The 55,340-nt window shown below is 62.5% G+C and carries 55 protein-coding genes and 4 pseudogenes (2 of these 59 running past the window's edge); 33 read left to right on the top strand and 26 right to left on the bottom strand.

The window, feature by feature from the left end:
- Together AC1HIL_RS36315 and AC1HIL_RS36310 are read left to right on the top strand one after the other, a co-directional pair.
- Nucleotides 1-793 carry the 3' portion of a hypothetical protein gene (locus AC1HIL_RS36315; protein ID WP_479669667.1) on the top strand. It extends 158 nt beyond the left edge of the window, so the window shows 793 of its 951 coding nt (coding positions 159-951); its start codon lies beyond the left edge, outside the window; the stop codon is at nucleotides 791-793.
- Between the two features lie 139 nt (nucleotides 794-932).
- On the top strand, nucleotides 933-1,559 hold the full coding sequence (locus AC1HIL_RS36310) for a hypothetical protein (RefSeq protein WP_479668782.1): 627 nt from the start codon (nucleotides 933-935) through the stop codon (nucleotides 1,557-1,559).
- Between the two features lie 483 nt (nucleotides 1,560-2,042).
- Here the strand turns inward: AC1HIL_RS36310 and AC1HIL_RS36305 are convergent, their stop codons facing one another.
- From AC1HIL_RS36305 to AC1HIL_RS36290, 4 genes are all read right to left on the bottom strand, one after another.
- Nucleotides 2,043-3,311: a 5-methylcytosine restriction system specificity protein McrC gene (locus tag AC1HIL_RS36305; RefSeq protein WP_479668783.1), complete on the bottom strand. Its 1,269-nt coding sequence runs from the start codon at nucleotides 3,309-3,311 to the stop codon at nucleotides 2,043-2,045.
- A gap of 16 nt (nucleotides 3,312-3,327) precedes the next feature.
- Complete coding sequence (locus AC1HIL_RS36300; RefSeq protein ID WP_479668784.1) at nucleotides 3,328-4,908, bottom strand: McrB family protein; 1,581 nt, start codon at nucleotides 4,906-4,908, stop codon at nucleotides 3,328-3,330.
- Nucleotides 4,909-4,910: 2 nt separating this feature from the next.
- A complete protein-coding gene (locus tag AC1HIL_RS36295; protein WP_479668785.1) occupies nucleotides 4,911-5,921 on the bottom strand; it encodes a DNA-methyltransferase in 1,011 nt (336 codons plus the stop codon).
- A gap of 296 nt (nucleotides 5,922-6,217) precedes the next feature.
- On the bottom strand, nucleotides 6,218-6,814 hold the full coding sequence (locus AC1HIL_RS36290; RefSeq protein ID WP_479668786.1) for a recombinase family protein: 597 nt from the start codon (nucleotides 6,812-6,814) through the stop codon (nucleotides 6,218-6,220).
- A 187-nt stretch (nucleotides 6,815-7,001) separates the two neighbouring features.
- On the opposite strand from AC1HIL_RS36290, the gene AC1HIL_RS36285 reads away from it, so the two are divergent.
- The gene (locus AC1HIL_RS36285; protein WP_479668787.1) at nucleotides 7,002-7,700 is read left to right on the top strand and encodes a hypothetical protein; all 699 of its coding nucleotides are present in this window, start codon (nucleotides 7,002-7,004) and stop codon (nucleotides 7,698-7,700) included.
- Between the two features lie 3 nt (nucleotides 7,701-7,703).
- Here AC1HIL_RS36285 and AC1HIL_RS36280 read toward each other — a convergent pair whose 3' ends face one another.
- Entirely contained in the window at nucleotides 7,704-8,510 is an 807-nt protein-coding gene (locus AC1HIL_RS36280; protein ID WP_479668788.1) for a hypothetical protein, read from the bottom strand.
- 1,015 nt (nucleotides 8,511-9,525) lie between these two features.
- Between AC1HIL_RS36280 and istA the strand changes: the two are divergent.
- The 3 genes and pseudogenes from istA to AC1HIL_RS36265 all read left to right on the top strand — a co-directional run.
- Nucleotides 9,526-10,542, top strand: a pseudogene (gene istA / locus AC1HIL_RS36275) (IS21-like element ISVapa3 family transposase); the annotation flags it as partial.
- 200 nt (nucleotides 10,543-10,742) lie between these two features.
- Nucleotides 10,743-10,907: a hypothetical protein gene (locus tag AC1HIL_RS36270; RefSeq protein WP_479668789.1), complete on the top strand. Its 165-nt coding sequence runs from the start codon at nucleotides 10,743-10,745 to the stop codon at nucleotides 10,905-10,907.
- Nucleotides 10,908-11,126: 219 nt separating this feature from the next.
- Nucleotides 11,127-14,165 carry a reverse transcriptase domain-containing protein gene (locus AC1HIL_RS36265; RefSeq protein ID WP_479668790.1) on the top strand — a complete coding sequence of 1,013 codons (3,039 nt, stop codon included), beginning with the start codon at nucleotides 11,127-11,129 and terminating at the stop codon, nucleotides 14,163-14,165.
- A 201-nt stretch (nucleotides 14,166-14,366) separates the two neighbouring features.
- On the opposite strand, the gene AC1HIL_RS36260 is transcribed toward AC1HIL_RS36265, so the two are convergent.
- Complete coding sequence (locus AC1HIL_RS36260; RefSeq protein ID WP_479668791.1) at nucleotides 14,367-14,705, bottom strand: helix-turn-helix domain-containing protein; 339 nt, start codon at nucleotides 14,703-14,705, stop codon at nucleotides 14,367-14,369.
- 208 nt (nucleotides 14,706-14,913) lie between these two features.
- On the opposite strand from AC1HIL_RS36260, the gene AC1HIL_RS36255 reads away from it, so the two are divergent.
- Nucleotides 14,914-15,462 carry a helix-turn-helix domain-containing protein gene (locus tag AC1HIL_RS36255; RefSeq protein ID WP_479669644.1) on the top strand — a complete coding sequence of 183 codons (549 nt, stop codon included), beginning with the start codon at nucleotides 14,914-14,916 and terminating at the stop codon, nucleotides 15,460-15,462.
- Nucleotides 15,463-15,908: 446 nt separating this feature from the next.
- Here the strand turns inward: AC1HIL_RS36255 and AC1HIL_RS36250 are convergent.
- Nucleotides 15,909-16,109 (bottom strand): annotated as a pseudogene (locus AC1HIL_RS36250) (YqaE/Pmp3 family membrane protein).
- A 169-nt stretch (nucleotides 16,110-16,278) separates the two neighbouring features.
- Here AC1HIL_RS36250 and tnpA (AC1HIL_RS36245) point away from each other — a divergent pair.
- Genes tnpA (AC1HIL_RS36245) through AC1HIL_RS36230 form a run of 4 tightly spaced genes read left to right on the top strand, consistent with a single transcriptional unit; the run spans nucleotide 16,279 to nucleotide 18,913 of the window.
- Entirely contained in the window at nucleotides 16,279-16,626 is a 348-nt protein-coding gene (tnpA, locus tag AC1HIL_RS36245; protein ID WP_479668792.1) for an IS66-like element accessory protein TnpA, read from the top strand.
- The gene (gene tnpB / locus AC1HIL_RS36240; RefSeq protein ID WP_479668793.1) at nucleotides 16,623-16,955 is read left to right on the top strand and encodes an IS66 family insertion sequence element accessory protein TnpB; all 333 of its coding nucleotides are present in this window, start codon (nucleotides 16,623-16,625) and stop codon (nucleotides 16,953-16,955) included. Before tnpA (AC1HIL_RS36245) ends, tnpB (AC1HIL_RS36240) begins: the two co-directional genes overlap by 4 nt.
- 57 nt (nucleotides 16,956-17,012) lie before the next feature.
- Nucleotides 17,013-18,587 (top strand): IS66 family transposase, encoded by a 1,575-nt coding sequence (tnpC, locus tag AC1HIL_RS36235; RefSeq protein WP_479668794.1) that lies wholly within the window; start codon nucleotides 17,013-17,015, stop codon nucleotides 18,585-18,587.
- 53 nt (nucleotides 18,588-18,640) lie between these two features.
- Nucleotides 18,641-18,913 carry a hypothetical protein gene (locus tag AC1HIL_RS36230; RefSeq protein WP_479668795.1) on the top strand — a complete coding sequence of 91 codons (273 nt, stop codon included), beginning with the start codon at nucleotides 18,641-18,643 and terminating at the stop codon, nucleotides 18,911-18,913.
- A gap of 437 nt (nucleotides 18,914-19,350) precedes the next feature.
- Here the strand turns inward: AC1HIL_RS36230 and AC1HIL_RS36225 are convergent, their stop codons facing one another.
- The gene (locus AC1HIL_RS36225) at nucleotides 19,351-20,196 is read right to left on the bottom strand and encodes an SDR family NAD(P)-dependent oxidoreductase (protein WP_479668796.1); all 846 of its coding nucleotides are present in this window, start codon (nucleotides 20,194-20,196) and stop codon (nucleotides 19,351-19,353) included.
- A gap of 3 nt (nucleotides 20,197-20,199) precedes the next feature.
- Nucleotides 20,200-20,409, bottom strand: a complete 210-nt coding sequence (locus AC1HIL_RS36220) for a hypothetical protein (protein WP_479668797.1) — start codon at nucleotides 20,407-20,409, stop codon at nucleotides 20,200-20,202.
- 79 nt (nucleotides 20,410-20,488) lie between these two features.
- Between AC1HIL_RS36220 and AC1HIL_RS36215 the strand changes: the two genes are divergently transcribed.
- A complete protein-coding gene (locus AC1HIL_RS36215; protein ID WP_479668798.1) occupies nucleotides 20,489-20,683 on the top strand; it encodes a high-potential iron-sulfur protein in 195 nt (64 codons plus the stop codon).
- 26 nt (nucleotides 20,684-20,709) lie between these two features.
- On the opposite strand, the gene AC1HIL_RS36210 is transcribed toward AC1HIL_RS36215, so the two are convergent.
- From AC1HIL_RS36210 to AC1HIL_RS36195, 4 genes are all read right to left on the bottom strand, one after another.
- Nucleotides 20,710-22,251, bottom strand: a complete 1,542-nt coding sequence (locus tag AC1HIL_RS36210; protein WP_479668799.1) for a gamma-glutamyltransferase family protein — start codon at nucleotides 22,249-22,251, stop codon at nucleotides 20,710-20,712.
- An 84-nt stretch (nucleotides 22,252-22,335) separates the two neighbouring features.
- A complete protein-coding gene (locus tag AC1HIL_RS36205) occupies nucleotides 22,336-23,001 on the bottom strand; it encodes a TetR family transcriptional regulator (RefSeq protein WP_479668800.1) in 666 nt (221 codons plus the stop codon).
- A complete protein-coding gene (locus tag AC1HIL_RS36200; RefSeq protein WP_479668801.1) occupies nucleotides 22,998-24,203 on the bottom strand; it encodes an amidase in 1,206 nt (401 codons plus the stop codon). Before AC1HIL_RS36200 ends, AC1HIL_RS36205 begins: the two co-directional genes overlap by 4 nt.
- Nucleotides 24,203-25,000 (bottom strand): cysteine hydrolase family protein, encoded by a 798-nt coding sequence (locus AC1HIL_RS36195; RefSeq protein ID WP_479668802.1) that lies wholly within the window; start codon nucleotides 24,998-25,000, stop codon nucleotides 24,203-24,205. Before AC1HIL_RS36195 ends, AC1HIL_RS36200 begins: the two co-directional genes overlap by 1 nt.
- 177 nt (nucleotides 25,001-25,177) lie before the next feature.
- Between AC1HIL_RS36195 and AC1HIL_RS36190 the strand changes: the two genes are divergently transcribed.
- The 4 genes from AC1HIL_RS36190 to AC1HIL_RS36175 are packed head-to-tail and all read left to right on the top strand — an operon-like array spanning nucleotide 25,178 to nucleotide 29,797.
- On the top strand, nucleotides 25,178-26,161 hold the full coding sequence (locus AC1HIL_RS36190) for a BMP family protein (RefSeq protein ID WP_479668803.1): 984 nt from the start codon (nucleotides 25,178-25,180) through the stop codon (nucleotides 26,159-26,161).
- Complete coding sequence (locus AC1HIL_RS36185) at nucleotides 26,161-27,795, top strand: ABC transporter ATP-binding protein (protein ID WP_479668804.1); 1,635 nt, start codon at nucleotides 26,161-26,163, stop codon at nucleotides 27,793-27,795. Before AC1HIL_RS36190 ends, AC1HIL_RS36185 begins: the two co-directional genes overlap by 1 nt.
- Complete coding sequence (locus tag AC1HIL_RS36180; RefSeq protein ID WP_479668805.1) at nucleotides 27,792-28,874, top strand: ABC transporter permease; 1,083 nt, start codon at nucleotides 27,792-27,794, stop codon at nucleotides 28,872-28,874. Before AC1HIL_RS36185 ends, AC1HIL_RS36180 begins: the two co-directional genes overlap by 4 nt.
- Complete coding sequence (locus AC1HIL_RS36175) at nucleotides 28,871-29,797, top strand: ABC transporter permease (RefSeq protein ID WP_479668806.1); 927 nt, start codon at nucleotides 28,871-28,873, stop codon at nucleotides 29,795-29,797. The genes AC1HIL_RS36180 and AC1HIL_RS36175 overlap by 4 nt, the downstream gene beginning before the upstream one ends.
- Before the next feature lie 45 nt (nucleotides 29,798-29,842).
- On the opposite strand, the gene AC1HIL_RS36170 is transcribed toward AC1HIL_RS36175, so the two are convergent.
- Complete coding sequence (locus AC1HIL_RS36170) at nucleotides 29,843-30,193, bottom strand: hypothetical protein (RefSeq protein WP_479668807.1); 351 nt, start codon at nucleotides 30,191-30,193, stop codon at nucleotides 29,843-29,845.
- Between the two features lie 223 nt (nucleotides 30,194-30,416).
- On the opposite strand from AC1HIL_RS36170, the pseudogene AC1HIL_RS36165 reads away from it, so the two are divergent.
- Nucleotides 30,417-30,891, top strand: a pseudogene (locus tag AC1HIL_RS36165) (FAD-dependent monooxygenase); the annotation flags it as partial.
- Here the strand turns inward: AC1HIL_RS36165 and AC1HIL_RS36160 are convergent.
- Nucleotides 30,798-31,661 carry an SDR family NAD(P)-dependent oxidoreductase gene (locus tag AC1HIL_RS36160; protein WP_479669645.1) on the bottom strand — a complete coding sequence of 288 codons (864 nt, stop codon included), beginning with the start codon at nucleotides 31,659-31,661 and terminating at the stop codon, nucleotides 30,798-30,800. The pseudogene AC1HIL_RS36165 and the gene AC1HIL_RS36160 sit on opposite strands and share 94 nt — an antisense overlap.
- A 122-nt stretch (nucleotides 31,662-31,783) precedes the next feature.
- Between AC1HIL_RS36160 and AC1HIL_RS36155 the strand changes: the two genes are divergently transcribed.
- From AC1HIL_RS36155 to tnpC (AC1HIL_RS36140), 4 genes are all read left to right on the top strand, one after another.
- Nucleotides 31,784-32,431: a hypothetical protein gene (locus AC1HIL_RS36155; protein ID WP_479668808.1), complete on the top strand. Its 648-nt coding sequence runs from the start codon at nucleotides 31,784-31,786 to the stop codon at nucleotides 32,429-32,431.
- An 81-nt stretch (nucleotides 32,432-32,512) separates the two neighbouring features.
- Complete coding sequence (locus AC1HIL_RS36150; protein ID WP_479668809.1) at nucleotides 32,513-32,923, top strand: transposase; 411 nt, start codon at nucleotides 32,513-32,515, stop codon at nucleotides 32,921-32,923.
- Complete coding sequence (gene tnpB / locus AC1HIL_RS36145) at nucleotides 32,920-33,252, top strand: IS66 family insertion sequence element accessory protein TnpB (RefSeq protein ID WP_479668810.1); 333 nt, start codon at nucleotides 32,920-32,922, stop codon at nucleotides 33,250-33,252. The genes AC1HIL_RS36150 and tnpB (AC1HIL_RS36145) overlap by 4 nt, the downstream gene beginning before the upstream one ends.
- A gap of 111 nt (nucleotides 33,253-33,363) precedes the next feature.
- A complete protein-coding gene (gene tnpC / locus AC1HIL_RS36140) occupies nucleotides 33,364-34,878 on the top strand; it encodes an IS66 family transposase (protein ID WP_479669646.1) in 1,515 nt (504 codons plus the stop codon).
- Nucleotides 34,879-35,157: 279 nt separating this feature from the next.
- On the opposite strand, the gene AC1HIL_RS36135 is transcribed toward tnpC (AC1HIL_RS36140), so the two are convergent.
- On the bottom strand, nucleotides 35,158-35,346 hold the full coding sequence (locus tag AC1HIL_RS36135) for a hypothetical protein (protein WP_398491882.1): 189 nt from the start codon (nucleotides 35,344-35,346) through the stop codon (nucleotides 35,158-35,160).
- Nucleotides 35,347-36,149: 803 nt separating this feature from the next.
- On the opposite strand from AC1HIL_RS36135, the gene AC1HIL_RS36130 reads away from it, so the two are divergent.
- The 5 genes from AC1HIL_RS36130 to AC1HIL_RS36110 all read left to right on the top strand — a co-directional run bounded on the left by AC1HIL_RS36130 (nucleotide 36,150) and on the right by AC1HIL_RS36110 (nucleotide 40,865).
- Nucleotides 36,150-37,349 carry a cation:proton antiporter gene (locus tag AC1HIL_RS36130; protein WP_479668811.1) on the top strand — a complete coding sequence of 400 codons (1,200 nt, stop codon included), beginning with the start codon at nucleotides 36,150-36,152 and terminating at the stop codon, nucleotides 37,347-37,349.
- 269 nt (nucleotides 37,350-37,618) lie between these two features.
- Nucleotides 37,619-39,253 carry a histidine kinase famiy protein gene (locus AC1HIL_RS36125; RefSeq protein WP_479668812.1) on the top strand — a complete coding sequence of 545 codons (1,635 nt, stop codon included), beginning with the start codon at nucleotides 37,619-37,621 and terminating at the stop codon, nucleotides 39,251-39,253.
- Nucleotides 39,254-39,721: 468 nt separating this feature from the next.
- Nucleotides 39,722-39,931: a hypothetical protein gene (locus AC1HIL_RS36120; RefSeq protein ID WP_296723158.1), complete on the top strand. Its 210-nt coding sequence runs from the start codon at nucleotides 39,722-39,724 to the stop codon at nucleotides 39,929-39,931.
- 121 nt (nucleotides 39,932-40,052) lie between these two features.
- Complete coding sequence (locus tag AC1HIL_RS36115; RefSeq protein WP_479668813.1) at nucleotides 40,053-40,259, top strand: hypothetical protein; 207 nt, start codon at nucleotides 40,053-40,055, stop codon at nucleotides 40,257-40,259.
- A gap of 300 nt (nucleotides 40,260-40,559) precedes the next feature.
- Nucleotides 40,560-40,865, top strand: a complete 306-nt coding sequence (locus tag AC1HIL_RS36110) for a hypothetical protein (RefSeq protein ID WP_479668814.1) — start codon at nucleotides 40,560-40,562, stop codon at nucleotides 40,863-40,865.
- Between the two features lie 898 nt (nucleotides 40,866-41,763).
- Here AC1HIL_RS36110 and AC1HIL_RS36105 read toward each other — a convergent pair.
- Nucleotides 41,764-42,012 (bottom strand): hypothetical protein, encoded by a 249-nt coding sequence (locus AC1HIL_RS36105; RefSeq protein WP_479668815.1) that lies wholly within the window; start codon nucleotides 42,010-42,012, stop codon nucleotides 41,764-41,766.
- Between the two features lie 604 nt (nucleotides 42,013-42,616).
- Between AC1HIL_RS36105 and AC1HIL_RS36100 the strand changes: the two genes are divergently transcribed.
- From AC1HIL_RS36100 to AC1HIL_RS36075, 6 genes are all read left to right on the top strand, one after another.
- A complete protein-coding gene (locus AC1HIL_RS36100) occupies nucleotides 42,617-42,949 on the top strand; it encodes a hypothetical protein (RefSeq protein WP_479668817.1) in 333 nt (110 codons plus the stop codon).
- 198 nt (nucleotides 42,950-43,147) lie between these two features.
- Nucleotides 43,148-43,405 carry a hypothetical protein gene (locus AC1HIL_RS36095; RefSeq protein WP_479668818.1) on the top strand — a complete coding sequence of 86 codons (258 nt, stop codon included), beginning with the start codon at nucleotides 43,148-43,150 and terminating at the stop codon, nucleotides 43,403-43,405.
- 345 nt (nucleotides 43,406-43,750) lie between these two features.
- Nucleotides 43,751-44,188: an Hsp20/alpha crystallin family protein gene (locus AC1HIL_RS36090; protein ID WP_413765053.1), complete on the top strand. Its 438-nt coding sequence runs from the start codon at nucleotides 43,751-43,753 to the stop codon at nucleotides 44,186-44,188.
- 35 nt (nucleotides 44,189-44,223) lie between these two features.
- A complete protein-coding gene (locus AC1HIL_RS36085; RefSeq protein ID WP_479668819.1) occupies nucleotides 44,224-44,634 on the top strand; it encodes an Hsp20/alpha crystallin family protein in 411 nt (136 codons plus the stop codon).
- 463 nt (nucleotides 44,635-45,097) lie between these two features.
- Entirely contained in the window at nucleotides 45,098-46,453 is a 1,356-nt protein-coding gene (gene chrA / locus AC1HIL_RS36080; protein WP_479668820.1) for a chromate efflux transporter, read from the top strand.
- A gap of 25 nt (nucleotides 46,454-46,478) precedes the next feature.
- Nucleotides 46,479-47,519 (top strand): Cj0069 family protein, encoded by a 1,041-nt coding sequence (locus tag AC1HIL_RS36075; protein WP_479668821.1) that lies wholly within the window; start codon nucleotides 46,479-46,481, stop codon nucleotides 47,517-47,519.
- On the opposite strand, the pseudogene tnpC (AC1HIL_RS36070) reads toward AC1HIL_RS36075, so the two are convergent.
- From tnpC (AC1HIL_RS36070) to AC1HIL_RS36045, 6 genes and pseudogenes are all read right to left on the bottom strand, one after another.
- Nucleotides 47,516-49,056: pseudogene (gene tnpC / locus AC1HIL_RS36070) on the bottom strand (IS66 family transposase). The gene AC1HIL_RS36075 and the pseudogene tnpC (AC1HIL_RS36070) overlap by 4 nt on opposite strands.
- Before the next feature lie 55 nt (nucleotides 49,057-49,111).
- Entirely contained in the window at nucleotides 49,112-49,444 is a 333-nt protein-coding gene (gene tnpB, locus AC1HIL_RS36065) for an IS66 family insertion sequence element accessory protein TnpB (RefSeq protein ID WP_479668822.1), read from the bottom strand.
- On the bottom strand, nucleotides 49,441-49,836 hold the full coding sequence (tnpA, locus tag AC1HIL_RS36060) for an IS66-like element accessory protein TnpA (protein ID WP_479668823.1): 396 nt from the start codon (nucleotides 49,834-49,836) through the stop codon (nucleotides 49,441-49,443). Before tnpA (AC1HIL_RS36060) ends, tnpB (AC1HIL_RS36065) begins: the two co-directional genes overlap by 4 nt.
- 60 nt (nucleotides 49,837-49,896) lie before the next feature.
- Nucleotides 49,897-50,106: a hypothetical protein gene (locus AC1HIL_RS36055; protein ID WP_479668824.1), complete on the bottom strand. Its 210-nt coding sequence runs from the start codon at nucleotides 50,104-50,106 to the stop codon at nucleotides 49,897-49,899.
- Between the two features lie 515 nt (nucleotides 50,107-50,621).
- Nucleotides 50,622-51,155: an ankyrin repeat domain-containing protein gene (locus AC1HIL_RS36050; RefSeq protein WP_479668825.1), complete on the bottom strand. Its 534-nt coding sequence runs from the start codon at nucleotides 51,153-51,155 to the stop codon at nucleotides 50,622-50,624.
- Between the two features lie 210 nt (nucleotides 51,156-51,365).
- Complete coding sequence (locus AC1HIL_RS36045; protein ID WP_172705808.1) at nucleotides 51,366-51,605, bottom strand: hypothetical protein; 240 nt, start codon at nucleotides 51,603-51,605, stop codon at nucleotides 51,366-51,368.
- Nucleotides 51,606-51,980: 375 nt separating this feature from the next.
- Between AC1HIL_RS36045 and AC1HIL_RS36040 the strand changes: the two genes are divergently transcribed.
- Nucleotides 51,981-53,210 carry a YbdK family carboxylate-amine ligase gene (locus AC1HIL_RS36040; RefSeq protein ID WP_479668826.1) on the top strand — a complete coding sequence of 410 codons (1,230 nt, stop codon included), beginning with the start codon at nucleotides 51,981-51,983 and terminating at the stop codon, nucleotides 53,208-53,210.
- Here the strand turns inward: AC1HIL_RS36040 and AC1HIL_RS36035 are convergent.
- From AC1HIL_RS36035 to AC1HIL_RS36025, 3 genes are all read right to left on the bottom strand, one after another.
- The gene (locus AC1HIL_RS36035; RefSeq protein ID WP_479668827.1) at nucleotides 53,182-53,793 is read right to left on the bottom strand and encodes a DUF1989 domain-containing protein; all 612 of its coding nucleotides are present in this window, start codon (nucleotides 53,791-53,793) and stop codon (nucleotides 53,182-53,184) included. The genes AC1HIL_RS36040 and AC1HIL_RS36035 overlap by 29 nt on opposite strands.
- 10 nt (nucleotides 53,794-53,803) lie before the next feature.
- Nucleotides 53,804-54,499, bottom strand: coding sequence for a guanitoxin biosynthesis heme-dependent pre-guanitoxin N-hydroxylase GntA (gntA, locus tag AC1HIL_RS36030; protein ID WP_479668828.1), 696 nt, complete (start codon nucleotides 54,497-54,499; stop codon nucleotides 53,804-53,806).
- Nucleotides 54,500-54,816: 317 nt separating this feature from the next.
- Nucleotides 54,817-55,340 carry the 3' portion of an Nramp family divalent metal transporter gene (locus AC1HIL_RS36025; RefSeq protein ID WP_479668829.1) on the bottom strand. Its footprint extends 784 nt past the window's final position, so the window shows 524 of its 1,308 coding nt (coding positions 785-1,308); its start codon lies beyond the right edge, outside the window; its stop codon occupies nucleotides 54,817-54,819.

Genomic DNA, 55,340 nt, shown 5'->3' with positions numbered 1-55,340 from the left:
CCACAAGACCATCGAGAACCGGATGAACAACCGGGGTGGTCCGCCCAGCGGGGTGACATTGACCATCCTCGCGCGTTTCTTTCGGACCCACCATTTCCAGACACTAGTGCCTAGCGCGAAGGACTACTTGAGTTCCGACGGCCGCTTCTGCAGGATCGCAGAGGCGCTGTTTGACCTATACGGCGCTGCGGATCATGCATCGGAGATGGTGAGGAGCAATGCCAAGATCGGCGGATGGTGGAGTGCGGCGCGCGTTCTCAACAGGAATAGTCCGGGACCCAGCTTTCTCTGTATTACCCCCGTTGCAAATCGGCCGTTCTCCAAAATCCACGTCCTGATCCGCTCTGACGAAGTGCCGATCGGCTCAGGCTTGGCCTTTCCGTTGGGAGACGGTCAGCAGCGCGGCGAGTACTTTGCCAGGAGCTATTCGAAGGAGTTGTATTTCCGCGAGAAGGCTTTGCTATTGAGCCAGCCCCTCGCAGGCCCGAACTCATCTAACCTTAAGTGCACATTTACGCCCCGCGACAATCCCGTTCCGTTTCCGGGATCGGCGTATATTTCCGTTCATTTCTCGTCCGCGAAGGAGGCCTCAATTCCCGTGGAAATCCGAGACACCTTCGACCGCTGGAATCAGGATGCCCTCCCGCGCAACCTCAGTGCGCTCGGCCTTCTTGCGGAAGGGTCAAGAATTGACGGCGGTGGCGTCATGGACAACCCCGGGGAGGCGTTTGCCGCCGTTCGAAAGCGCGATATTGAAGTGTCGAGTTTGTTCAATGCGGACAATTTGGACTAATGCGCCTCGCTTGGGGTTTGCCCGGGTCAGGTTCACGCCAGGAAGAAATCGGTCCGAATATCTTGATTTTCTTCCATTAATAGTGTTATGCCACCTGGAGACGCTTTATTAGGCTGGCTCCAGCAGAGAGAAGATTGGCGTGACAGTAAAGAAGAATAATGAAATTGTTCTTTCCATCGGTTCGGAAGTCGTTGTTCGAAGCGGTCAGGCACAACTTCGCGTGACTTTTAGTGCAGGCTCTGGAACGTTTGATATCCGCAGTGACTTGCCAAATCGCCTCTATGTGCCAGTCGGAAAAGACAGTCAACTGGTCATCACTCCCCGAATTGGTGAAGTCGTCGAGAAAGGATGGAAATACGCTGGAATATCCCCGACGACGGGGTATCCGTTATTTGTTGCCACAGTCGATCAATCGTTGTGCAGAACCTGGAAGGAAGCCACGGACGAGGCTGCCGCCCTGCGCGGATTTGATGGCTATGACGGTAGCAAGCAAAAGAGCCATTGGGATGTTGAAGCCGCGCGGCGCAAAGACGCCCACGACCACGGCATACGGCTGCCCTCATCGCACGAATGTCGCAACAATCTTTATCCGAATCGACAGGAAATCGGCGGATTTAAGTCTGGTGCCGATAGTTCACCGTCATTGTATTGGTCCTCAACATGGATGACGCGAACGGAATCTGTAGCCATCAGTTTTTCGGACGGACAGTCTGACGGGGAATTCGATAAGCGCAACTTCTTTTGGGTTCGCCTCGTCCGCAGCTAGCCATGGGTGGAGGGGGCTTGATGGCCACCGGTGAGCATAGGATCGAAGCCAAGGCGACGAAGCGGGCGTGACTGGACGTAGTACAGGCATGCGTGCTGAGGAGACTTGGCGCGGACCGCAAGATGTGTTCTGTACTACGTCCAGAACCGTTTGTCCTACGGCCAAACCATCTTGCCAAAGGGGAAGTGCCTCCCCTGTTGGATACCTCCGCTGATGGCGCGGGCCTCGGCATCGAGCCTCATCCGCACCAGTGCAACGTCTGGCCGTTGCATCACCAGTCAGGGCCTTCGAGCCCCGACACCCTGATGAACCTCATCGCGGTTCAATTGCGACCGAGGAGCTTTCCGCGCTCCCCGGACCCCCATCGGGCAAGGGCTGAGACTTCGCTCTCCCCCTTCGCACCCCCCCCCATAGACCAACCCTGCGCGGATTGGATGCGCGTTATTTCCCGGGTTCTGCCACCGATCCAGAGCACCTGCTTGGCTACGCAGGGGCGGGCAACCCTTCATTCACCAGCTCCGCAATCTTCGCCACCATAGTGCTGAGCGATTGTTTGATGTCGCTAGAAATGTTCAGTCTGTAGTGATAGAAGGACTCGCCGGTCGCTATTTTGCCGACGAGTTCTAAGCCTTCTTCGCCCTCCGTCGCTGGCGAAATCCAGATGCCTGACCGCGCCTTGCTGGCGAGCACGTGGCTGATCAACTGATACCGATCGTTCTCGGAAATTTTCGGCTTGTATTTGACCTCGCCGATTGCGACAGCCTTTCTATCGTGTCGGAAAATCAGGTCCGGTTTAATCAAAAATCGCTTGGTATCCGAAAATAGTGGAAGTTGATACCGGGGCAGATTCCCATCAACCGTTGTAAATTGGTGATTTTGATCGGCCTTTTGAAAAGCATTGCGAACAAAACTTTCAAAGACCCTGTCCAGCGAAAACAGAAACGAAGGCATGGTTCTGCCATGCTCGGTGTGAGCAAAACCAACCTGAGCGAATCCACACTGAACGGCATACACCGACAAAGCGCCTCGATAAGCCGGTTTCAGCCAGGCGGGCAGCATTGACATTGCAGACTCTTGATCGTCAGCGTTCATGCGAACCGTCTTCACCCGATCCAATGCACTAAGCGCTTCCATCATAAGACGCCTATCGTGAAGCCAATCACTTGTCCTTGGAATTATTCTTATGAAATCAAGGCAGGCAGACCGAATCAAGCGGTTTGGCAGCAAATCTGCAGAAAACAAAAAGGCGTCTGCAACGACATTGACTTGATTGCCGCGCGAGAGGTACGTCCCAAAGGTCAGGCCAAAATTTACCTTGGGCCGGTAATGTCCGTGGAGCGACTCTGCATAATAGCCTCTGGCGATACCCAACGAAAGGATTTGTCGCAGATAGTGGCAGAAACTTCGAGCCAGCAATAAATGAGGCGCGGAGACGTTTGCAATCTCGTACGACCGAAGGACAGGCAGTATTCTTTCGTAAGTTTCATCAGCCACGCTCAGCATTTCCCAAAGATTGCTGAGCGGAAATTTGGGCTGAATATTTAGGACTATTTCGCTTGTTAGAGGTAGATAGCCGATTAATCCGAGAGCCCTAAGCTCGATACCGTCGGCAACGTCTCTTAGATCGATCGCGGACAGAGCCCTAGTGGCTGAAAGGATTCGAGAGGCCCCGGCGAGGTCGAACAACCTATCCCTAGGAAAAATTCGGGCCTCTCGCTCATGCAGTACGACGACCTGTTGAGGGTTGGCCATTTACTGACGATAGGAGCTACGCTTCTTCATTGGGCGGGCCATTAGGGGGCTCGGCCTCTTCGGCGGTTTGGAGCAGCGCCTCGATGCTCGCCACGGTGGCGTCATATGTGGGCCTGTCGTGTATTAATGCTCTCCGCAGAGCAAGGCGAACTCTTCCAGTCCACACAGCGGCAAGATCGTCGATTGTCTGTACCCGAAGGAAATTCGTGTGCCCGAAGCCATTAGGAAATGCATTGTTGAGAATGCTGAAGACTTGCATTGTTCGATTGACAATGCCGGGGCCGATCTCGTGGCTCTCCAGGTGATTTCGAAGAATTGCGGCGTCGGGTTCAATTTCAATGACCCAAAATCGGCGCAGAAGAGCGTCATCCAAGTCCGTGACCGAGCGGTCGTAAGGATTGGCTGTGGCGATTAAGACCAGATTCTTTGGCAGCTTGGCCAACTTGCCAGAGAACGGCAGTGTGAATTCTTGCTCCCGGTAGTCGAATTCGAGGTATGTAAGAACTTCCCCGAAGATCCGGGCAACATCCCCGCGATTCAACTCGTCGATGACGACAACGAAACGATTTTCAGGCGCTGCAGCAGCCTTGGAGGCAAACGACAGAAACAGCCTAGGCGCGAGTTCGTATCGAATTCCTTGTCCATCCTGGGTTTCGCGGGGTCTAAACCCCTCGATAAAATCGTCGTATCCGATTGCAGGATGAAATTGGAGCGTAAGGATCTTCTCGGGATCGTTCTCAGTTAACGCAAGGGCAAGACGTTTTGCATGGTGCGTTTTACCCGTGCCAGGCGGTCCGGCCAGAAGGAAGGCCAGACTTTCATCAGCCTGTATTGCCCCGATCACGGCTGTCAGCACCGGATCGTCCGCGCTGAGGCCTGTAATTGCAGGCACTTCATGCGCATGGTTTTCAGGCGGAGGGGCTGCAATCGAAGCTGCCAGCTTCGGGGCAAGCTGGGTTAAGAATTCGTCATTCGTTGGCCGATTCGCCAAGAGTTCCGGCCAAGGCAGAGGTGGGTCAGAGAGTCTAAAACGGCCCTGATACGCGGGTTTGAATTGCTGAAGGTTTAGCTTTGCAAGAAGATCATCAAAGAGCCCCTGCCAGCTATTGACTTCGTCCGGTACGCCATCGAATGCGTAGAGCCAGACTAGGAGGTTTTCAAAATGAAAAGTCTCCGGAATCTCTTCTTCAAATCGTGGCCGGAAGGCGGGCGTTAACTTAACAATGGCCTTGGTGCCATCTATCAGTCCCTGCATTCTCATCTCGCGGTAGCCCCGAGACGAGAATAGGTTACCCCACATTTTTGTGTCCTGCTGAATCACAAAATCATCAGCGAACGGACCTCTGTTCCAGGTCACACCTTTAAGCCGAGGGCGAAGAAGATTATTGCCTCGCGGCAATGGCGAGAGCCCTATTAAATCTCCGTTGAAATACCGATCTAAAAACTGATCGGTTCCGACGCCCTCCGACATGTTGACCAATGCTTCTTCGCCAATATCATTGGCCGCAAAGACAAAGGCCGGGAGAAGCCAATTAACGTTGTAGTCCTGAAGTCCTTCAATTGCTTGTTTGATTGTGTCTATTTGGAAGTAGCGCACAATCACTCCGACTTAGAAATGCCTGGCTTACGAAAGTTTGCTTTGTTGCCCGCCCATGATGACCACAGCGGCGAGGGGTCCTTAAGCCGCTGCGTGAGCTGCGTCCATGACAGCGCCTTGTGGCCGTCCGCCTCCAGCGAACTTTCGATGTAATCCACGTAATCCGGACTCATATCAATGCCTACGACGTTGCGATCATTCGCCAGTGCCGTAAAGATGGTCGTACCGCTGCCCACGAACGGGTCAAGGACATGCCCACCCACGGGACTACCCACCTGAATGCATCGACGAACGAGTTCTGAAGGAAAAGCCGCATTATGGTTGGCACGCCGGTTTCGCTCAATGGGAATGTTCCAGACATCTTCCTCGACGAGCATGGACCGGTCAAAACTATAGAAGCGGCTTTTCGTGAACATGAATACATGCTCATACTGCCGGTGAGGCCTGTCCCGGGCGGTTGGCTCAACGAAGGCGTTGCATCTGTTCCAGATGATCGAACTACGGAGCGTCCATCCGCGTTCCTGCATCGCGAATGCCACTTTCCAAGGTATCCCGATCATGCTCTTTTTCGGAATGTCCCAGCCGCTCTTGTCAACAGGTCTTACCTTGGTACGAAAGAAGTTTCTCGACGAGCATTTAGGATCGCTTCCGTGCGGCTGGCCATTGCCCGAATAGTAGGTATCCCCAATATTAAGGAAGAACATACCTTCCGGATGAAGAGTTCGTTTGACCTCGTCAAATACCTCCATCAATTTGTCGATGTAAAGCTCAACAGACTCTTCATGGCCGAGTTGGCCGTCATATCCGTAGTCACGGACCCAGTAATACGGCGGAGACGTTACAGCGACATTGAATGTGTCTGAGGGAAGCAGGCGAAGCGCTGCCGCCGAGTCACCTTGAATGAGTCCGGCGACGTGTTGCGCGCCGCTCAAAAATCCGTAGCGACCGTCCGGTTCGGCTGTCTTGGCGCGGTATGCTTTGCTGCTTCGAATTTCTTTTGTTGTTGAAGACAAAATAGCTCCTCAATGAATGATGGAAAACTCACAAGATCAAGGGGTGAATTCCTGGATCAGTGCTTTGTACTTGGTGTTTCTGTGAAGAGGTCGCCCTGTCCGTCAGGCTGTTTGCCTATGAAATCGCGCATGAAATCTCTGATGACGTCCGACGCCACCAGGTCCTGGGTCCGGCACGCGCGCACGAATGCTTCCCGAAGCTCTTTCTCCACTCGGATTCGCATTCCACAGTCTTTGACTGACATCGTGCGAGCATACCCCATGGATACACAATTGTGTATCCACTCCAGCGCCAGCTAGCGCAGGCTCGCACGACCGGGCAGCCCCGCGCTTTCATGCGCGCGAAGCTTGGCTACAGCCCGCCGGATCGTAGTCTTGCTGACCTCCATGCGACTGGCGATGACGTCCAGCGGAAGGTCGTCGCGGATGGCCATGCACTGCACTCGGTACTCCTGGGATGTTGTAAGCGCGGGCGGGCGTCCGGGCTTACGTCCCTTGCGCCGCGCCGCCTGCATCCCGGCCTTCGTTCGCTCGGAGATGAGTGCGCGCTCAAATTCCGCGACAGCTCCGGTAATGTGAAACAGGAGTTTGCCCGCCGGGGTCGTTGTATCGATGCAATCCGAGAGAGAGCAAAACCCGATCCCGCAACGCTCCAGATCTCCAAGGATTGCGATCAGGTCCTGAAGCGACCGTCCGAGCCGGTCAAGCTTCCAGACCACGAGTACATCGCCGGTACGGAGCGCCCGCCTTGCCGCCTGGAGCGCTGGCCGGTTGCTATCCGTTCCTGATTTTTTCTTATCGAAGACCTTCTCGCATCCGGCCTTCGTCAGCGCGTCGCGCTGAAGGTCGAGATGCTGGTCGTCGGTGGAGACTCGCGCGTATCCGATCTTCATGGTGCCTACCTCTCTCGCAGGCAGGCACCAGAACCAGGGTCACACAGCCGCACTAACTGTTCCTCTACGGAACCTTTGTGGACTCTACGCAGGGCAAACCAGGGGAGTCAATCACCATCACGGTTCCGCACGCAACAGACGCGGTGCAGCGCGGCGTTCCAAAAGGGTTCGTTTTTGGAACGCCTTTATGTTCAAGCGATTGCTTCTCCTCGCCCTTCCTACTTTGCTCACCGTCTTCAGCACCGCTCGCGCCGCCGATGTCGGGGAATGCGCCCCTCCCGAGGCGATGACCGCCAGGCTGAAATCCGAGGATCAGCACTCGGTTGCCTCGGCGCAGATGATTGCGCCCGACAAGCGCCTGTTCAGCATGATCTTCACGATGAGCGGTGACCGGAAGGTAGGCTACATCATCAAGTCCGATCAGCCACTGGGCGAGAGGGCGGGGCAGTTTTGCGTTTACGAACGTCTTGCCGACATACGCCTGTATGACGCCCGCGCCGCTGGCGTTCCGGGCGCTGCGCTGCTGAGAGCGCCGGAAGTCGATGCCATCGAGAACTGCAAGCGGCTTCAGGCAGCAGGAAAATTCCCGCAGGGAAATTGCTCGTCTCTCAACCAGATCCTTCGGCGCGTCGAGCCTCTCGGCGAGCGCGTGATGATGCAGGGGTTCACCGTGGCGAAGGGGACGGCAGGCAGCTATCAACCCGCAGGCGGGCTTGTGACGGTGTCCGGCAATGTCAGCGGCAGCATCAACGACGATCCGGCGCGCCCATCACGCGGGATCGTGGGCGGCATCGCCTACAGCTCTCTGCCCGACGGCGCGACGATCCTCAATGCGACGCTGGCGTATCCGAGATACACCGAGTTCGGTCTTGCCGGGCTGAAGTGAAAGTTAGATATCCAGGCCGCTCGCCTTGAGTTCCGGTGCAGCGGACGGCGGGGTCTGACGGGACACCGGCTGCGCGGGCGGCGCGGCGGCGGCAAACATGTTGCCGAGGTCAGGCGCTGACTGGAACGATGCCTTCCGGCTCTCATCAAGAGATGACGCGGCGGAAACCCCAGAGCGGGCCTGTTCCGCTGAAGCGACCGGGGCATGCCCCTTGTCGAGGTGGTTCTGGGCCGCTGCCGCATCCACGGCACGGCCAACGCGGGATCGATCAAGCCTTGCTTCTTCGTCGGCTTCCGCCGTCGTCAATGTCCCGCGACCGCGTTTGTCTTCCAGTTCTTTCTTGCGCCGGACGCCTGCTTTGAAGGCGTCCTTTTCATCTTCGTTGATGAGGCCCTTGCGCACGGCCCAGTCGGCATAGGCGTCGTCATGCTCGATGACGTTCTGGCGCGCCCTCTGTGCTTGCTCGTTCGTCATCTGCACACCGCCGACCGTGGTCATCTGCGCGTTCCAGCGGGCGAGGCTGGCCAGCTCGCGCGCTTCCTGGGCTTGTCGGCCTTGCTGGTCGCGCTGCGCCTGCTGGCGCAGCTCAGCGTCGCCGACCGTCATGCGACCGGCGGCGAGGGTGGCTTTTCCTGTCGTGGCTTGTGCCCCGAGCAGGATTTTCGAAATGTCGTGAAGGTCGCTTTCAGGCGCGTCGGTGTCGGCGGTGATGTTCGCGAATTCCGGCAGATCGCTACGCCGATCCGCCGCAGGTTCCTTTGCTCCCGCAAGCGAGCTCCGAAGACCTGAACCTGGCTCTTGCTCCGCCATGAACCCATTCCCCATATTGATTTACGCCTTCCGGGCAGCCTCAACTTAAAGGCGAGGCCGGATACAAACAGCTTACGGAAACGAGGTTAAAGACTGGTTAATGCCGGAGTCTCCAGAAGACCGCCTGTTGAGCTCAAAAATCGGTGGATAGCGCTAACGGTCCCTTCTATTGATGCCACTCATAGTGGTACGACGGTCAAGATTGAAATCAAAAATACAAAAGAAATGAAGGGGACTTCTGATGCCACTACTGAATATACGCTGCCGTATCCTTTCGGCGGTTGGCATTTTATTGATCTCCCTATGCGCATGGTCGACTTGTTCTTCTGCGCAGTATCAGACCTATTACTACAGCGGGCCAGCCTTCAACGTCCCGAACTGCCAATTATCTTACCCGCCACCTTCTTCGCCGACCACTTGTGCGTCTGGTTCGATCTACGGCAGCGTCGTTTTAAGAATGCCTGCCGGATATACGGGTGGTGTAGGGCAAGGCTCAGACATTGTTCTATACAGTTACACGGCGGGCGGCATCGGCAATGTCTCCAATGCGTCTTACAACCCCAATGAAGCGAATAGGTACGACTTCATAAACGGGCAGATGGTCGATTGGGATATTAGCGTTGTAACTAACCCCTCATTTATGGGGGCGTACACCTACATCCATTCCCTAAGAACTTCGGGTGATCCTAACGGGAGCACTCAAGCTTGGAGAACAGATAGTTCCGGCGTACAAGTAGCTTACGGCCGGTCACTCTACCTGTCCGACCCACCCGGGTCGTGGTCGAACGGAAGCTCTATAGGCGCTTTTGACAGCCCAACAGCGCATCCCGGTGGAGCAGGTTGCGGTTCACCGATCAGTATCGGCGTCGGCAATATGTACGACTCCTACACCGACTACGAAACCGCAGGATGTTGATTTCCATCCAGAAGTGACACACTCGGCCCGGTGATTTCCATCTAAATCTGACCCACGTGATAACCCTAACCTGCTGCTTTTAGCAGCAGGAGCACAGGAGTGATTGACGTGGCGACACTGAGTGTCATCAGACGTTGGGCACTGCGAGAGCAACTGTCCATCCGAGAGATAGCCCGGCGCACTGGCTTGTCTCGCAACACCATCCGCAAGTACCTTCGCGAGGGCGAGGCGGCGCCCAGTTACGCGAAGCGCATCAGCCCGAGCAAGCTCGACGCGTTCGCCGAGAAGCTCGGCGGCTGGCTCAAGAGCGAGGCGTCCAAGTCACGCAAGCAGCGGCGCACGCTGACGCAGATGCACGCTGACCTGGTGGCGCTGGGCTATCAGGGCTCCTATAACCGCGTGGCGGCCTTTGCACGAGCGTGGCATGCGCATCGCCACGAGGTCCAGCAGACCACCGGGCGAGGCACATTCGTGCCCCTGGCCTTTGGCCCCGGCGAGGCATTCCAGTTCGATTGGAGCGAGGACTGGGCCCTCATCGCTGGCGAGCGTACCAAGCTGCAGGTGGCGCACTTCAAGCTCAGCCACAGCCGCGCGTTCATCGTGCGCGCCTACCTGCTGCAGACCCACGAGATGCTGTTCGATGCGCACAACCGGGCCTTCGAGGTGCTCGGGGGCGTGCCTCGGCGCGGCATCTACGACAACATGAAGACCGCCGTGGACAAGGTACGCCGCGGCAAGGAGCGCGACATCAACGCGCGCTTCAGCGCCATGGTCAGCCACTACCTGTTCGAGGCCGAGTTCTGTAACCCGGCCTCCGGCTGGGAGAAGGGCCAGGTCGAGAAGAACGTGCGTGATGCGCGCCACCGGTTGTGGCAACCCGTGCCGGCGTTCGCCACGCTGGCACTGCTCAACGACTGGCTGGAGGACCGCTGCAAGGCGCTGTGGAGCGAGATCGTCCACGGCAAGCTGCCAGGGACCGTGGCCGATGTCTGGTCGCAGGAACGCCCGCTACTGATGCAGATCCCCAGACCCTTCGATGGTTTCGTAGAACACACCAAGCGCGTCTCGCCCACCTGCCTGGTGCACTTCGAGCGCAACCGCTACAGCGTTCCGGCCTTCACCGCCGCAGCCTCGATAGTGTTCACGTGTCCGCCAAGAAATAAGTGGAGTAGTGAACACGATGCTCCTAGGCCCGCTGGCGGGAATCAAGATGGGTTGGCCGGACGCTTACCGAGCAACGAAACAGCGGTCATTCGGGCATTCAAGGTACTGATGCCCGCGTCGAGAGGCCTGTTCCAGGGCAGAAGTGGCTGGTCATGACAGCGGCGTTCAACGTCCGGTCTTGGCGAGAGCGGTTGCTCAGGCGGTCCGGTGTCGCGAAGATCGTCGAGGCATGCGTCGCGCCCTATGTCGGCCCCGACGCGGCGACTGAGGGGCAACTGCTGGAGCACCTGATCCTCAAGCACCGCCTGTCGCCTTAGCCGATGACCGAGCGGGTCATCAAGAAGCACATTGACCCCATGGCCAAGCAGTTCGTCGCGGCGCTTCAAGAGGCCGTGCCCGAGATTCCGTTGAACCTGATGTACCACGTCAAGTGGCTGCGTAAACTGTAGAACGCTTCGTAGCACAGATTCCCGAAAACCGGTGGCAAGCGCGTTACGAAGCCCTGTTGCCATCGACTCTCCCGCGAGAAAACTCCCATGCCTAGCCTCCATGATCTCAGCTTGGCGTATCGAAAGGCCAAAGTTGATTTGTACTACTCGTCTCACGCCTCGCTGGACGCGATTGCAGACTACGAGGACGAGCTGCAAGCCAACTTGACCGCACTGCTGGCCAAGATCCAGGGCGAAGACGAGTTGTGGGTCACGCAAGCTGACTTCCTCGGCGGCTGGACGCTTGCCACGAAGTCGGTGGACATGCTGCCCGATAAGCCCGAGGGGGTTGATAGCTGGGAACAGTTTCGCAAACAGCACGGCAACGGCCTGATCTTTTCCTCGCCGGCCGATGAATGGGCGCACGCATGCAGCCTGCTGGCCGACGGTACAAAGCCGCAAAAGCCCAAAGCCGAATTCCGGGTGATGGCCCAATGCAGCCTGAACTTCCATGTGCTGTCCACCTTGTGGATGCTGGAGGTTGGTCACCTGTTCGACGCCAAGCTGACGGCCTGCGCCTACGGCAACCGCCTGCGCCGCAAGCAGGATGGAAAAAGCATCAATCCGCTCTCGCTCGGCTCCTTCGAGCCTTACCTGAAACCCTTCCGCGACTGGCGAGACAAGGGCATAACGGCCATGCGTACCGCGCTGGAGGCCGGCAAGAAAATCGTGGCGCTTACGGCGGATGTCAGCTCGTTCTATCACGAGCTGAACCCCGGCTTCATGCTCGCCCCCGCCTTTGTGGTTAAGGTGCTGGAGCTGGAGTTGTCGGAAACCCAGTCCAAGCTCCACCGCCTCTTCATTCAGGCATTGCGCGCCTGGGCCGCCGCCACGCCGCTCAAGAAGGGCCTGCCCGTCGGCCTGCCCGCCTCGGCCGTGGTGGCCAACGTGGCACTGGCTGAACTGGACCGCATCGTTGAACAGCAACTTTCGCCGCTGTATTACGGCCGCTATGTGGACGACATCCTTTTGGTGATGGAGAACGGCGCCAGCTTCCGCTCGACCGCCGAACTGTGGGACTGGGTGTTCGCGCGGGCCGGTGGCAAGCTGGGCTGGACGGATCAGGAGCGCAAGCAGATTGGCTTCCAACCCGCCTACCTGAGCGACAGCCAAATCCGCTTTGCCAACGCCAAGAACAAGGTGTTCATCCTGGCGGGCGAGCCGGGCAGGACTCTAGTGGACGCCATTGCCCACCAGATTCACGAACGCGCGAGCGAATGGCGCGCCATGCCGCGCTTGCCGCACTCGGCCAGCCATGTGGGCACCGACCTGTTGGCCGCCACGCAAAGCGATGGCGAGGCGGCCGACAACCTGCGCAAGGCCGATGCCCTGACCATGCGCCGCGCCGGCTTTGCGATAAAACTGCGCGACTTCGAAGCCTACGAGCGCGACCTGCTGCCGGACGCCTGGCGGGCGCACCGCCAAGCCTTCTTCCGAGCCTTTGTGGAGCATGTGCTGGTGCTGCCGCAGTTCTTCGACTTGGCGGTCTACATGCCCCGCGTCATCAGGCTGGCCACAGCGTGTGAAGACTTCGAGGCCCTGCGCAAGATCCTGCGGACGCTGGAACAACTTTGCACTCAGGTGACCGAGCACTGCGAGCTGGGCATCAAGGCCTGCCCGAGCGACAGAGTGCCGCCTGCGACAGAGCTGATGACGCGCTGGCAGAAGCAAATCTACGCCACCGTGCGCGAGAGCATCAGCGCCGCGTTTCCGCCACGTTTGTCGAAAGATGGGAAAGCTGCCTGGCAGGCGCACATGGACGGCTACATGCCCGCGCTTGATTTCGCCGCTCTGCTGGACTGGTATCTTTCGCCCAAGGGCTTTCAGACCCAGCAGGCACGCCTGTTCTCCTTCGATTTGGCGCACATGCCGTTTCGCTTCATTGGGCTGCCCCAGGAAATGGTTGCCCAGCGCGGAATCCCGGCCAGGAAGACCTTGGCCGCCTGTACCCATGCGGCAGAATTGCTGCCGGACACGGTGCTTGATGGCACGCGACACTTGGCTAAGTGGATCCGCTTCAAAGGCTTGCCGCATGGCCTGCTGTTCGCCACTAGGCCGTACAACCTGCCGGAGCTGTTCATCCTCAACAAGGCGGCGTACGAAGCGGCTCAGCGCGAAACCATGCAGGCCGTGGTGCTCGCGGTGCGGGGTTTCAAGCTAGGCGATGCTGCGCCCGTCTTCGACAAACACGACGTGCTGCAGATCCCCGATGGCCAGCCCAAGCGCCGGTACGGCATTGCTGTCTCCAGCTGGAAGACCCAGATGGCGAGTTGGACAGCCTCGGTCATGCGCATGCCTGACCCAGATGTGGATCGCTACGCCCGCCTGTGCCGTTTGCTCGATGGCGTGATCGCCCAGCCGCAACACAGCCGCTATCTCGTGCTGCCCGAACTGGCCTTGCCTGCGCACTGGTTCATCCGCATCGCCCGCAAGCTGCAGGGGCGCGGCATTTCACTGATCACCGGCATCGAATACCTGCATGCCAGCAAAGGACGGGTACGCCACCAAGTGTGGGCCGCGCTGTCGCACGATGGCCTAGGCTTCCCCTCGTTGATGATCTACCGGCAGGACAAACAGCGTCCGGCCTTTCACGAAGAGCAGGAGCTAGAGCGTCTGGCTGGGCTCGAACTGAAGCCGGACAAGGTCTGGAAGACACCACCCATCCTGCAACACGGCGACCTTCGCTTCGCCCTGCTGGTCTGCAGCGAGCTGACCAACATCAGCTACCGCGCCGCTTTGCGCGGCAGGGTGGATGCACTGTTCGTGCCCGAGTGGAACCAGGACACCGAGACCTTCAACGCCCTGGTTGAATCCGCCGCACTGGACATGCACGCATACGTCGTCCAGTGCAACGACCGCCAGTACGGCGACAGCCGCATCCGCGCGCCGTTCAAAGAGAGCTGGCAGCGCGACCTGCTGCGCGTGAAGGGTGGTATCACCGACTACTGCGTGATCGGCGAGATCGACGTGCAGGCGCTGCGCGCCTTCCAGAGCAGCCACCGCTCCCCGGCCAAGCCCTTCAAGCCGGTGCCGGATGGATTCGATATTGATCTCAGCCGCAAAGTATTGCCGGCTGGAGAGGGCTGAGCGCCGCAGTTCAAACGAGCAGCTACACCACTTTGTGCAATGAAAACTGTACGCGGCAAACGACCGCGGATCGGGAGCCCCGACATTCCGAAACCTGAATCTGCAGTTGACCGCTTGAGGCCGGGCAGCTTCTTCGAAGCTAGGTCCGCTGCGGGACTTAGTTGGCTGCACGCTTTGTCAAAAACGCATTCCCAGCCTTGTTCAGGACTGGCGCCTCGTCGGTGGTTCAAGCGTTTTGACGAAATCGAGGAGCAAGTTGCGTTGCTTCTTGTTGAGCTGACCGAATCGAAGAATTATTTCGGCCAAGTCGTCGTCAGATGCGTAAAAATAAGCAAGCGGTACGCCAAGCTCATCTGCAAGTCGTTGTGCGAAAGAGATATTCGGCTCATGAATTCCGCTCTCGTAGCGAGATATACGCGCGCTTGCTGTGCCTTCGTCGAGCCCAGCTTTCACGCCCAATTTGTCCTGCGGTAGCTCTGAGGCTAATCTCGCCAGCCGCAGGCGAGTGCCAAAGACTGAATGGACATTTAGGTTACGCACTCTACGATAGTCGTAGTGTCTTATAGATGTGTCTCTACGTTTATCGTAGAATTGCCAAGCCAGATAAACTTTTCACGGATCCCGCGTGTCGAATCGAGTGATCGCATCACCTCTGCCAACCGCTCAGAAGCTGCAGTTGCCCATCTCGGTGACACGTGCGACAGCGCCACAGCCTGCGCGGGTCGCGCACAACTCGTGCGCGTCACGCATCGGCACGGAGGTCCGGGCGCTTCGCATGGCAGCACAAACTTCGGCCTCCAGGCTTGCCCAACTTTCGGGTGTATCTGCCTCGTTGCTCTCACGCATCGAGCGCGGCTTGGTCTCGCCTTCAGTGGAGACATTGGATCGGCTCGCGCATAGCCTGGGGGTGCCGGCGTCGCGTTTGTTAAGCGTCCAGGAGCGCTGCATGGACTTCTGCCATGTTCCAGCCGGGCGCGGCCTCGTGGTAGACCGGATGGGCACAATGACGGGCCATCGTCGCGAAGTGTTGGGCCATCTCCTGTCGGGCAACCTGTTCGCGGAACCCCACTTGGTGACGCTCTTGCCCGATGCTGAGCCCTGTGCGACTGCCCAGCACTCTGGGGTCAAGTTCCTGTACTTCCTGTCTGGCGAAGTGACGTACCGCTATGGCAGCAAGACGGCTTTGGTAAGGGCAGGGGACTCGTTGCTGTTTGATGCCACTGCGCTCCATGGAATCGAGGCGATTGACAGCGGGCCCGTGTCGTACTTGTCTGTTGCGTTGACGCTGCGCAACTGATATGGGGGACCTCGTGACTCAGCACCGAACTTCGGGCAGTTTCAAGCAGGCTCGGTGACCACCGAGCCTGGCGACTCGTTAGTCAACTGTTGGGGTTGACGGAATGAGCCGCCGAATTGCTTGATCGGGCGCTGCGCCGACTGGGCGCGCGATCTCAAGTTCTTCAGATTGGAGCGCTGAACAAGGCGCGGCAACTACCCACTCGGTGGCGCCGAGTGATGTTGTATGCCGTCACAGTGGCTCCATCTCTAACAACGCTCGCCGAGTTCGATTCCGAAGCGCCTTCTTCGAAGTTGAATGCTGCCGTAGCAACGCAGTCTTCACGCGCTCCGTTGAGGAGTTCGGCATGCCGAACGGGCCACCTCCAAGCGGCGGCCGGGACTCAAAAAGCCTTCTGATAACGGCGGAGGCTACTCGGTGCCCGAGAATCGCTTGCAGACGACCCCTCACGTCCCTCTGCGAGCGCTCAACGCCTTTTCGATTTTGCGATCGGTCTTGTACTGACTGAGCGCATACACGGCCCAGATCGCAGCCGGAAGTCAACCGATAAGGGTGACCTGCAAAATCAAACAGATGATCCCTGCGATGGGGCGGCCGATCGTGAAGAAGGCGACGAAGGGAAGAAGTATGGCCACGATGAGACGCAAGATGTTTTCTCCGTGGTTGGTCTAGCCACGATCCTGCCAAAGTACGGGCCGGCGGACATAGCTTCTCCTCACGATCTATCCGCCCACCGTAAGCGCGCGGTGATCCCGTCTTGAGCTTGACCCCGGTGTCTACGACGATGGTGTCCACCAAGGATTTAGGTGGACACCTATGGAACACTCCAAGCGCGTGAGCCGGCGCCGCCACGCGGCCGAACTGAAGCGGCAGGTGCTGACGGCGTGCGCGGAACCTGGAGCGTCTGTGGCTCAAGTGGCGCTGGCCCATGGCCTGAACGCCAATCTCGTTCACAAGTGGCGGCGTACGGTCGACGCGAGAGGCGTCGATCCGAAGAGCGGCAATCAGCAGGCCGAGTTCGTCTCGCTCACACTGGCTCCTGACCTCGCCGTCGCGAGCGACATTCACCTTGAGATTCGCCGAGGCGCGATCGCGGTGAGCGTGACATGGCCGCTGAGCGCGTCAAACCAATGCGCCGCCTGGCTGCGCGAGATCCTCAGGTGATTCGCGTCGACGCGCTGTGGCTTGCCATTGAGCCGTTGGACATGCGTGCGGGCACCGAAGCAGCGCTGGCACGCGTGGTTCGTGTCTTTGGCGCCGCGCGCCCGCACCACGCGTACCTGTTCGCCAACAGACGTGCCAATCGCATGAAGGTCCTGGTGCACGACGGCATCGGTATCTGGCTGTCGGCACGACGCCTGCACCAGGGCAAGTTCGTCTGGCCCAAGGACAGCGACACCACGCTCAGCTTGACCCCTCCCCAGTTCGATGCACTGGTGCTCGGACTGCCGTGGCAGCGTATCGGCGAAGCTGGGGTGATCTGCGTGCTGTAGTGCAATTGCCGAATGTGCTGATGCGCTCGCGAGTACACCGGGGCACCATCACCTTCCGTGACTGACACGGCCGACCTTGACCAACTGGACGCGCAGCAACTGCGCGAGATGGTCCTCTCCCTGAGGAGAGGGGCGGTAGCCGACAAGCTTGAGATCGAGCGCCGAGACCACGAGATCGCGTTCAAGCAGGCCGCCATCGATAAACTCACGCACGAGATGGCCGTGCTCAAGCGGCTGAAGTTCGCCGCCAAGTCTGAAGCCTTCAACGCCGAGCAGAAGAGCCTGCTGGAGGAGACCATCGATGCCGACTTGGCGGCGATGGAGCGTGAGCTGGAGGAACTCGCGACCGCGCCGTCTGCGCAGCGTGAGAAGCAGCAGCCCAAGCGCAAGACACTGCCCGCGTACTTGCCGCGCAGGGAGATCCGCCACGAGCCTGAGAGCGCCACCTGCGCCTGCGGCTGCAACCTCCAGCGCATCGGTGAGGATGTGGCCGAGAAACTCGACTACCAGCCTGGCGTGTTCACGGTGGAGCGCCACGTTCGGGGCAAATGGGTCTGCACGAAGTGCGAGACGCTGGTGCAGGCGCCCGTCGCCCCGCACATCATCGACAAGGGCATCCCGACGGCTGGGCTGCTCTCACAGGTGCTGGTAGGCAAGTACCTGGATCACCTGCCGCTGTACAGGCAGGAAGCCATCTTCGGTCGCGCTGGCCTGGCCATCCCGCGCTCGACACTGGCCAGTTGGGTCGGACAGTGCGGCGTGCAGTTGCAACCGCTGGTCGATGCGCTCAAGCGTGAGATGCTCCGAAGCTCGGTTCTGCATGCCGACGAGACCCCGGTGGCGATGCTCAAGCCGGGCAACGGCAAGACACACCGTGCGTACCTCTGGAGCTACTGCACGACGAGCTACAGCGCGCTTCGCGCGGTGGTGTTCGACTTCGCCGACAGCCGTGGGGGTCAGCATGCTCGCGCCTTCCTCGGGCTGCCGGACGAGCATGGCTGGCGCGGCACACTGGTTTGCGACGACTTCAGCGGCTACAAGGCATGCTTCGAGCTCGGCGTCACCGAGGCGGGCTGCTTGGCGCACGCGAGGCGCAAGTTCCACGAACTCTGGGCCAATCACGGCAGCCAAGTTGGCGAGCAAGCACTGAAGTTCTTCGGCGAGCTCTATGCCGTCGAACGCGAAGTCGCTGGGTTGATGCCTGAGGAGCGAAGGCGAATACGACAGGAGAGATCGCGCAGCGTGGCCACTGCGCTGCAACAATGGCTCGCGGGGCAACGGCAAAGAGTGCCGGATGGCTCGACCACGGCCAGGGCAATCGACTACAGCCTGAAGCGCTGGAACGCGCTCACGCGCTACATGGACGACGGTGATCTGCCGGCGGACAACAACTGGGTGGAGAACCAGATCCGCCCGATCGCCATCGGACGATCGAACTGGTTGTTCGCAGGCTCGTTAAGGGCAGGCCAGCGCGCTGCGGCCATCATGAGCCTGATCCAGTCGGCGAAGCTGAATGGCCACGAGCCGCACGCCTACCTGAAGGACGTCCTCGAGCGACTGCCCACGCAACCGGCCCGTCGCATCGCTGAGCTTCTACCTCATCAGTGGCAGCCAACGAGCGTGCCTACCTAAGGTCATCAGCGCCTTGGGAGGCGCTGGCATACTGCAGGACGGAGGAGCGCTCAGTGAACAAAAAGCCATACCCACCCGTTGAAAGCTGGCAGCGCCGTCTTAGTCGCGCAGAAGCTGAAGCAGAGCTGCGCAAAGAGTCCGATGAACTCGGCATCCCGATCAGTCCTCATTGGCAGGAGCGATGGGAGAACTTTGTGCTCAACCTGCAGCCGGAAGACGAACTCTGGTTCTGGGAATACTTCCCGCAGCCCATGACAGGCGGAGCCGGGTACTGCATCGTGCGCAACGGCTCAAGCACCGCGTGGATAGCGACCATGCGCAGCTAGTGCGCAGGAAATGCCCTGACTTCGCCGGACGCATACCGCCCACCAGGTTGCCAGCGGTCGGCATCTCCGGCGTGGATGGTGAGAAGGCCGTAGTACGGCTGGGATGGGGCCCGTAGGTTCCAGGCATTCGCAAGCTGAAAGCCGCATGAGGCGGGCCACAGCATCACACCAAAGTTCCGACGCCAGCGTGGCTTAGCTGCTCACCGCTCACGCTCCACAATAACCGCCTGATCGTCGGTCCGATGGAACCCACCCTCTTAAACCTTTCGGATGAGCGAGACTCGTGCCGATTTCCGCCGCGTCCACCTCAGCTCAGCGCGGTCCTGTGCTCAGCCAACGGACAGCCAAGCCCGCCCCGGAAATCTGGCCTGACCGACCCTCGAAGGCTTTCTGTGGCTTGCCCCAACCCGAGCCGTCCATCACGTCTGCTCTGGTGATCAGACCCGGGAAGGCGCCGCGGGCATCCTGCCATCGATGTCCGTGAACCCGTACTCTTGCGCCAGTTCTGCAACCAGATGCAGTCGACCGCTCTTTTCCATGATCGCTGGATCGGCGGCCAAGCCAACCACGGCCCGCCCTGCGAACTCGGACGACTCCCCGCTTTCCATGATCCGCTTGGCCAGTGGTGCAGGGACCCGGTCCGGCTGAGCGAGGAACTTCTCGCTCTTGGTAAAACCCGGCCAAATCACGACCGCGGCCACGTTGAAGGGCTTGAGGTCGTGAGCCATGTCCTTAGCCATCTTGTCGACGCCGGCCTTCTGCACTCCGAAGGGCACGTTGAAGGCGTAGCGCAGAGCTCCGCCCGAGGAGGTATTGACGATCAGTCCCTTGCGGCGGGCAACCATCCTCGGCGCCGCGCAGCGATTGGCGATGTAGTGCGAGCGCAGCCCCACCCGCAGCAGATCTTCCCAAAGGTCGTCTTCGAGCTCCCAGAAGGGCACGTTGACCGGCATGTGGGACGGGGCCGCAAACACGTTGTTCACCAGGATGTCGATCGCTCCGTCCTGTTCATCGTGCACACGCTCGAAGACGCGCTTCACGCTGGCGTCGTCGCCATGGTCGCAGACGATCGGGATGCATCGGCCGCCACGCTGGGTGATTTCATCGGCGGTTTCCTGAAGGGACCCCAGCCAGTTTGACGCGCCGGCCTCGAGCGTGCGCCCAGTCGCATAGACCAACGCACCCGCTTCACCGAGCGCCAGCGCGACGCCCTTGCCGACGCCTCGCGTTGCGCCCGTCACCACGGCCACTTGGTCCTCAAGCGGCCTGTTGCGATTCAGCATGTTTCATTTCTCCTTGATATCGATGGGATTCAGGGGCGGTGCCGCAGCGCGATCGGACACAGCCATGCGTCCGCGCCACTTGGACAGCAGCGGCAGCACGAACACGGCCCCGAGCATCACGGCGCCGTAGAGAACGCCCGTGAGCTTTTGCGACAGCTTCTCGGCGACGTCGGGCACGAAGGAGAGAAAGACCGCGGCCACAAAGGTACCCACGCTCGCCGCGACGGGGGCTGCCGCCTGCGCCTCCGGTGCGTTCGCGCAGGCCCAGCTCGACTAGAAAGAGCCGCAAGCCGTGGCGCTCGGCTATGTCGCAGATTCAGCCAGGGCCGATACGAAGAAATCCCCGAAGCACGACAACGCCCAGCTGTGCAACGGCTGCGCACTGTGGCAATCGAGGCCGACCGGCCCGCAGGGCAGCTGCGCGCTGTTCTCCGGCAAGCAGGTCAACGCCAGGGGGTGGTTCAGCGCCTGGGCGAAGAAGGCCTGAGGGCCGGGCTGCCGGCAGCCCGGCATTCAAAGACCCAGTGCGACCCCATCACCGCGAGGGTCGTGCGCGCCCGCCAGGCTGCCGTCGGCTTCGAAGCGGATCACGCCGGGCAGCCCTGCCAGTGGGCTGTGCGCGGCGATGGGCGCGACCTCGTGGCCGCGCGCGGTCAACGATGCCATCACCTCGGGCCCCACGTCCTGCTCCAGCTTCAGGCTGTCGCGGCTGTCGGAGAAGGTCCGTCCGAGCAGGAAGCGCGGCCTTGCCAGTGCCTGCGCGGGGTCCAGGCCGAAGTCGATCAGCCGGGTGAGCAGCGCCACCAGGGTCTGCGGCTGCCCGTCCGCGCCCTGCGTGCCCAGCAGCAGCTCGGGCCGACCGTCGCGAATGAAGGCGACGGGGTTCAGCGTATGGAAGGGCCGCTTGCCGCCGCGCAGCCCGTTGGGATGGCTCGCATCGTGGTGGAAGGCCGCGCCGCGGTTGTGCCACAGCACACCGGTGTCGCCGGCCACGACACCGCTGCCCCAGTCGTAGTAGATGCTCTGGAGCACGCCCGCACCACGGCCCGAGGCGTCCGCGGCCGCGAAGAACACGGTGTCGCCGTGGCGGAATCGCTGGGGCCAGGGCATCGCCCGTGCGCCGGCCTGCGTCCGCGCCGCCTGCTGTTGGATGTAGGCGGCGTCGAGCAGCCGCTGCACGGGCACCTCGGTGAAATCGGGGTCGGCCAGGAAGCGGTCGCGGTCGACGAAGGCCAGCTTGATCGCCTCGACCATTCGGTGGAAGTGCTCGGCGCTGCCTTCGGCGATGCCGGAGAAATCCTGCTCGCCGAGGATGCCCATGGCTTCCAGCGTGGCAAAGCCCTGCGTCGGCGGCGGCAGGCTCAGCAGCGTGCCGCCGCGGTAGGGCACGGCCAGCGGCGTCACTTCCCGGGCGCGGGTGCTGCGCATGTCGTCCAGCGTGAGCGGCGAACCCGCGGCCTGCAGGCCGGCCGCGAGGCGGTGCGCGACTTCGCCTTCGTAGAACTCGCGCGGGCCCTGCGCCGCGAGCCGCGACAGCGTGTGCACCAGCCCGGGCTGGCGCTGGTGCTGGTGCGAAGGCCCGACGGGAAACGCCGCGTCGAAGCCGTGCCAGTGCTGCGTCTCTGCGGCCCGCATCTCGTGCCAGAAGCGCTGCGAGGCCGACACGGCAAAGCCCTCCTGCGCATGTTCGATCGCGCGAGACAGCAGTGACGCCCAGCGCTGGCGGCCCTGCCAGTTGCGCGCCGAGATGTCGAAGGCTCGGGCCCAACTGTCCACCGCCGCGGCCGTGGTCAATGCCGACGCGCCGCCGCGCAGCGGGACTGGCCCCGACTGCGGTGGGAGCGCTGCGGCGGCCTGCCCGACGCCGGAAATGCCGCGCACCGGCGCACCGGGCTGCGCGATGAGCCAGAAACCGTCACCTCCGAGCCCGGTGAAGTGCGGGCACACGACGCACAGCACGGCCGCCATGGCGATGGCGGCCTCGATGGCATTCCCGCCATCGGCCAGCACTTCCAGGCCTGCCGCACTGGCCAGCGGATGAGGGCTCGTCACCATGCCTCGCCGGGAGGTGGCCGAAGCACGTGCCGTGGGCTGGTGTGTGGGCTCAGCGGACATGGAAGCAGTCATGCGGAAGTTTGTTCATGCCGCCTGCGTCAGGAAGGCCGCCACCATCTGGCGGGTCATCTTCTGGTGCGCCTTCTGCCAGGCCGCGGCCTGCAGGTCCTTGTTGAAGATGCGTGAGAGCGTGAACGCATGGGCGCGGCCGTAGTACGACAGGCTCACCATCGCCACGTACAGGTGCAGCGCATCGATGCCACTGCGCACGACGCCCGCCGCCACCCCGCGCACCAGCAGGCGGCGGATCAGCGCGATCACCGGCGACGACATCTCCGGGATCCGGTTCGAGCGCGCGAGGTGCCGCGCCTCGTTGAGGTTCTCGAAGGCCAGCAGCTTGCGCAGCCGCGGGTGCGTCGCGAAGTGGTGGTCCACGAAATCGGCGATGTGCAGCAGGCCGGTCAGCGGCTCCTCGGCCTCCGGGTCCAGCCGGAGTTCTTCGTGCCGCAGGTCGGCCATCACCGCTTCGAGCACGGCGACGTACAGGTCATCCTTGCTCCCGAAGTAGTGGTACAGCATGCGGATGTTCGTGCCGGCGAGCCGTGCGATGCGTTCGGTGCGCGCGCCGCTGTAGCCCTCGTTCGAGAACTCGTCGGTCGCCGCTTCCAGGAGCTTCGCGCGCGTGAGTGCGGCGTCGCGCCGCGCGATCGTCTCCTGGGCCGGCGCCTGCCGTGGGGAAAGTTTGCTCATCGTGTGGATGGGGATGCAGGCGCTAGTGTCGCGGCAAGTTCGAGCAGCCGTTCGTCATTGCCCCTGGCCGAGATGAAGGATGCGCAAGGCGGCAGGCCCTCGGCAGCCGGCAGCGGAAACACCACCTGCGGCAGCCCCGCATGGCCGGCCACCGCGCCGAGCGCCAGTGCGCGCTCGTAGAAGGCGCCGCGCTGAGCCGCATCGGCCCGGCGCGAGAGCGCAAGGTAGGGTGCGGCAGGAATCAGCCACGCCTCGTCGGGGCCCATCCTCTGCGCCAGCCGCGCGGCGGCCTGGGCGCGCCAGTCGCTCCAGCGCGTTCCCTGTGCGGCATCGAGCGCCAGCGCCGCCTCGAAGCGCGGCGCGATGGCAGCGCCGAAGCGCGGCCGCTGTCGCCGGATCCACGGGCCGACGTGGGCCCGGATCTCCAGGCCCTGGAGCACGGCATAGGCTTCGAACCAGTCGCACCAGTCGCTGCCGCCATAGGCGCTGCGCTCGCTGTCGATGCGCATCAGGCGGGCCCACGCGGCCAGCGGCTCGCGCACCGCGGGCTCCGCCAGCGCCAGCGCGTCCGTGGCCACGCACAGGCGCAGGGGCGGCGCGGGCCGGTTGCTGCCGATGCGAGCTTCGGTGCCGAGCAGCGCATGCCCGGCGCGGCGCAGCAGGTCGGCATCGCGGGCGAACCACCCCACCGTGTCGTAGCTCGGTGCGAAGGGCAGGACCCCGTCGAGCGGGATCCGCCCGTGCGTGGGCCGCATCGCGGCGACCCCGCAGAACGCCGCCGGTACGCGCACCGAGCCGCCCGTGTCGGTGCCCAGCGCCAGGTCGACCTCCGCCCATGCGACCGCGGCGGCGCTGCCGCTGGACGACCCACCGGGCAGCCGATCGGGGTCGCGCGGATGGCGCGGCGCGCCGTAGTGGGCGTTCTCGCCCTCCAGGCTGAAGGCGAGTTCGTCGCTGATCGTCTTGCCGACGACCCGCGCGCCTGCGCCACGCAGCGCGGCCACGCAGGGCGCGTCGTGCACGGCCGGCGCGTGGCTGGTGGCCCAGTCCGGGTTACCGCCGCCGGTGACGGCGCCTGCGATATCGATGAGGTCCTTCACGCCCAGGCGCACCCCATTCAGCGCGCCAACACCGGTGGCGGGCCGCTCGCAGCGGGGGCCGGGCATCCAGCCGCCCGAGCCGTGCGCTGTCTCCGTGTGCATCAGGCGGGCAGCGCCGCGAGCACGGCGGCCGAGTCGGTCACGAAGCCGAAGCACTTCTTGACGTTCCAGATCGTCGCCTCGGTGCAGAAGTCCGGCGAGCTCGTGGCGCAGCAGTCGCTCAGCATCACGCAGCCGTAGCCCAGGAAGTTGGCGTCGGTGAGCGTGTGCAGCACGCACTGGTCGGTGTTGCAGCCCGCGAAGAGGATGCTGCGTACCCCGAGGTTGCGCAGGATGCTGTCCAGCGGCGTGTCCCAGAAGCCGCTGATGCGGTGCTTGTCGACCAGAAAGTCGCCCTCGTGCGGTGCGAGCTCGTCCACGATGGCCGCGGCCCACGAGTCCTTCTGCAGCACGTGGCCCTTGCCGCCGGGCAGCGGGTCGCCCAGGCCGACGCCCGTGCCGCTGTTCTTGTACAGGTGGATCTGGTTGGGCGGCATGTTGGCCAGGTCCGGGCGGTTGCCCCAGTTGACCCAGACGACCGGCACGCCGGCGCGGCGCAGCCCGGGCAGCAGCTTCTGCAACGGGGCGATCGGCGTGCGGTCCGCCGCATAGTTGCCGCCGATTAGGTCGACCCATCCGCCCTCGGTGCAGAAGTCGTTCTGCAGGTCGATGATGACGATGGCCGTGCGGCGCAGGTCGAGCACCACGTTCTGCGGCTGCGCCTGCACCCGGGCGCGCAGCGGCGCGGGCGGCTCCACGGACATATCGACCTCGCGCTCGCTGGCGACCCAGTAGTACTGCTGGCCCAGGCCCAGGGCGCCGTCGGGCCGGGCATCGGGGAGATAGGGGTGGCGTTTCATCAAAGGCTCCGGTGGTGTGCGGGCGAAGGGCGCATCGCCGCAGGCTGGTGCATTCGTTGCGGTCGCCGCACCGATATGCGGCAAAAAGTCGGCGAATTCACTGGCACTGTTATTGCGATGCGTTGTCGGTAAGTAATTGATTAGTTACTTAACCCTCCAACTAGCGAAAGGCATGCCATGCAGATTCCGTCTCCCTCCCGCCGCGCCGCCGTCCTCGCAGGCGTCAGCGCCTTCACCGCCCTCGTGCTGAGCCTGCCGGCCTCGGCCGCCGATCCGATCGCGGTCGGCATCCTCATTCCCGGGTCCAAGTCGGACAAGGGATGGATGGAGTCCGGCTACGACGGGCTCGTGGCCGCACAGAAGGAGTACGGCGCCAGGATCAAGGTGCAGATGATCGAGAACATCAATTACGCCGACATGGAACAGGCGCTGACCAACCTGGCCAGCAAGAACGCGCTCGTGATCGGCGTCGGCGGCCAGACCCAGGCCGCCGTGCTCAAGGTGGCCAAGCGCTTCCCCAAGACGCACTTCTCGATCGTCGGCGGCAACAAGGCCGAGGAGACGGCCAACGTGGCCGGCTACGACGTGAAGCAGGCCGAGATCGCCTTCGTCGCGGGCGCCGCCGCCGCGATGCTCTCGAAGAACGGGGCCGTGAGCTACGTGGGCGGCATGGAGATCCCTTCCATCGTCAACGCCGGCAAGGAGTTCGGCAACGGCGCCAGGTACATCAAGCCCGGCATCAAGTACTTCGAGAACTACACCGGCGACTTCGACAACGTGGCCAAGGCCAAGGAAGCCACGCTGGCGGCCATCGCGCAGGGCGCCGACGTGCACTATCACATCCTGAACCTCGGCCTGCGCGGCATGGAGCAGGCGGCCAAGGAGAAGGGCACGAAGATCATCGGCAGCTACACCAACCGCTGCGGCACCGATCCGCTCTATCCCGCCTACAGCATCACCGGCGTCGGCTATCAGGTGCAGTACGCCATCAAGGAGGCCGTCGGCGGTACCTGGAAGGCCGGCTACAAGCCCTTCGGACTGGCCATGGGGCCGAACGCATCGGACATGGTCATCTGCGGGGCGACCGACGAACAGAAGGCCAAGCTCGAGCAGATCAAGAAGGACATCCTGTCCGGCAAGATCAAGGTGCTGGAGGGCTGATGCGCGAGCGCCACGCCATCGGCCTCGGTGACGGCATCAGCGACGGCGGCCCGGGGTCCGCCGCAACGCCGGCCGCCGCGCCGCTGCTGAAGCTGGAGGGGCTGTCCAAGCGCTTCGGCGCGCTGCAGGCGCTGCAGGACGTCGCGCTGACGTTCCATCCCGGCGAGGTCCACTGCCTGCTGGGCGAGAACGGCGCCGGCAAGTCCACGCTGTGCAATCTCGTCTTCGGCGTGCACGCCGCGGACGCGGGCGAGATGACGCTGGCCGGCGGAGCGTTTCGCCCGCGCTCGCCGGCGGATGCCCTTTCTCACGGCATCGCGATGGTCCACCAGCACTTCAGCCTCGTGCCCGACATGACGGTGCTCGACAACCTGCTGCTCGGCCAGGTGCGCGGCGTGCTCGACCGCAAGGCCGGCGCGGCGCGTATCGCCGCGATGCGGGAGCGCTACGGGCTCGCGCTCGATCCGCATGCGAAGGTGCAGGACCTGTCGGTGGGCGAGCGCCAGCGCGTGGAAATCGTGAAGTGCCTGGTGCGCGAGCCGCGCCTGCTGGTGCTCGACGAACCCACCGCCGTGTTGCTGCCGCAGGAGATCGAGGCATTGCTCTCTGTGTGCACGCGCGTGGCGCAGCAGGGCTGCGGCGTGGTGCTGGTCACCCACAAGCTGGCCGAGATCCAGCGCGTGGCGCGGCGTGCGACCGTGCTGCGCGGCGGCCGCGTGGTGGCGCATTCGGACGCGCCCGCACAGGACATCGACGCGCTGGTGCGCGCGATGATCCAGCGCGACCTGCAGGCGCCTGCCGCAGCGCCGGTACGGGCGTCTCGTGCGTCCCGGCCGGCACCGGGCAGCCCGACGCGCGAGGCAGCGCTGCTGGCCGACGGCCTCACCGTGCGCGACATCGATGGCGTGGTGCGCCTGGACAACTTCACCCTGGTGGTGGAGCCGGGCGAGATAGTGGCCATCGCCGGCGTCGAGGGCAATGGCCAGGGCGAGCTGGGCGCGGTGCTTTCGGGAATGCTGCGTCCCACCGAGGGGCGCTATTTCGTCTGCGGCGAGGACATGACGCGCGCCACGCCGCGCCAGCTCAGCGCCGCGGGCTGCGGCGTGGTGCCCGAAGACCGGCATGCGCTGGCCTGCGTGACAGGCATGACCGTCGCAGAGAACATCATGCTCGACCGCCTGGACCGGTTCCGGCGCTTCGGCCTCCTCGACCGTGCGGCCATGCGCCGCTCGGCGCTCGACCTCATGCAGCGCTACGACGTGCGCGCCGCCAGCCCCGACGTGCCGTTCGGAGGCCTTTCGGGCGGCAACCAGCAGAAGGCGGTGCTCGCGCGCGAGCTCACGCTCGAGGGCCTGCGCTTCCTGCTGGCGGCGCAGCCCACGCGCGGCCTGGATGTCGGCGCGGTCGAGGCCGTCTACGGCCACATCCGGGCCACCGCGGACCGCGGGGTCGGCGTGCTGCTCATCTCGTCGGAGCTCGACGAACTGCTGAGCGTCGCCGACCGCGTGCTGGTGCTCTACCGGGGCCGGGTGATGGGCACATGCCCCACGGCGGGCGCGGACCGCGCGCGCATCGGTGCCTGGATGGCCGGGCACCGTGACAAGGAAGATGTTGCAGAGGAGGTCGCCCCATGAGCGGTCCTGCACTTTCCTGGTCACGGCTCAGGCCGACCCCTGCGCTGCAGGTCTCGGCAGCCGCCGTGCTGCTGGCCTTTGGCGTCGGTGCCTTGCTGATCGCCGCGCTCGGCGTGCCCGTAGGCGATGCGGTCGCCGCGTTCGCGGACGGCGCCTGGGGCTCGTCCTATGCGCTGGCTGCCTCGATCAACCGTGCGCTGGTGCTCATGCTGGTCGGCCTGGGTTTCATCCTGGCCGAGCGCGCGAACCTCACGAACGTGGGCGGAGAAGGGCAGATTGCCGTTGGCGGCATCACGGCCACGGCGCTCGCGCTGTGGCCACCAGTGGCGCAGCTGCCGTGGGGGCTGGCCTTCATCGTTCCGATGCTCGGCGCCTGCGCGGCGGGCGCGTTCTGGGGCGGCATCGCCGGCGTCCTGCGCGTCAAGATGGGCACCAACGAGGTCATCGCGACCTTGCTGCTTTCCTTCATCGCCATCTGGATGGTGTACGGCAGCGTGCAGTCCGAGCACCTGCTGCGTCGGCCGATGACGAGCAGCGCGACGCTGCCCGAGTCGCTGGAGATTCCGGTGGCGACTCAGCTGCCGCTACTCACCGGCGATGCGGGTACGCCGCTGCACGTCGGCCTGCTGATCGGGGTCGTGCTGGCGGTGGCGGTGGCGCTGCTGCTCAACCGCACGGTGACGGGACTGCAGCTGCGCGCGACCGGCCTGAACCCGCGCGCGGCTCGCCGCGCCGGCATACCCATCGGCCGCCTCGCCATCGGCGCGCTCTGCGCAGCCGGCGCCTTCGGCGGACTTGCCGGCGCCTTCATGCTGCAGGGCGAGCAGTACACGCTCAAGGCCGGTTTCTCGTCGGGCTACGGCTTCGACGGCCTGGTGGTGGGCCTGCTCGCACGCGGCAGCGCGACCGGCGTGGTTGCGGGCTCGCTGCTCTTCGGCTTCCTGCGTTCGGGCGGGATCAACATGGAAATGGTGGCGCAAGTGCCCACCGCCCTGGTCGTGGTGATCCAGGGTCTCATCATCGTGACGCTCGCCGGGGCAGCCATCGGCATCCAGCGCATGGAGGCGCGACGCAAATGATCGATCCCGAACTGGCCGCCGTCTTCGTCGGCTCGAGCATCCGGCTCGCCGCACCGTTGCTGCTCGCCGCCACCGGCGAGCTCGTGAGCGAACGGGCCGGCGTGCTCAACATGAGCGTGGAGGGCCTCATGCTGGCCGGCGCCTTCGCAGGCGCCACCGCCTCGTGGGCCACCGGCTCGCCGTTGCTCGGCCTGCTCTGCGGCGTGCTGTGCGTGCTGCCCATCGCGTGGCTCCAGGCCTTTCTGAGCATCACGCTGCGTGCCAACCAGATCGTCACCGGCATCGGCATCAACATCCTGGTGCTCGGCGCGACCACCCTGGGTTACCGGGCGATCTTCGGCAGCCGCTCGCGCGCCGAGATCCCGGGCCTGGACAAGTGGGCGCCACCCGGCCTGTCGGAGATACCGCACCTGGGCGAGCAGGTCTTCCGGCAGGCATGGCTGCTCTATGCCGCCATCGTGCTGATCGTGTTGGTGGGCTGGGTGATGCGCGCCACTGCGCTCGGCCTGGCGATCCATGCTGCGGGCACGTCGCCGCAGGCGGCGAGCCATTCGGGGTTGAAGGTGAGCCGCATCCGGTACGGCGCTGTGCTGTTCACCGGCTTCATGTCCGCGTTGGCGGGCTGCTTCCTGTCGATAGGTGACATCCACACCTTCACGGAAGGCATGACCGGCGGCGCCGGCTACCTGGCGATTGCGGCGGTGATCTTCGGCAACTGGCGCCTCGGCCGGACCGTGATGGCCTGCTGTCTCTTCGGAGCCGCCACCGCGCTGCAGTTCCAGCTTCCTGCGATGGGCATCGAGGTGCCCAGCGCCCTGCTGATCGCCTTGCCCTACGTGCTCGCGCTGCTGGCGGTGGGCGGGCTGGTCGGTCGACAGGTCGCGCCCGCAGCGCTCACGAAGCCGTTGCTCGCGCAGGGCTGAAGCGCAGGTGCCGAGGAGGCGGCCCTGCACGCGAGGCCGCCGGCCTCAGTCGCGACCCTCGTAGTAGCGGCGGTACTGCTCGCGCTCCCACTGGCGGCGGCGCCATTCGCGACGCTCGGCACGGCGCTCTTCCCAGCGTTCGGCGCGACGTTCCTCCCAGCGCGCGGCCGGGTCGTAGTAGACGGGCGGCGGAACGGAGTAGACCGGCCGCGGAGCCTGGTAGTAGGCCGGCGCCGGATAGGTATAGACGGGGGCCGGCTCGCTCACGACCACGCCGGGGACGTTGATGCCGACGGACCAGCTGGTGCCGGCGTTGGCCGTTGCGGCGACGGTCAGGGCGCCGGCGGCAACAAGGCCTGTGGCGGCAAGCTTGAAGACGGCTCGCGAGAGAATCATTTTTTCAACTCCAGAGGCGGGAATCGCCCCGATGCGCTTCCAACGGACGGCGACCCGATACTGCGCACATCGCGACGGTGAAGAACGTTCCCAAATGTCACTGTGCCGCGCGGCCTGCTGCGGCGTTGGCGATCCTTCGCGCATGTCGGGCAACCATTGCCGTTCACCTCCCATCCACTTGTGAGCAAATGCGAAGGATTCACGGACGAAAGAACATGCAGTCGTGATCGCTGGCGCGGTGCCGACGGGCCTGGCGCTCGCCGGCGAACTGGCACTGGCAGGCGTCGACGTCTCCATCGTCGAGCGCCGCCCGGACCAGGCGCTTGCCGGCTCGCGCGCCGGCGGCCTGGGCTCGCGCACGCTAGAGGTCCTGGACCAGCGCGGCATCGTCGAGCGGTTCCTCGCGCAGGGGCAGAAGGCCCAGGTCACGGGGGTTCGCGGTCACACGACTGGACATCAGCGACTTTCCGACCCGGCACAATTACAGGCTGGGGCTGCGGCAGAAGCACATCGAGCACATCCTTGCCCGCATGGATCGACGAGCTCGCGGTGCCGATCTACAGGGGGCGCGACCTGGCGGGCTTCGTGCAGGACGAGGCGGGCGTCACCATCGAGATTTCCGGGGGGTAGCGTTGCGCGCCGCGTATCTCGTCTGCTGCGACGGCGGCCGCAGCCTCGTGCGCAAGACGGCCGCCATCGCGTTTCCGGAATGGGAGGCGACGACCAGGAGCATCGTCGCCGAGGCGGAGATGACCGAGGAGCCGCCGCTTGGCGTGCATCGCACGGCCCGCGGCATCCATGCTTTCAGCGGGGAGCAGTACGGGATCCGCGACGGCAAGATGCAGTCGACCGCTCTTTTCCATGATCGCCGGATCGGCCGCCAAGCCAATCCCAGCCCGCCCCGCGAACTCGGAGCACTCCCCGCTTTCCATGATCCACTTGGCGAGTGGTGGTGGGACCCGTCCGGCTGAGCGAGGAACTTCTCACCCTTGATAAAACCCGGCCAAATTACGACCGCGGCCACGTTGAAGGGCTTGAGGTCGTGAGCCATGTCCTTAGCCATCTTGTCGACGCCGGCCTTCTGCACTCCGAAGGGCACGTTGAAGGTGTAGCGCACAGCGCCGCCTGAGGAGGTATTGACGATCAGTCCCTTGCGGCGGGCAACCATCTTTGGCGCCGCGCAGCGGCTGGCAATGTAGTGCGAGCGCAGCCCCACGCGCAGCAGGTCTTCCCAAAGACCGTCTTCGAGCTCCCAGAAGGGCACGTTGACCGGCATGTTGGACGGGGCCGCAAACACGTTATTCACCAGTATGTCGATCGCTGCATCCTGTTCATCGTTCACACGCTCGAACACGCGCTTCACGATGGCGTCGTCGCCATGGTCGCAGACGACCGGGATGCATTGGCCGCCGCCCCGCAATGGATTTGCCGTCCAATGCTCAGGTGCGCGCCTTTCAACGACCGCCATCCGCACGGCTTGGCAGGCGATCGAATGTCAAATACCCCCCTGAGGGCGTGGGGTCGAAACGAAGGGCATCTATAGTGCGTGACTTTCGTCACGGTCTGCAGATGGTCCTAACGCACTTCGAGATGGAGCAACGGCTTCGAAACGCCGGCGTAGCCGTGCGCCCGTATCCCACGCTCAACAAGTTTCTTTGCGATGTGAACCCGGAAGCTGCAGACAAGATGCTGGTGCAGGCGGGGACGGCTTGGGAAAACGAAGTGGAGCGTCTCTTTGCGATGCAGCAGCAGGCGGACGAACTCACTGCCTATGCAAGCTTCGGACAGTTGTTCGATGAAGTGTGTACAGAGGAGGGGCTCTCCGCAGCATTGGCCGTGCTCAACGAAGCCGTGCCGCACCGGTACACAGCCATCTATCGGTTACGCGATGGGCGAATGCTCAACGTTGCCCTGGTCGACAAGCAGGGTGAGCCGCTTCCCGATTTTCTCGCTGAGGTCCCGATCGCTTCGAGCTTTTGCCAGTACGTGTTGCGCGACGGGTCATTTCTGACGGGGGATTCAGGCAGCGACACCCGGCTAAACGGTCACCCGTACCAAGGCGTGATGCTGTCCTACTGCGGGATTCCGATCTTCGATCTGCAGGGGCGCGCCGTGGGCACCGCGTGCCACTTCGACTTGGTTGCGCGCGACATTGCCGACGAAAAGGTTGCTCATCTGCGGGCTGCTGCTCGAATTCTCACGAACTACCTCTCGGATCACTCAAGCGGACCTTCGTAGGTTTGTAAGCGTCCCGTGAACCCATCTTGAATCGGCGTTAGGAGCAAAGGATGCTCGTGTCCACTAATACTTGGTGGACACGTGAACACTATCTCTCCTCAGCACACAAGCGATCGGCGGCGGCGCCGCCTGCACAGCGACGAGTTCAAGGCCAACGCCGTTGCGTTGGCCGCGCAGCCTGGCATGTCGATGGCGGCTGTGGCAATGTCTCTCGGTATCAATGCGAACCTGTTGCGTCGCTGGGTGCGTGACGCGGAGATCCAGCCGCGTAGGCCCGAGCCAATTGATGTACCGAAGGCACTGCGTGGTGCAGCCCAAAACCCGGAAGTCAGCGGATTCGTGCCTGTGCAGTTGCCCGCGCCGGCTGAGACGCCTGCGCCTCCCGGCGACATCCGCATGGAGGTGCGCCGCGGCGCCGTGCACGTCGTGGTGACCTGGCCAGCCGCACTGGCCAGCGAGTGCGGTGCCTGGCTGCGAGATCTGCTGCGGTGATCAAGGTCGAGGCTGTCTGGTTGGCCGTCGAACCGCTGGACATGCGATTGGGCATTGAAGCTGCGCTGGCGCGGGTCGTGCATGTCTTCGGCGCCGCCAGACCCCACCACGCCTATCTGTTCGCCAACCGCCGCGCCAACCGGATGAAGGTGCTCGTGCACGACGGCATTGGGATCTGGCTGGCAGCCAGACGGCTGCATCAGGGCAAGTTCCTCTGGCCCCATGACGCCGCTCCCACGCTCAATCTGAGCCATTCCCAGTTCGACGCCCTAGTGCTGGGCCTGCCGTGGCAGCGTGTCGGCGAGGCCGGAGTGATTCGCGTGATCTAGCGCAATTGCCGAAGTTGCTGATGCTCACCTGGGTGTCCTGGGGCATCATCACCTTCCGTGAGCGACACGGCCACCAACCTCGACCACCTGGATGCGCAGCAACTGCGTGAGATGGTGCAGTCGCTCATGGGCCGGGTGGAGGCCGGTGAACTGGAGATCGATCGGCGCGACCGCGAGATCGCGTTCAAGCAGGCCACCATCGACAAGCTCACGCACGAGATGGCCGTGCTCAAGCGGCTGAAGTTCGCTTCGAAGTCAGAAGCCTTCACCGCAGAACAGAGGAATCTGCTGGAGGACACCCTGGACGCAGACCTGGCGGCGATGGAGCTGGAGTTGGAGCAGCTCACACCGGCCAAGTCGGCACCACAGGGCAAGCAGCAACCAAAGCGCCAGGCGCTTCCTGCCTATCTGCCCCGTCGGGAGATCCACCACGAGCCTCACAACGTCACCTGCGCGTGCGGCTGCGCGCTCAAGCGCATCGGGGAAGACATCGCCGAGAAGCTGGACTACCAGCCCGGCGTGTTCACGGTGGAGCGCCACGTGCGCGGCAAGTGGGTGTGCGCCCGATGCGAGACGCTGATCCAGGCGCCGGTAGCGCCCCACATCATCGACAAGGGCATCCCGACAGCCGGGCTGCTCGCGCAGGTGTTGGTGGCGAAGTACCTTGATCACCTACCGCTTTATAGGCAGGAAGCCATCTTCGGCCGGGCGGGCCTCGCGATCCCTCGCTCGACGCTGGCCGCTTGGGTGGGCCAGTGCGGCGTTCACCTACAGCCGCTGGTGGATGCGCTCAGAAGCGAGATGCTCCGTAGTCAGGTGCTCCATGCGGACGAGACCCCCGTTGCCATGCTCAAGCCCGGCCACGGCAAGACGCATCGGGCGTACCTCTGGAGCTACTGCACGACGGCCTATGACGTACTACCCGCAGTGGTGTTCGACTTCGCCGACAGCCGCGGCGGACAGCACGCCCGGGCCTTCCTTCGGCTTGGCGGAGAGAACGGCTGGCGCGGCACCCTCGTGTGCGATGACTTCTCCGGCTACAAGGCGTGCTTCGAGCTGGGCGTCACCGAGGCCGGCTGCCTGGCGCATGCCAGGCGCAAGTTCCATGAACTGTGGGTCAACCACGGCAGCCCGATCGGCGAGCAGACCCTGAAGTTCTTCCGCGAGCTCTACGATTTCGAGCGCGTCGTTGCCGAGTTGGCGCCGGAAGACCGCAGGCGCGTGCGCCAGGAGCGCTCACGCAAAGTGGCCGATGCGCTGCATCAATGGCTCACTGCGCAGCGGCAGAAGGTGCCCGAAGGCTCGGCGACCGCTAAGGCCATCGACTACAGCCTGAAGCGCTGGCTGGCACTCACGCGCTACATCGACGACGCGGATCTGCCCGCCGACAACAACCGGGTGGAGAACCAGATCCGACCGATCGCGCTCGGCAGACAGAACTGGCTGTTCGCCGGCAGCTTGCGCGCTGGTCAGCGGGCTGCGGCCGTCATGAGCCTGGTGCACTCGGCGCGTCTGAACGGCCACGAGCCACACGCATACCTCAAGGATGTCCTCGAGCGGCTGCCCTCGCACCCGGCCAGCCGCATTGCAGAGTTGCTGCCGCATCGCTGGCTGCCAACAGCCTAGCCTGCCGCCCGGGCTGAGCAAGTGCACATGCAAGCGGCCTCGGGATAAGCGCTTTGTATATGTCGCCGGCGGAAAAATGGGGCGGTCCGACAGGCCGCTTCGGGCCCGAAGCCGAAGGTCGATTCGCTCCAAAGCGGCCTCTCGCCTAGTCGTTCGAGTGGCGGGGCGAGGCAGATTGCCGTCCTCTAAAAAGCCTCAATCCTGCTGCGCTGCACGGCGCCATAAGTCCTCAAACTCTGCGAGGCTCGCGCAAGGCGAAACCCTTGAGGGTGGAAGGAGCTACGCGCGCCAAGTACCTTCACCCGCATGCAGCAGCGCAAAGGAATGGGGATGGATCAAGAAGCCGTACAGTTTTCCTCCCCCTGAAAGCGGCTCCGGCGTCTTGTCGGCTGTGAAGTAGCTGACCACCAAGACCGTTTCTGCATCCGCGAGCGCAGCTCGCAGCGCGACGCGCTCTTCGTCAGTCATGCGTACACGCTCGATAAGGCTTTTTTGAGAGCTGAAGATGTCGCTCTCACAGTAGACGTGAGTGGTAGTGCCTGCCCAAAGCGGGTGTTCCGAGACAACGCTTCTTGCCCTGTCCGCGTCAGATGAGCTCACCTCTTGACTCATGTCTACTCCATCGATTGAACGTCCGGTCTTGGCCGCATTGTTCCGGCTCGGCGAACGGCCGGTTCTGGCCGATAGCGGAAGTCTAGCCGCGTGCGCTTGCTTTCGATCAAGATGGGATGGCCAGCCGCTTACGTAGGTTTCGATCCGGGGTGCGGATAAAAGTTTGGACTGGTTTTATGCCGCAAGTCCAAGGCTCATCCAGTATTCGATCGGAATGAGCGAGCCGAGAGAGATCTAGACTCGCTTTTCGCTGTTCAAGCGGATGTTCGAGTTTGCGAGCGCAACGAATGCGCTCCAGGTTTGCCTGGCCGCCATGAATCTGCGCGGCCTCCACAAGACTGAGAGTGCTGCGCAGAGTTGATCGGCGAGGGACCCGGGCCGGAAAATGGCCTCGTCGGGAGAACACCCCCAGCGTCTTCGTTCGAGCAACGCTTAGCCATATGGAAAGCACAAGGGCACCTATGGGTTCTGCCCGTTACTAGGATCGCGCCTGCGAACCAGATCTGCGCAGTGGCACTTCTGAATTTTGGTTACCCTCTCCGCTGCTTTCGGATGCCCCAGCAGCTCGACTTACGATTGAACACAGGTCTATGGAGCTGTTTCACGCCGCCGGGATCGCTGGCTCCTGCACTTCCGATTTTCTCTTCAACGTCGCTTGAATGACTACCTCCGAGATCTTCCTCGTCGCGATGTTGATCATCTTCTCGGTGCCATACCTTGTCTGGCGTCTGGGGCGGACCGACTACTTCGCGCCGTTGGTGGTGGTGCAGATCATTACTGGCATCGTGCTGGGGCCGGGCGTGCTGGGCGCGGCGTTTCCGGATTACTATACGTTCGTCTTCAACGGTCCAGTGATCCAGTCGCTCAACGCCGTCGCGCAGTGGGCCGTCATGATGTTCGTATGGATCGCGGGCATCGAGCTCGACTTGCGCAAGGCTTGGGTGCACCGCCGAGAAAGCGGCATCACGGCAGGCTTGGCGCTCGGCGTGCCGTTGGCCTTCGGTGCCGTGGCAGCGCTTGCCTTGCTGCCCTTCCCGGGCTGGATGGGCGCCCGTGGCACGTCCTGGCAGTTCGTGCTGGGTATCGGCATGTCGTGCGCAGTGACGGCCCTGCCCATCCTGATCCTGCTGATGGAGAAGCTGCAGATCCTGCGTCAGCCGATAGGCCAGCGCATCCTGCGCTACGCGAGCCTGGACGACATCGCCATCTGGGGCGTCTTGGCGCTGATCCTCATGGACTGGGAACGGGTCGGCAGGCAGGCGGGCTTCCTGGCAGTCTTCGCCGTTGCTTCGATCCTGTTCCGCCGGCTGATGATCCGCGTCCCGGAGCGCGATCGCTGGTACGCCGGGCTGATCTGGTTGGCGGCCTGCGGGCTCGGTGCCGACTGGTCGGGGCTGCACTACATGGTGGGGGCCTTCATCGCCGGGGCAGTGATGGACGCGGAGTGGTTTGATCAGCACCAGATGGACTGGCTGCGTCACAACGTGCTGTTGGTGATCATGCCGGTGTTCTTCCTGAGCACCGGCCTGCGAACCAATTGGCAGGCCGGCGGCGCCGCGGTCTTCCTCGTGGCGGCAATGCTGCTGGTTGCTTCGGTGGCCGGAAAACTGATCGGGCTTCGCCTGGCCGGGCGGCTGTTGCGTTGGCAACCGGGCGAAGCTTCTCTGATCGGCTGGCTGTTGCAGACCAAGGCCCTCATCATGATCATCTTCGCCAACGTGCTGCTGGACAAGGCGATCATCACCAACGCGACGTTCACGGCGCTGCTGATCATGGCGGTGGCAAGCACGATGCTGACTGTGCCGGTCGTGTCGCCGAAGCTGCAGCGCATGAAAGACCTTGTACTGCGGTCACGCTGAATCAAGATTTTAGGCGACGATCGCTGCTCTCCAGGGCGCTCGAGGTGCTGACACAGCAACGTCTACGCTGTCCTCTGAACACCGCCGTGTAGACCATTGGTACGTGCGACGTCCAGAAAACCAGCTCTCTATGTCTTTTGACATTCAAGAAGCGCGTAAACGCGCGCATAGTGCATGGCTTTGTCCGTTACTCACATTACGGATTTTCCTTCGAAAGAATCGGGGAAAATTGACGGGTCATGTGGGCGATAGCCCTAAGAATCCAATCCATGGAAATTCCTGAGAAGCCGTCTTTTACATCCACAAGCGTTCGTGCGGAAGGAGGTCCGAACGAGTTTCGAGACCACAAAGACGACATTTTCTTTGCCGCAATCGAGACGACGCGGATGCCAATGCTGGTGACTGACCCGCGGCAAGAAGACAATCCAATCGTCTTTGCCAACAGGGCATTTGTCGCCATGGTTGGCTATTCTATGGAAGAAATCATCGGCAATAACTGCCGATTCTTGCAGGGCGCGGCTACCGATCGCGCATCGGTTGCTGCCATCCGGGAAGCAGTTCTTGCGCGCAAGCAGATCAATATCGAGATATTGAACTATCGCAAGGACGGGACCAGCTTTTGGAATGCGCTCTTCATCTCTCCTGTATACGATCCGACTGGTCAGCTGATTTACTTCTTTGCCTCGCAGCTCGATGTCAGCCGCAGACGAGACGCCGAGGATGCGTTGGCGCAGGCACAAAAGATGGAGGCCCTTGGTCAGCTCACCGGCGGCATCTCGCACGATTTCAACAACCTTCTGCAGGTCATGTCAGGCCACCTGGATATTCTTGCCGTGAGGCTGGACAAGGGCGCGTTGGATGAGCAGAGCATGCGTCGCGGCGTCGAGAATCTGAGGTCGGCCATCTCGAAGGCTTCGAATCTGACGCAGCAGTTGCTCGCTTTCTCTCGCCGTCAACGTCTGCGCGGTCGGGTCGTCAGCCTGAATGCGGTCGCGCGCGGCATGTCCGAACTCGCTGCGCGAACGCTCGGTGAGTCGATCAGAATCGACTTCGACCTGGCCGACGATGCGGGGAACATCGAGATCGACACGACACAGCTCGAAGTGGCGATTCTCAACGTGCTGGTGAACTCGCGAGATGCAATGCCCAATGGTGGCACGATCACCTTGCGGACGCGGCAGGTGGTCGTCGCCTCGAATGCCGGCACAGGGCCGGACATTCTGGTGCCCGGGACTTACGCATCTCTGTGCGTGTCCGATGAGGGTGAAGGGATCGATCCGGCGATGTTGCCGAGGGTCATGGACCCGTTCTTCACGACCAAGGCAGAAGGCAAGGGCACCGGGCTTGGCTTGTCGATGGTCTACGGTTTCGTGAAGCAGTCTGGTGGTGCCACGTCGATCGAATCGAAGATCGGCTCGGGCACGACGATTTGCATGTACTTTCCGACCGCCGCTTCCGCGCTTTCGGTCGACATCACTTCGCCTACGCGTTCGACGATGCGTGGCGGAGATGAAACGATCCTCCTCGTCGAGGATCGAGAGGAGGTCGCAGCGGTTGCACAGGGTATGTTGGAAGGCCTTGGGTACGCGGTCCACATCGCGGAGGACGGGGAGTCGGCGCTGAAAAAAGTCGAAGAAATCGGCGCAGATCAGATCGACCTGCTGTTCAGCGACGTGATGATGCCTGGCAAGATGAACGGGTACATGCTCGCCAGAGAAATACAGAAGGTGTCGCCTTCAATGCGGATCCTTCTTACCAGTGGATTCGACCGCAACCTGAGCACGTATGAGGCGGCTGCGCCGTCGGAGTTTGAGCTTATCAAGAAGCCGTACCGGCTCGTTGATTTGGCTCGGCGTGTGCGCGATGTGCTTGACGGACCGACCGGCGTCGGCCCGGCGAAATAGGGGAACGGACGAGCTCGACCAGTCTTGTCCGTTGTTCGCCTGCATGATGCCGATTTCGTTACTCAAGGTGCTGGCATCAAGTGCCCTCCCGCTCAGGCTCGACGGCGCTTCGAACGCTCACGTGGTCTCAAAACTCGTGTTTGCGGGGTTGTTAGAGGTCGACTTCCATTTCGCTGGCGGGCGTTCTGACCTCTACCGTGGAGACCTCGACGCGACCGTCACTGCAATCACCCCCGCCGGTCGTGAGTTGCTTGCAAGCCTCCAGGGTTCGTGGCGAAGCAAAAGGCCGCGCCGTTCCTGACGTCTTACCGGTCCCATGGGCCAGCGTGTTGAGTCTGGAGAAGGCGAGTACGCGCCAAGGTATTTTCGGGCAAGTCTCTGACACGAAATTCGGCTCAACCCTTTAGCATCGCCGCTACGGGCAGAAAAACTGCTACTTCAGCAGTAACCCCAGGAGAAGGAGGAGACATGGCTCGATTCGATGAAGGCCTGTTTGCCGCTTGGGCGGCATCGGAGACGACGATCCACGATCTGCTGCGTCAACTTGGGCCGGATGCCCCTATAGGCCTGTTGGACGAAGTTGCAGCCCTCAAGCTTGAGGCTAACAAGCGATTCATGGACTTATGGTCCGCTGGAATCCTCGCCTCAGCGGACGGTCCGGTCCGCGTTCATCACTGACCAACCCGCAGAGAGCGGGCCGCTGCCAAAATAGCACCGGCCTTCGCCTCTTCCCGCATCCGTGGTGTCGAGATCGGCTAAGCCAATCGGGTGTGACGCGTTCTCCTAGGAGCTTTCATCGATGGGGTCGTTCAACAAGCGTTATGACGCCTGGGCCGAAGCTGAGGCCAAAGTCTATGAAGCCATGGACAGGCATGGCCCGCTCGGCCACGACGAGGTTGATCACCTTCGCGAGCGTGCCAATCAGCTGCTGGCGGAACTATGGGGTGAGACAAACACCCCTGTTCTGCCTCAACCAACTGATGGCGGCAAGCGCAAGGGCTCTTGAGTTCGCGCCGGCCCCTCCGCGCAGGTGGGCTGGCTGTGGCTGATGCTTACCCGAGCGCATCGTGGATGGCGTCGCCTTAGCTCAGTTGAACTGGCTAGGCCGCCGGAGCGCGGGCGATGGAGCGGGTCCCTTGTGAGGGCGCTGCGTAGGGCTAGGAGTGAGTTGCACCTCGGCCGGGGGGCCCCGGCGAGGGGCACTCGGACGGTCGCGCAATACGTGAACGGCGCCAGGGCAGCAAACGACTCGGCTCGCTATGATTGGCGCGAGGGGAGTTTGGGACCTGCAATCGAGGTGTCAGCGATGCGCAAGCTTTTGACAGTCGAAGACTCTTTTCAGATTTCCGGACGCGGGTTGGTCGTCGTTCCCTGCCCGAAAATTGACGAGTACGCTGGGCCAGACGCGCCTCAGGTCGAACTGCGTCTGCCCGACGGGGAAGTCGCCACGGCGACGCTCAGGATCGAGCGTTCTTTTTTCTCTCCGCCACTTGTCGAGCCTCGCTGGACCTGCGTCCTGCCGAGCGCGTCGAAGGCTGACGTTCCAGTTGGCACCGAGATTTGGGTTCCGAAGCGATTTCGTCCGGTCTCGGCCACGGGCGCGAGCATCTGAGCAGTGCTCTCGACGAGGGACGGTAGGTAGCGCAGGGGCTCCGATGTGGGTCCTGTCCTTGCGTACCGAGCCGCGCTCTCTTGATCGTGGCGCGAGGACGGGAGGTCCTTGTTCGAGGAGCGATGGGCACCCTTCCGCGTGGAGGTTTAGCCACTGGAGGCGGAAAGCGCTGCATGCGGTGACTTCCTACATCACGCACTGACCTAGCTCTTTTAGATTCCTGCCTCACCAACTTGACTCTGGAGGATGCGAGTGTCTGGCGGGACGTTTGAGAAGCTGTTCGGAGCGTGGACCGTTGCGGAGGCGGATCTGTACGAGGCTCTGGATCAATGGCCGCCGGAGCACTCCACCGAGTGGGAGGAAAAGTTCAAGTTGATGAAGGCCATAGCCGACGAGAGGTACGCCGCGCTCTTTGGCGCGCGGACCTCGGTTTCGCCTACCTTCAACTTGGGTCGTGGCAACTTGGGCGCAGTTCCGTCGGATCGCGATGATCGGTAGCCTGGCAGACCGGAGTTCAATGATGCCGAATCCCTTTCTCGCGCAACGCTACGCTGAGTGGGCAGTTGCCGAAGCGGCCGTCATCGAGGCCCAGAACGATCCTGGCGGTATCGATGCGGAAGCGTTGGCGGCGTTGAAAGCCGATCGGGGAGCCTGTGGGTGGCGCTTTGGTCGGAACAAAACGAGAGCGCGGCCAGCGACCCATCCCCTCAATGAAACTGGCATCTGGGCTCGAGCGCGAGAGATCCTACGAGATGAACCGCCCTGAGATTCGCTGCTCGCGCCGCCCCCGCATGATCACGGGAGCAGGCGGCGCTCCTCACCAAAGCCTGCGCCGTAGGTCGCCCCGCTGGTCCTCGTGTCGGTCGAAGGCATCGCTCCTTGTGGAGCCTGATTTCCATCAGCTCGCCCCGCGGCGGAAGGCAGGCGTTTGCATCTCGTCCAAGGCTTTGCGCCCGGCCGGGGTGATCGCGGTAACGGTCGCGATCTGCGCGCTGCTGCGCCGGAGAGCCCCTTGGTCGTCGGGGTCAAACTGAGCTTCGACCAGCCCGGCGAACACCAGTTTCGAGAGAAGGCGAAGTTCTCCGCCATCCGTGATCACGCAGGGGACTGAGCGCTTTGCAATTAACGAAAGAAGATGGAGGGCCATCGGAGACGTAGGCATGAAGTTTTCGACGGGGCAAAAGTGTCGAATGGTCTCCGGCTCAACCTTGTAGGCAAACTCCGCGACGCGTCACGCGTACCCCTGGCCTAGCCTCTTTGGGCTGGCTGCTCACTCGTCCGGCGTCGTCGTAAGAGCTCGAAGTGTGTGCAGCCGCTCGGCCGCGTTCGTGAACGCTGCCTCGATGTCCGCTCCTGTCGGTATTGGATACCCAACAGGAGGGGTGAGCGCCACCCGGAGCCGCTCGCAGGCCGCCTCCCAGGCAACTAAAGCAATGGCTCTTCTTTTGGAAAGAGGCATGCTGGAATTTTAGAGATCTGTTCTATGTCTTTTCATGTAGAGCAGGTCAGTCCGCTGAGCACGAAAAGTCAAGCTTGTCCGACACGTCTCAAAAGGCGCAAGTCCTACATTTCCCACGCTGCGGCTCCTGCCGTAGCACCTTGCTGTAAACCTCAGCCCGGCCGCGTGCCGGGCTCTTTTTTGGGGGCAACGCTCGATTGGGACCTGCTGGGCAACTGGGTCTTGAAAGTTTCCGCAGCCGCTCCTAGATTGATCACCGTCGAAGTTTTGGTCAACCGAAAAGGAGGCTTCTATGACCATGAACTTGCTGCGGCAGATCGCGAGTTCCCGCCTGCCAGTCTCGTTCTATCGAACCGAAGACATCGATCAAGTACGGATCCTCAGGGCGGCCGGACTCGTCGTGGCGCTGATCCCTGCACCCTCCAATCCGCTCACGCTTTCGGGTGACGGTCTGGCTGCTCAGGTACTGGCGGTCACGCAGAAGGGGCGGGAAGAACTGGCCAAGTTCGATTACCGGGAAGCTCCTCCACCCCTGTGGCGGAAACGCATGCCGCGAATTTTCACGAAGCATCGGTGGCCCCCGCGGCCACCTAGTGCGCGGGCCGCGCCAACCAGGATGCAGTAGAGCACTGGCGATCCGCAGCCCAAAGGGCTCGCGTCCAAGGCGCTGGCGTTTGAAGACTAGTCACGGATAAGGTAGTGGCACGGCAGGCTCGGAGCGCCCAGGGCGGGCCGGAGAGCACGCATCACGAGCCAGCTTCTGATGGTTGGCGCGCTTGCCGCAGGGGAAGATAGAGGCAGGCAGCCCCTCCGCCACCTAGCCGTGACCGTGATCCAGTCCGCCAACAAGGCGTACCGCTGGCGCATGGCGGAGCTCACGCCCGACGGGAAGTGGTTCACCGTCGACGAGCAGCAGGGCTCCGAGAAGAACTACAGCGCGGCCATGGCGGCCGGCCTGGTGCAACTGCAGGGGCTGGTCGAGGACCTAGCCGTCGGGCCGCGCGAGGAGGATCCGGACGCGCCGCCGCCCAAGCGGAAGGGCGGACTGTTCGGCTTCGGGTTCGGAGTGCCGCGAGCGTAAAAAAGCCTGCACAGGGCAGTCCGAAACAGTCCAAATGGTGTGAATAGCTCCGCAGTTTTTCATCGACCGTCGGCATTAAGGCCGCCGCCCACGTCAGCATGTGAACACAGCGTAAAGCCGGGCCCCCCCGGCTGCTAGGCCGGCGCAATCACGCAGCACGGCTGGCGGCTCGTTGCGATTGGAGGCGCCGATGGTGCTGTCTGCCCTACGCGTAGCAATCGCGCTTAAGCTCCGGATAGCTTTTTTTGCCTCTTGAATCTCTGTGCTGAATCGCTATGTCACTCACCGGAAGCGCTGGAGACGCCTCCGGCGCTCCGTTCAACACTTGAATGGAGGTTTTTCGCTATGTACCGATCCCTTTTTCCTCGTGACGTTTTCGCGGAGATGGATCGCCTGCAGCGCGACGTGCAGCAGGCCTTCGATCTGTCACCCACCATTCGCGGCTTAGCCCGCAACGGGTTTCCTGCTCTCAATGTCGGCGGTACGCCCAAGACCATCGAGATCTACGCCTTCTCGCCAGGCGTTGATCCTTCCACGCTCGAAGTCAATCTGGAACGTGGTTTGCTGACCATCGCAGGCGAGCGCAAGAGCCCGCTGCCCGATGCACAGGCCAAAGCGGCCGTGCACATCAACGAGCGCTTCGACGGACGCTTCCGCCGCGTGCTGACGTTGCCCGATGACGCCGATCCGGAAGCTGTCGACGCAAAGCTGCGCGATGGCGTGTTGCACATCACGGTGCAGCGCCGCGCCTCTGCACAGCCGCGCCGCATCGCCATCCAGTAACCCCACAGGTCGCCAACCGAGAAAGGAGATATGTCATGTCGAACGATGTTCGAGCCAGTCACAGCAGCGCCGCGCGTGGCGGTCCTACCTCGCAGGATCGGTCGCGCTACAGCGACGCTGCGCTAACGCCTCCGGTGGACGTTGTCGAGGATGCAAACGGCATCACCCTATACGCAGATCTGCCCGGCGTGAGTCGCGAGAAGCTGAACCTGCATGTCGAAGCGGACACGCTGACGATCGAGGCCGAGTCCGACCTGGCCGTGCCGGACGGCTTGACTTCCCAACATACCGAAGTTGGCTTGGCACGGTTTAGACGTGTTTTCACGTTGAGCAAGGAGCTGGATACCGAGAATGTGTCGGCGGAACTCGCACAGGGCGTGCTGAAGCTTCGTATTCCGAAGGCCGAGCATGCGCAGCCGCGGCGCATCGACGTGCAGGTCGCATAACCGGCCGCAAGGCTTGTAGCCGAACGCAGTCATCGCAATGCGTTCGGCTACCGTCGCTGACTCAATTCGAGAATTTTCTGAGTCTGCTCTCTAAGGCCGCCCATTTAGTCGTGCACCCCGCCGCCGTATCGAGCGGCCACGATAGCGCGCCCGACGGCAACCCGTGGCGTGACGCCTTCCAGCCAGGGGCCACGACCTTCTGGTAAGCGACCACCAGGCTTGCCGACGACGATCGCGCACCACTGCCAATTTTTTCTGGGCATCGGGGCTACATGGGTAAGCGTCCGGCGAACTCACATTGACGGCCGGCGGGATTTGTCCGCTTGATTGCAAGGGACTGCATGGCTAAGGCCGCCAGCCTCGACGAGGCTGTTACGATCACGCCATCGGGAACACAGCCTCCCGGCCTTTCGGGGTAGACGGTGTCCGTCCAAGCGCTGGTGACCTTGCCGGAGCTTCGTCCGTGGACACCGCCTTGCCCGAACCGTCTTCCCAGGCCCCCGCGCCTGTCACTTTCGCTGAAGCGTTCCGCTTCTGGCTCAAGCTGGGCTTCATCAGCTTCGGCGGCCCGGCCGGGCAGATCGCCATCATGCACACCGAGCTCGTCGAGCAGCGTCGCTGGATCAGCGAGAAGCGCTTCCTTCACGCGCTCAACTACTGCATGCTGCTTCCGGGCCCCGAGGCGCAGCAACTGGCGACCTATATTGGCTGGCTCATGCACCGCACTGCTGGCGGCATCATCGCCGGCGCCTTGTTCGTGCTGCCCTCGCTTTTCATCCTCATCGCGCTGTCGTGGGTGTACATGCGCTTTGGCCACGTGCCAGCGGTGGCGGGCATCTTCTATGGCATCAAGCCGGCGGTGGCGGCACTGGTGCTGCACGCGGCCCATCGCATCGGCAGCCGTGCGCTGAAGAACCGTTGGATGTGGGGCATCGCCGCTGCTGCATTCGTCGCCATCTTTGCTTTCGATACCCCGTTCCCCGCCATCGTGGCAGTGGCGGCGCTGATCGGCTGGCTCGGTTCCCGCTGGGTGCCCGGTGTTTTCGCCCTGGGCGGGGGACATGGATCTGTCGAGAAGCACTATGGCGCAGCGCTGATTGATGACGACACTCCCACGCCGGCTCATGCGCGCTGGTCGCCGGCCTTCCTGGCCAAGGTGCTCGCGGGCGGTGTGGGCCTTTGGGTGGCCGCTGTTGCCGGGCTGGTGATGTTCCAGGGATGGGATCAGACCTTGACGCAGATGGGTCTGTTTTTCACCAAGGCCGCGCTGCTGACCTTCGGCGGCGCCTATGCGGTCCTGCCCTACGTGTACCAAGGCGCCGTGGAGCAGTACCACTGGCTTTCCGGGCCGCAGATGATGGACGGTCTTGCCCTAGGCGAGACGACGCCCGGGCCGCTCATCATGGTGGTGGCCTTCGTCGGCTTCGTAGGTGGCTGGCTGCAGCAGGCACTGGGGACCTTGGGGCCGTTCGCGAGTGGGGTGGCCGCAGCAACGGTAGTGACCTTCTTCACTTTCCTGCCGTCCTTCGTGTTCATCCTCGCCGGTGGCCCCCTGATCGAGGCCACGCACAACCGACTGGGCTTCACCGCGCCGCTGGCGGCGATCACGGCCGCAGTCGTGGGCGTGATCCTGAATCTGGCGCTTTTCTTCGTCTACCACGTCGTGTGGCCGCAGGGCTTCACGGAGCGCTTCGACGCGGTGGCCGCCGCTATCGCCGTAGCAGCAGCCGTAGCCCTGTTCCGGTTCAAGCTGGGCATCATGCCGCTGCTGGCGGCCTGCGCGGTGGTGGGGCTGGCGGTCACGCTGCTGCCGCACTGAGCTTGTGCCGACACAGGAGATGCTGATGGAACGCCCGACTACCGTAGCGTTGCTCTACCCCGGCGACCGCGCGATGCGTGATCGTGCCGACTCGCGCGAGAGCCGCTTCGCCGCCTTGTTCGACGCCTTCAAGGCCGCTGGCATCGCCGCGGAGCCCGCCGTGTACCACGACGACTTTGCGGACGAAGTCGCGACCCAGTTGCACCGCGTTGACGGGGTGCTTGTCTGGCACAACCCCGTCGAGAGTGGGCGCAGACGTGATCAGCTCGATGCGATGCTCAGGGAGGTCGCACAGCGAGGTGTTTTGGTGAGCGCGCACCCGGATGCCATCCTGCGGCTGGGCACCAAAGACGTGCTGCTGGACGTGCGCGACTTGCCCTTTGGCAGCGACGTGGTGCGCGTGGATTCACTCGATCGACTTGCAACAGAACTACCCGGACGGCTGCGCACGGGAGCGCGGGTACTCAAACAGCATCGCGGCCACAGTGGCATAGGCGTATGGCGGGTCGAGGCCATTGCGGATTCGACGCAACTGCGGGTGCGGCACGCCCAGCGTGGCAGTAAGGAAGAAGTCTTGGACATGCCTGCCTTGCTGCAACGCATGGCGCCGTATTTCGAGACGGCGAACGGTGGCCACATGATTGACCAGGCATGGCAGCCGCGCTTGATAGAGGGGATGGTGCGTGCCTATCTCGTTGGGGATCGCGTCGGTGGATTCGGGCACCAGGCCATTAATGCGCTGTACCCCGGGCAAGACGAAGAACCCGCGCCACCTGCCGGGCCACGCCTGTACTACCCGGCTGACCTGCCGCAGCTCGAATACCTGCGCCGCATGCTGGAGACCCAGTGGGTCGAACTCCTGCGGCAACGTGTCGGCTTGCACCGTGAGCACTTGCCGCTACTGTGGGACTGCGACTTCATATTCGGAGAACCGTCACCCGAAGAGCCAGAGCGCTACGTCCTGTGCGAGATCAACGTCAGTAGCGTGTCCCCGTTTCCGCCATCTGCAGTTGGGCCAATCGTGTCGGCCATGGCTGAGGCCTTGAAGGACGCGGGCCGGCGCTAGTGGCGGACCCGTGGCTGCCACTGGTGGGGCAGCAGTTCGCTGATGCGCCTTGCTGGCTGCGCAGGCAGCCGCTCAAGTACATCGCGGATGTAGGCATACGGGTCATGCCCATTCAGCTTGGCCGACTGGATCAGGCTCATGATCGCCGCGGCGCGCTTGCCGGCGCGCAGGGATCCAGCAAACAGCCAGTTCTGGCGGCCGAGCGCGACCGGCCGGATCCGGTTTTCTACCCAGTTGTTGTCGATCGGCAGGTCTCCATCTTCGAGGAAGCGCGTGAGCGCATCCCAGCGCTTGAGGCTGTAGTCGATCGCTTTGGTGGTCGCAGATCCGTCGGGGATCTTCTGGCGCTGCTGGCGCATCCACTGATGCAACGCGTCGGCCACCGGCCTTGATCGCAGTCGTCGCAGTTCGAGCCAGCTGCCGCTATCAGCCCGCGCCACCTCGCGCTCGACGTCATACAGTGGACCGAAGAACTTCAGCGCCTGTTCGCCGACCAGGCTGCCGTGGTTGGCCCACAGTTCGTGGAACTTGCGCCGCGCATGTGCCATGCACCCGACCTCAGTCACCCCGAGTTCGAAGCAGGCCTTGTAGCCGCTGAAGTCATCGGTGACGAGCTTGCCCTGCCACCTCGGCTTGACACCGGCTGCGCTCGGCTTCAGGAAGTCGCGCACGTGCTGTCCACCACGGGTGTCGGCGAAGTCGAACACGACGCTCTGGACCGGGTTGAATTGCGTCGTGCAGTAGCTCCACAGGTATGCCCGGTGCGTCTCTCCCGCTCCGGGTTTGAGCATTGCCACAGGGGTCTCGTCAGCATGCAGCACGTCGTGTCGCAGCAGCTGTGCTGCCAGTGCATCTACCAGCGGCTGCAGCTGCGTGCCGCACTCACCCACCCACTGCGCCAGCGTCGAGCGGGCGATGACGTGGCCCGCGCGCTCGAAGATCGCTTCCTGCCGGTACAGCGGTAGATGATCCAGGTACTTAGCCACCAGCACCTGCGCCAGCAGGCCGACGGTGGGCACCCCCTGTCGATGACGTGAGCCGGCACCGGCGCTTGGGTGATCTTCTCGCAGCACCTGCACACCCACTTGCCGCGGATGTGGCGCTCGACCGTGAACACGCCCGGCTGGTAGTCGAGCTTCTCGGCGATGTCCTCGCCGATGCGCTGCAGCGGCTCGCCGCACCCGCAGGTGGTGTTCTCGGGCTCGTGGTGGACCTCGCGGCGCGGCAGGTTCGCCGGCAGCTTCTCGCGCTTGGGTTGTTGCTTCTCGGCAGGGGACGTCCTCGCTGCATGCAGTGCTTCGATCTCCGCAGCGACGGCGGCCAGATCGGTGTCCAGCGTCTCCTCGAGCAAGCTCTCTTGCTCAGCGTTGTAAGCTTCACTCTTGGCGGCGAACTTCAGTCGCTTGAGGATCGCGTTCTCGTGCGTGAGCTTGTCGATGATCGACTTCTGGAACGCCAACTGCGCGTCGACCTTGCGCAGCCTCTCGCGAAGCTCCTGTGGGTCCAGTGTGTCGATGTCGTCGGCGATCACGGACAGTGATCGTGCCGGCAACCATGCCCACACGCCATCCGCAGATACCGCAATGGACGCGCTACAGCGTGGTGATCACACCGGCCTCACCGACGAGCTGCCAGGGCAGTCCCAGTACCAGCGCATCGAATTGCGGCCGGCTCAGTGTGAGCGTTCCGTCGATGTTCTTGGGCCAGGCGAACTTGCCGCTGTTCAGCCGCCTTGCGGCCAACCACACGCCGATGCCGTCGTGCACGAGCACCTTCATGCGGCTGGCGCGCCGGTTGGCGAAGAGGTAGGCATGGTGCGGGCGTGCAGCGCCGAACACCAACACGACTCGGGCCAGGGCAGCCTCGGTGCCGGCGCGCATGTCCAGCGGCTGCACCGCCATCCAGATCGACTCGACGCGGATCAACGCAAGATCTCGCGAAGCCAGGCAGCGCTCGCCGCGGCGGCACTGGATGGCCAGTTCACGACCACTGTGGTCGCGCCGCGCTGGAGTTCGATGCGGATGTCAGATGCTGTCGACGAGGGCGTGGCGTCGAGCTGCACGGGCACGAACGCCGCCTTGGCTTGATCCCGCGGCATGTCGACAGTCGTCTCGATCGACTCGACGCTGGGCAACCGTTGACCGCCTTGCTCGATCCAGCGGCGCAACAGGTTCGCATTGATGCCATTGGCCAATGCCACCGAGGCGATCGACACTCCGGGCCGAGAACAGGCGGCAACCAGGCTCGCCTTGAACTCATCGGTATGGAGGCGCCTGCGGCGCCGATCTCCTTTGACCGTCGTCTCGATAGTGTTCACGTGTCCGCCAAGAAATAAGTGGAGTAGTGAACACGATGCTCCTAGGCCCGCTGGCGGAAATCAAGACGGGTTGGCCGGACGCTTACCTACATGGATCGCTCCGCGCTCGAGTAAGCGATCAAAGCTGGGCCAGTCCGCAAGGTAGTCCACCGCCGGCTCGCCCAAAGGTTTTGCGATCCAGGCGTTCAAGGCTGCGCCTGCAAGGTCTACGGAAGGCACCACATGCGACGCGTCCTTTTCCTCGACACTGATAGGGGCCGTGTCGGTCATCTTCCGCGACGCCAGCAGCGCGAAGTGGCGATCGCTAGGCTTGACCCAGCGTTTGCAGATGTGCGGGCTTGAGGAGTTCTTGTCCCAGCCGACGCTAGCCGTCTTCCTGTATCGGCACCCAGTTGAACGTCCCAGGATCCGGTTCGTCAAACGTGCACCGAGATTCGCCGAAAGCAGGGCGCGTCCGCTCGCTGGAATCCACCCGCACCTGTCCGGCGGAACAGTCCATTGTTCTCGTCGCGTCCGGCATCCCGCATTTGCTGCGGCCAAGTACTTCGGCTCAACACCTCGCCCGGCGGATATTCTTCAAGTCGATCAGCTACTTGTTGAGTCCGGATTTCTTCGGCTCGTCATCCATAGAAGCCTCCCGTGCCTCAGAACAGCTCGCTTCTCCTGCATTCGCGTTGGGTGCCACGTGCGGAACTCGGAGTGTCCAGCTAGCCGCCGAGGCCGAATGACCGCCAAGTCTCTTCCCAAGTTGCTCGGAATCACCAATCGGTCCGTCGCTTGACGGATCAACGGCAGGCCGGCCTCAGCGCTTCCAAGAAGGCCACCGAGTCGGGTGCCCGCATAGTTCGAGCGAGGTCAAGTGCCGACAAACCTTCTGTGCTCCGAGCATCGATGTCCGCGCCATGCTCTAGAAGCACTTTCAAAATCTCGAGTCGGTTGAACATTGCTGCGAACATGACCGGCGTCTTTGCGCCGGGCGGCGCAAAGCCGGGCTGAGCTCCGTGTTCCAGCAGCAACTCAACGATGGGTTGAAACCCCTTGAATATTGCTCCAGCCAGTGGCGTCTGGCCCTTGTCATTGAACCGATCAGGTTCGGCACCGGCCTTCAGCAATGCCTCCGCAGCTTTCGCGTGGCCGTGATACGCGGCGAGCATCAGGAGCGTGTCGCCGTTGTGATTGCTCATGTTGGGCGGCAGCCCCTTTGTCAACAAGCGCTCCAACATTTGAGCATCGCCGGTGCGCGCCAACTGAAAGACCCGTTGCGCGAATTCGAGGAATTCGGTGTCGGAGGCCGAGGTGTTTCTGTCTGTGTTGAGCATGCGAAGATCTTTGGCGCGATGGCAGAGCACAGTGGCTTCTTATGAACCTCTCGGGCGTGCGCCGAGCAGCCAGTACACCGCAGGAAAGAGTACACCTCGGGAACCGAAGAGATTTCTGTTGCAAATCCAGGTGCCACAGCGAATGACCTGCAGTGCGATGGCATTGTGGGATAAGTTTGGGGTGCAACGGAACTGTGCGCGCGAAGCTGTTCAAGCCCTTCGGTCGCGCTCCTGGCCGGTGATCCACCTGAAGGCATCTTTCTTCAGAGCTTCAGCGAGCTCGAGCCGCGTCTTATAGACGCCAGACGAATTGATTGTGGATCTGACCTGATCGCCTTGAACAATCTCTGCGCGGCCGGAAAGGTTGCCACCGGGGGCGGCGCGAGTCACCGCGCAACGCACCTCCCAGCCGTCGCGGAAAAACTGAGCGAAGAAGTCTGGTGTGGTCATGATCCTCTCGTCGTGTAGTGAGGCGCAGTACATTAGGGATCGACAGCGTAAGAGGCGTCAGCCGAAATCGGGCGGCCTTGTAATCCTGCCTCCAGTTATCGATAGACCAAGTCGCGCCTGATGCCTGTTTCAGGGAGACAGATCCTTACGATCGGGGTGAGCGTCAGCGAGGCGGACCCGCAACGCCAATCACCGCGCTGTTGGATCTCGCGCCTGTCTACGGTGCTCCACATGCGTCCCCGCACATGAGCAATTCGACTTTGTCCTACGTGGAGTTCACTTTAAGGCTTGTGTGATCTGGGACGCTGAGACAGGACCTTCCACCAATCACGACAGGCGTCGTCTGCGAGGTTCATCAGCGAAACCGAGGCCACCATGTCAAACTCTTCTCAACATTCATTCGACTTTGCACCGTCCGCGGATATGAGCCTCGGTGTCGAACTCGAACTGCAGCTCATCGATGCAGAGACGGGCGATCTCGCTCAGCGGAGCCCGCAGATCCTTGAGGCTGCACGTCTTCCCAGGCCTTTAGCACGAGGGGCAATCGTTCCTGAGGTGAGCGCTGGCATGATCGAAATCTCCACAGGCGTCTGTGCGAATGCCTGTGAGGTAGCTACCGACCTCGAAACTCTGCGGAGCAGGGTCTCGCGCGCAGCTGCCGAACACGGCGCCCGCATATCCGGCGGCGGGCTGCACCCTTTCAAGCACTGGTCGGAACAGCAGATCTTCGACAGCCCCCGCTATCGCGCCCTGACTTCGCTGTATGGGGAGGTACTTAAGCAGACAACTGTATTCGGGCAGCATATTCATCTTGGATGCGCTGACGTTGAGCGCGTTCCGCTATTGATGCATCAGCTCGCCAGATACGTGCCGCACTTTATTGCGCTCTCGGCGTCCAGTCCCTTCATGGAAGGGAGGGACACCGGATTCGACTCCACACGGACGTACTGCCCGAACCCATTTCCTACAGGACCCCGTGCGCCATTTACGAACTCCTGGCACGAACTCACCAAGTACCTGTCCAAATGGCTTGCGTGCGGGGTCATCAAGTCAATCAAGGACTTGCATTGGGACATCCGACCGAAGCCTGAGTATGGAACTGTCGAGATTCGCGTCCTTGATAGCCCGTTGTCTATCGAGCGAGCCGCCGCACTCGCCAGCTTCGCGCAACTTCTTGGAACGTGGCTGCTGGAGTCACAACCGTTTATTCCCCGGGACGAAGATTACCTCGTGTACGAGTACAACAAGTATCAAGCCGCGAAGTTCGGCCTGCAAGCAATCTACGTCGATCCGATGACAAGGAAACAGTTGCTTCTGAGAGACCACCTCGGGAACCTGCTGTCGACTTTGGCGCGCCACGCGTCGGCGCCGAGAGATGAAGAACGACTCGCAACCCTGCGCAAGGTGGTGAGCACCATCCAGAACGACGCAACCGTGCTGCGCAGCTTGAGAGGGCGCTGCCGCAGCGTCAAAGAAATGGCGCTGCTTGCAGCGGGGATGATGGAGACATCTCCAAAGCTGGACGATGCTGTGCGCGCCTCGATGCCTCGCTTGATTGCTGTACCCCGCGAACCTTTTAGCGTATCTCGTAGTCGATGGGCTTGAAAGAGCCATTGTTCGAATTCTCGGCCGAACACGCTGTCAATCCGCAGATGAGGTCCATCTCAGCGCGTAGTTCAATAAAGTCGCCGGCGCGAGATATGGGTGGCTTGACCTGAACCTCACCGGTCGCGGTGACGCCGACATTCATGAAAACATTGAACGTCGTTCCAATCTGGTCTGGACGAATTCCGTAGGGTTCAAAAGCTTGGTACAGATTCTCAAAGCAGCTGGGATGATGCCCCTGGTGCTGATACAGAATTTCGAACATTTCCTGGCTGCACGGCGTTAACAGGAAGTCGTGTCGACCGACCGTGTCATCGACAATCCGAAACATTGGACGGCTGTTGTTTGCGTAGAGCAGATCGCCCTTGGTCAGGTAGATCTTTGAAGCATAGTCGATGGACCGTCCGGAGGACAGGCTGCAACTGTGGTCGTCCTGTGCGAACGCGTACAGGTCGGCAACCTGTTCGCCGAATGGATCGTTGATGCGCAGGATCTGGCCGCCTCGCAAGGTGAAGGCGACGCCCGATTGCGGTGGGATACGGCAGCAGCCAGCTGTGTGGGGCAGCGATTTCTCCTCGGTCATTCGAGTCCTTTCAAGAGTGATGATGAAATGGGCACTTCCAATTCGACTCCACGGCCCGGCCCGAGTACTGGCGCGCTTCAGAGGCTTCACCAAAGCGGGCGAGCACAGGATTGATCGATCCCTGCAGCGCAATGTCGCGCTGCCGGATGGCCTCCTGCATCGACTGGTACTTCCCGGACGATTTCATTGCTTCAAACTGATCGTGAAAATTGAAGACCAAGCAAGGCACGGGCGATTGGCGCGCCTGGCGCGAAGCCTGCGGGTGCATACCCACGACGAAGAAGGCGCGGCCTCCCACGCTAAATGAGAAATCGCAGCGCTCTGGATCGTTGCTAACTTCACCGTTCCACCCATAGCCGCGTGCTCGATCGAGGTCATGCAGCGATTGAAGTTGGGTCCATAGGGCTTTTTCGAACTCGATCTCGGTGGCGGAAAATCCGTCGAAAAGGGCAACGAAGCTCACCGGCACGAGGCCTGGGTCAGGAAAGGCCGTTGAGTAGGCGACAAGGGCGTCGAAAAGCGCTGGTGTCTGAGCTGGGTCTCCCAACGTTTGCAGCTGAATGAACCGTATGCGCTTCTTGTTGAGCGCGGATTTCGCGCCCACGCACGGAAAACCCTTGGACGAGATGAACGCGCGCATTTCCTCTATGCGAGAGCTGTTGGATGAGGGCTCCGTTTCGGCGGGGGAGAGGAGTTGATCTGTCATGCATCAACGGTCGGCAAGAGCCTTGGCCCGCGTCGAAGGCGAATTCGCCATTCGTGTGTGCGAAAAAAAAACTTGCGTGTAGGCCGTGCGCGGCGAGCGGCAGGACAGCGCTGACGCGCTTCTGCTGCGGCGACGCTTTCTGCGGCTCTCACCTCCACGGTTGTCGAAATCAAACTGGTCTCCGGGAGCGCCACAACCGCAAGAAATCCACGTGCGGAAACATCGCTACTGACGGAGAAGATCACATATTGAGCAGGGGCCCAAAGCCATTGTGCTGACCAGCCTTGCACTGCGGTTGGACTTTTTGCCGTCTCGTGTCAGGAACGCAGGCTGGTCCAGAGAAAGGCCAGGGTCGCCAGCGCCATGACCGCGGTCGCGGCCCAGCCCAGCACCCGCCAGTGCAGCGGCAGCACCAGGTCGCCCATGAGGCGACGGCTGCCGGCGGCCCACATGACGCCGACCATGATCGGCACCGACATCAGCGAGTTGAGCACCGCCGCCCACACCAGCGCCTTCATGGGATCGACGCCGCACAGGCTGATGCCGATGCCGCAGACCATGGCCGCGGCGAGGATGCCGTAGAAGGCCGGCGCGGCGCCGACCGGCTGCTCGAGCCCGCGGCGCACGCGCAGGAATTCGGCGCAGGCATAGGCGGCGGAACCGCCGAGCACCGGCAGCGCCAGCAGGCCGGTGCCGACGATGCCCAGTGCGAACAGCGCGAAGGCCGCGCTGCCGGCCACCGGGCGCAGGGCCTCGGCCGCCTGCGCGGTCGAGGCCACGTCGGTCTGGCCATGGGCATGCAGGGTGGCGGCCGAGGCCACGATCATCGAGAAGGCGATCG

The sequence above is a fragment of the Variovorax sp. ISS6 genome (genome assembly GCF_056523145.1).
Note: the sequence above shows the minus strand (reverse complement) of the source record. Positions and strands in the feature narration are given on the sequence as shown.

Bases quoted from the DNA above. Each gene is read 5' to 3' on its own strand.
- AC1HIL_RS36305 (WP_479668783.1), bottom strand. From the start codon at position 3,311: ATGGCCAACCCTCAACAGGTCGTCGTACTGCATGAGCGAGAGGCCCGA.
- AC1HIL_RS36290 (WP_479668786.1), bottom strand. From the start codon at position 6,814: ATGAAGATCGGATACGCGCGAGTCTCCACCGACGACCAGCATCTCGAC.
- AC1HIL_RS36285 (WP_479668787.1), top strand. From the start codon at position 7,002: ATGTTCAAGCGATTGCTTCTCCTCGCCCTTCCTACTTTGCTCACCGTC.
- AC1HIL_RS36280 (WP_479668788.1), bottom strand. From the start codon at position 8,510: ATGGCGGAGCAAGAGCCAGGTTCAGGTCTTCGGAGCTCGCTTGCGGGA.
- AC1HIL_RS36270 (WP_479668789.1), top strand. From the start codon at position 10,743: ATGACAGCGGCGTTCAACGTCCGGTCTTGGCGAGAGCGGTTGCTCAGG.
- AC1HIL_RS36265 (WP_479668790.1), top strand. From the start codon at position 11,127: ATGCCTAGCCTCCATGATCTCAGCTTGGCGTATCGAAAGGCCAAAGTT.
- tnpA (WP_479668792.1), top strand. From the start codon at position 16,279: ATGGAACACTCCAAGCGCGTGAGCCGGCGCCGCCACGCGGCCGAACTG.
- AC1HIL_RS36225 (WP_479668796.1), bottom strand. From the start codon at position 20,196: ATGCTGAATCGCAACAGGCCGCTTGAGGACCAAGTGGCCGTGGTGACG.
- AC1HIL_RS36210 (WP_479668799.1), bottom strand. From the start codon at position 22,251: ATGGTGACGAGCCCTCATCCGCTGGCCAGTGCGGCAGGCCTGGAAGTG.
- AC1HIL_RS36205 (WP_479668800.1), bottom strand. From the start codon at position 23,001: ATGAGCAAACTTTCCCCACGGCAGGCGCCGGCCCAGGAGACGATCGCG.
- AC1HIL_RS36200 (WP_479668801.1), bottom strand. From the start codon at position 24,203: ATGCACACGGAGACAGCGCACGGCTCGGGCGGCTGGATGCCCGGCCCC.
- AC1HIL_RS36195 (WP_479668802.1), bottom strand. From the start codon at position 25,000: ATGAAACGCCACCCCTATCTCCCCGATGCCCGGCCCGACGGCGCCCTG.
- AC1HIL_RS36190 (WP_479668803.1), top strand. From the start codon at position 25,178: ATGCAGATTCCGTCTCCCTCCCGCCGCGCCGCCGTCCTCGCAGGCGTC.
- AC1HIL_RS36185 (WP_479668804.1), top strand. From the start codon at position 26,161: ATGCGCGAGCGCCACGCCATCGGCCTCGGTGACGGCATCAGCGACGGC.
- AC1HIL_RS36180 (WP_479668805.1), top strand. From the start codon at position 27,792: ATGAGCGGTCCTGCACTTTCCTGGTCACGGCTCAGGCCGACCCCTGCG.
- AC1HIL_RS36175 (WP_479668806.1), top strand. From the start codon at position 28,871: ATGATCGATCCCGAACTGGCCGCCGTCTTCGTCGGCTCGAGCATCCGG.
- AC1HIL_RS36170 (WP_479668807.1), bottom strand. From the start codon at position 30,193: ATGATTCTCTCGCGAGCCGTCTTCAAGCTTGCCGCCACAGGCCTTGTT.
- AC1HIL_RS36160 (WP_479669645.1), bottom strand. From the start codon at position 31,661: ATGGCGGTCGTTGAAAGGCGCGCACCTGAGCATTGGACGGCAAATCCA.
- AC1HIL_RS36155 (WP_479668808.1), top strand. From the start codon at position 31,784: ATGGAGCAACGGCTTCGAAACGCCGGCGTAGCCGTGCGCCCGTATCCC.
- tnpC (WP_479669646.1), top strand. From the start codon at position 33,364: ATGGTGCAGTCGCTCATGGGCCGGGTGGAGGCCGGTGAACTGGAGATC.
- AC1HIL_RS36135 (WP_398491882.1), bottom strand. From the start codon at position 35,346: ATGACTGACGAAGAGCGCGTCGCGCTGCGAGCTGCGCTCGCGGATGCA.
- AC1HIL_RS36130 (WP_479668811.1), top strand. From the start codon at position 36,150: ATGACTACCTCCGAGATCTTCCTCGTCGCGATGTTGATCATCTTCTCG.
- AC1HIL_RS36125 (WP_479668812.1), top strand. From the start codon at position 37,619: ATGGAAATTCCTGAGAAGCCGTCTTTTACATCCACAAGCGTTCGTGCG.
- AC1HIL_RS36120 (WP_296723158.1), top strand. From the start codon at position 39,722: ATGGCTCGATTCGATGAAGGCCTGTTTGCCGCTTGGGCGGCATCGGAG.
- AC1HIL_RS36115 (WP_479668813.1), top strand. From the start codon at position 40,053: ATGGGGTCGTTCAACAAGCGTTATGACGCCTGGGCCGAAGCTGAGGCC.
- AC1HIL_RS36110 (WP_479668814.1), top strand. From the start codon at position 40,560: ATGCGCAAGCTTTTGACAGTCGAAGACTCTTTTCAGATTTCCGGACGC.
- AC1HIL_RS36105 (WP_479668815.1), bottom strand. From the start codon at position 42,012: ATGGCCCTCCATCTTCTTTCGTTAATTGCAAAGCGCTCAGTCCCCTGC.
- AC1HIL_RS36100 (WP_479668817.1), top strand. From the start codon at position 42,617: ATGACCATGAACTTGCTGCGGCAGATCGCGAGTTCCCGCCTGCCAGTC.
- AC1HIL_RS36090 (WP_413765053.1), top strand. From the start codon at position 43,751: ATGTACCGATCCCTTTTTCCTCGTGACGTTTTCGCGGAGATGGATCGC.
- AC1HIL_RS36085 (WP_479668819.1), top strand. From the start codon at position 44,224: ATGTCGAACGATGTTCGAGCCAGTCACAGCAGCGCCGCGCGTGGCGGT.
- AC1HIL_RS36075 (WP_479668821.1), top strand. From the start codon at position 46,479: ATGGAACGCCCGACTACCGTAGCGTTGCTCTACCCCGGCGACCGCGCG.
- AC1HIL_RS36055 (WP_479668824.1), bottom strand. From the start codon at position 50,106: ATGACCGACACGGCCCCTATCAGTGTCGAGGAAAAGGACGCGTCGCAT.
- AC1HIL_RS36050 (WP_479668825.1), bottom strand. From the start codon at position 51,155: ATGCTCAACACAGACAGAAACACCTCGGCCTCCGACACCGAATTCCTC.
- AC1HIL_RS36045 (WP_172705808.1), bottom strand. From the start codon at position 51,605: ATGACCACACCAGACTTCTTCGCTCAGTTTTTCCGCGACGGCTGGGAG.
- AC1HIL_RS36040 (WP_479668826.1), top strand. From the start codon at position 51,981: ATGTCAAACTCTTCTCAACATTCATTCGACTTTGCACCGTCCGCGGAT.
- AC1HIL_RS36035 (WP_479668827.1), bottom strand. From the start codon at position 53,793: ATGACCGAGGAGAAATCGCTGCCCCACACAGCTGGCTGCTGCCGTATC.
- gntA (WP_479668828.1), bottom strand. From the start codon at position 54,499: ATGACAGATCAACTCCTCTCCCCCGCCGAAACGGAGCCCTCATCCAAC.